The organism is Streptomyces sp. NPDC086077 (genome assembly GCF_040686175.1).
GTDB lineage: Bacteria > Actinomycetota > Actinomycetes > Streptomycetales > Streptomycetaceae > Streptomyces.
In genome coordinates this window covers 1-45,578 of record NZ_JBFBJT010000055.1, presented here as the reverse complement: position 1 = coordinate 45,578, position 45,578 = coordinate 1, and the positions used below count along the sequence as shown (strand labels likewise).

Genomic DNA, 45,578 nt, shown 5'->3' with positions numbered 1-45,578 from the left:
GGCGCCCGGTCACACCGTGCGGGCGAGGCGGTCGGCGAGCAGCTTGGCGAAGCGCGCCGGGTCGGCCAGGTCGCCGCCCTCCGCGAGCAGGGCCGTGCCGTACAGCAGTTCGGCCGTCTCGGCCAGCTCCGCGTCCGCACCCCGCTCCTCGTAGGCCGCTCTGAGCCCGCCGACCAGCGGGTGCTCGGGGTTCAGCTCGAGGATGCGCTGCACCGGCGGGAGTTCCTGGCCCATCGCCCGGTACATCCTCTCCAGGGCCGGGGTGATGCCGTCGGCGTCGGCGACCAGGCACGCCGGCGAACTGGTCAGTCGCGTCGTCAGCCGGACGTCCTTCACCTCGTCGAGCGTCTCGTTCAGCCAGGTCAGCAGCGTCGCGTAGGCGCCCGACCGCTCCTCGGACACCTCCTCCTCGGCGGGCAGGTCGACCGAGCCCCGCGCTACGGACCGGAACTCCTTGCCGTCGTGCTGCCGCACCGCCTCGACCCAGATCTCGTCCACCGGGTCGGTGAGCAGCAGGACCTCGTAGCCCTGGGCCCTGAAGGCCTCCAGGTGCGGGGAGTTCTCGATCTGCGCGCGGCTCTCGCCGGTCATGAAATAGATCTTGTCCTGACCGTCCTTCATCCGGGCGGCGTACTCGGCCAGGCTGGTGGGCTCGTCGCCGGCGGTGGAGGCGAACGACGCGACGTCGAGGATCGTCCTGTGGTCCTCGGCCGGATCGAGCAGGCCCTCCTTGACCACGGCGCCGAACTCGCGCCAGAACGTCCGGTACTTCTCGGCGTCGTTGCGCATGAGGTCCTTGACGGTCGACAGGACCTTCTTGGCGAGGCGGCGCCGGATCAGCTGGATGTGCCGGTCCTGCTGGAGGATCTCGCGGGAGACGTTCAGCGACAGGTCGGCGGCGTCCACCACTCCCTTGACGAAGCGGAGATGGCCCGGCAGCAGCTCACGGCTGTCGTCCATGATGAACACGCGCTTGACGTAGAGCTGGATGCCGTGGCGGGCGTCGCGCTGGAAGAGGTCGTGCGGGGCACGCGCCGGGACGAAGAGGAGGGCCTCGTACTCGAAGGTGCCCTCCGCCCGCATCTGGATGATCTCCAGGGGCTCCGACCAGTCGTGGCTGATGTGCCGGTAGAACTCCTGGTACTCCTCGTCCTCGACCTCGGACCGCGGCCGGGCCCAGAGCGCCTTCATCGAGTTGAGGGTCTCGTCCCCCATGCGGATGGGGAACGAGATGAAGTCCGAGTACCGCTTGACGATCTCCCGGATCTTCCCCTCCTCGGCATAGTCGTAGAGGGCGTCCTCCTCGTCCGCGGGGCGCAGGTGGACGGTCACCGACGTGCCCTCCGGCACGTCCTCGGCGGTCTCGATCGTGTACGTGCCGTCGCCGTCCGACTCCCAGCGCACGCCCGTCTCCTCGCCGGCCCTGCGCGTGAGCAGGCGGACCCGGTCGGCGACCATGAAGACGGAGTAGAAACCGACACCGAACTGGCCGATCAGCTCGGCCGAATCCTTGCTCTCCTTGAGCCTGCGCAGCGTCTCGGCCGTGCCGGACCGGGCGATGGTGCCGATGAGCCCCACCACGTCGTCGCGTGACATGCCGATGCCGTTGTCCCGCACGGTCAGTGTGCGGGAGTCCTTGTCCACCTCGACGGCGATGTGCGGGTCGTCGGTCCGCAGGCTGTCGTCCGTGAGACCGGCGAGGCGCCGTTTGTCCAGGGCGTCGGAGGCGTTGGAGATCAGTTCACGCAGGAAGATGTCCTTGTTCGAGTAGATCGAATGGACCATCAACTGCAGGAGCTGCCGCGCTTCGGCCTGGAACTCCAGCGTCTCGGTGCTCATGGCGTCCCTTCTGTTCAAGCGGTGTGCGGGCGTGCGGGCCATCGAAATCTGACACACCGGCAACAGGGCACACAAGCGCGCTCGGCGCGACGCGCGGCTACCCGAGGCGGCTCAGCGCGGCCGACACCAGCGTCCGCACCCCCGGTACGAGCACCGAGAGGTCGGGCGCGAAGAGCGGGCTGTGGTTGCCGGGCACGTTGCCCAGCCGCTCCAGCAGGGCCTCCCCCGGCGCCGCCTCCCAGACCTCGGCCGGCGTGGTCGTGACGAACCAGTAGTCGTACGGCACTCCCCGCGGCGCCAGCAGGGAGAAGTCCTCGCTGCCCATCGCCGGACCGAAGGCGAACACCGTGTGGCCTCCGAACAGTTCGCGGTGCACGGCGGCGACCTCCTCGTCGAGGGAGGCGTCGTTGACGGTGTTCGGATATCCGGGACTGACGGTGATCACGGGCGGTCGCGGGCAGCCGGCCGCCTGGCACTCGCCGGTGACGATGCGGTGCACGGCGGCCAGCACGCGCTCGCGCACCTCCGGGTCCTGGGTCCGCAGGTTCAGCGCGAGCCGGGCCTCTGCGGGAATGATGTTCGCCTGCGTACCGGCGTGGAACTGCCCGACCGTCAGCACCGCCGAGTGCGCCGCCGCGACCTCGCGGGACACCACCGACTGCAGCCGGGTGACGATGTACGCGCCGGTCACCAGCGGGTCGACGGTCGACTCGGGGCGTGAGCCGTGGCCGCCGACGCCGTGCACGACGACGTCGATGTCGTCGGAGGCCGACATGATCAGGCCGGGCGTGTGCGGATAGGACCCGGCGGGTCCGGGCGCGGCATGCTGGCCGAAGAGCACGTCGGGGCGGGGGAAGCGCGCGTGCACCCCGTCCGCGACCATCGCCGACGCGCCGCCACCGGCCTCCTCCGCGGGCTGCCCGACCACCACGACCGTGCCCGACCAGGCCTCCCGGCCGGCCGCGAGCGCCTCGGCGGCGCCGATCAGCCAGGTCACGTGCAGATCGTGCCCGCAGGCGTGCATCACGCCGTCGACGGTGGAGGCGTGGGGAAGGCCCGTCGCCTCGGGCACGGGCAGCGCGTCCATGTCGCCGCGCAGCCAGACGACCGGCCCGTCCCCGTTGGTGAGCACGCCGACGACGCCGGTGCGGGCGACCCCTTCCGTCACCTCGTAGCCCGCGGTACGCAGCCGGCCGGCCAGCCTGGCGGCGGTGCGGTGCTCCTGGAAGGCGAGTTCGGGGTGGCGGTGCAGATCGCGGTAGAGGTCCTCCAGGCCGTCGGGCTTGAGGCCGGCGGTGAGTTCGAGGGCGAGGCGTGCTGCTGCGGCGGCAGATTCGCTCATGGCTGCTTCGTTCTCCTCCGACAGGGACACGCTCGCCCACGGGCGTCGCGTGCGGGGTGCTGAGGCCTGTGACGGCCATCCTGCCGCCTGCCGGAAGGCCGGGCCATCCGTAAGGGTGATCATGAGCACCACCCCGCGGCCGGTACGCTGTGGCAGCTGCGGCAAACCCTCCACCTCACACGCACCGGCGGTGAGTTGACCTGCGGCGCCGAGACGTCACACAGCATGAGGATGAATCACAGGTGCTCATAGCGGGCCGGTACCAGCTGCAGGATCCGATCGGGCGCGGCGCGATGGGAGAGGTCTGGCGGGCGTACGACGAGACGCTCGGCCGGCGGGTGGCCGTCAAGCTGCTGCTGCCCCAGGACTCCGACCCCACGGCCGCGTCACGCTTCCGCCTGGAGGCACAGACCGCCGGACGGCTTCATCACCCCTACGTGGTGGGCGTACTGGACTTCGGTACGTACGAGGACCGGCTGTTCCTGGTGATGGAGCTGGTCGACGGCGACAGCCTCGCCGGCCTGCTCGCCCAGGCGGGCCCGCAGCCCGCCGCGCGCGTGGCGCTGATCGCCTCGCAGGCGGCGGCCGGACTGGCGGCCGCCCACCAGCAGGGCATCGTGCACCGCGACATCAAGCCGGCCAACCTGCTGCTGGACGCGGACGGCACCCTGAAGATCGGCGACTTCGGCATCGCCCGCTTCCTCGACGACCCGGCCGCCGCGCTCACCGCCACCGGCCAGATCGTCGGCACCAGTCTCTACCTCGCCCCGGAACGCGCGCTCGGCCGCCCGGCGGGGCCGGCCAGTGACGTGTACTCGCTGGGCTGCGTGCTGTACCAGCTGCTCACCGGACGCCCGCCGTTCCAGGCCGACACCCCGATCGCCATCCTCCACCAGCATCTGGACGCCGCGCCGGTACCGCCCCGGCAGCTCGGCGCCGAACTGCCGCCCGCCTTCGAGAGTTACCTGCTGGGTCTGCTGGCCAAGCAGCCCGAGCACCGGCCCGGCGCCGCCCAGGTCGCCGACTGGTTCGCGGCGGGGGCCTGGCAGGGCCGCCCCGAGCCGCTGCCCGCCCCCGCACCGGCGCCCGCGGCCGCGGCCGCACCGACGCCGCCGCCCGGCGGGACGGGGGCCGCGACGACGTACATGCTGCCGTCCTCCCCCAGGACGGCGTCCCGGCGCCGTGGCCGGCCGGCGGCCCGCAGCGGGCTCCTGCGGCCGCGCGTGGTGGGGGCCGCGGCCGCGGTGACGCTGTTCCTGGCGGCGATGGCCGCCGGCATGCTGTGGTTCTCGCCCGACAACACGGCGACGGAGGGCTCCCGCACGGACTCCCCCAGCGGCTCGCCCACGGCCTCCACCACCGCCGGCACCGACCCGGGGAGGACAGCGCCCACCTCGTCGCAGGTCTCCCCGTCGGTGGTGTCCGCGGCGCCGGCCGGCGAGGCCTCCCCGTCCCCCGCCGCGACGAAGAGGCAGGAGGAGCCCAAGGACGAGAAGCGGGAGCGGCGACGTCACACGGACGACGACGATGAGGGGAACGACGGGGGCGACGCGGGCGACGGGGACGACTGAGTCCCGGCCCGGGCCCAGGGGTCGTCCGCATTGCCGTGTTCCGGCAATGTTGGCTACCCTCCCGATGCCGAATGCCGTCAGGACGGCGTCAGGACGGCGTCGAAGGGGCGGGGGCGGAGTGAGCGTGACGGCGACCGAGGACACGTATCTGCGGGGGTACACGGGCATGCTGACGGAGGTCTCCGCCACCGGGCGCCGCCCGACCCGCGACGAGCTGGAGGAGCGCCGCGCCCTCGGTGAACGGGCCGCGGAGGCCGGGCACAGTCTGCGCGCGCTCGTGCGTGAGCACCTCGACGCGACCCGCTTCTGGTGGCCCGGCGCGTCGGCGACGGCGGACAGCGTGCTGGCGGCGGTGGCCCAGGCCGTGGACGCCTTCGCGGAGGGCTACGAGCGGGCGCAGCACCTGGCGGTCCGTCAGGAGGAGGCGGCCCGGCGGGAGTTCATCGACGACCTGCTGTACGGGCGCAGCGACCTGGGGCGGCTCGCGGAGCGGGCCGAGCGGTTCGGACTGGTGCTGTCCAGCGCCCACGCGGTCGCGGTCGCCGAAGGCCCGGAGGCGTACGCGGACACCCACCCGGTGACCCGCCGGGTCGAGTCCGCGCTGATCGCCCGCTTCGGCGACCGGCGCATCCTGCTGGCCACCAAGAACGGGCAGCTGATCTGCATAGCGCCCGGCGACCAGGACGACGTGCTCGCGTCCTTCGCCGCACAGGCCTACGCGGCGACCGGGGCCGGACGGGTGGCCATCGGGCGGCCCCAGCCCGGCGCGGGGGGCGTGGTCCACTCGTACGAGGAGGCCCTCAGCGCGCTGCAGCTGGCGGAGCGCCTCGCGCTCGACGAGCCGGTGGTGCGCGCCGCCGAGCTGCTGGTCTATCCGGTCCTCACCCGCGACCGGCAGGCCATGGCCGACCTGGTGCTGAGCGCCCTGGGTCCGTTGCGCGGGGCCCGGGGCGGCGCCGAGCCGCTGTTGCGGACGCTGGAGGTGTACTTCGAGTCGGGCTGTGTCGCGGCCGAGGCGGCGCGCCGGCTCGCGCTGAGCGTGCGCGCCCTGACCTACCGGCTGGAGCGCATCCACCAGCTGACGGGCGCCGACCCGGCGGAGCCGACACACCGCTACACCCTCCAGACGGCCGTGATCGGCGCCCGGCTGCTGGACTGGCCCGCCCAGGAATTCTGACGTCCGGGGCGGGCCCGCCGACCGTGCGGTTCAGCCGCTGATCTCGACCTTCTCGGCCGCGCCGCCGTCCCGTCGGGTGACGCCCTTCAGCAGCTCGGCGAGGTCGACGCCCGTGGTGGCGCCGAGGAGTTCGATGCCCTGGGTGACGTTGTCGGCGACCGCGCGGGGGATCCGGCCGGCCCCGTCGGTGGAGATCACGGTCATCTTCTGCACCGCCGCGAGCGGTTCGGACGCCTTGGCGACGACCTGCGGCAGCACCTCGACCAGCATCTGCAGCACGGCGGCGTCACCGTACCGGCCGAAGGCGTCGGCCTTCTGCCGCATGGCCTCCGCCTCGGCCGCGCCCTTCGCGCCGATCGCCACCGCCTCGGCCTCGCCCTCCAGGCGGACCGCCTCCGCGATCGCCGCCCGCCGGGCGCGCTCGGCCTCACCCTGCTTGAGGCCCTCGATCGCCTCCGCCTCGGCCAGTGCGCCGCGCCGCTGCTTCTCGCCCTCACCGGTCAGCCGGGACCGCTCGGCCTCGGCCTGCGCCGCCGCGATCTCGGCCAGCCGCTCGGCCTCGGCCTGCTTGACCCGCGCCACCCGCCTGGCCTCGGCCTCCTGCTCGGCGGCGTAGCGCTGGGCGTCGGCGGGCTTGCGCACCTCGGTGTCGAGCTGGCGGTCCTTCAGCGCCGCCTGCCGCTCGGCGACCTTCTCCTGCTGGGTGAGGATGTCCTGCTTGCGGGCCGCCTCCGCGAGCGGACCGGCGGCGGCCGCCTGCGCCGCCGCGGCGTCCGTCTCGGCCTTGATCTCGGCCTGCCGCAGCGCGAACGTCCGCTGGGCGACGGCGATCTCCTCCTCCGCCTTCAGCCGGGCCTGCTCGGCCGCCCGGCGGGCCTCGGCCTCGGCGATGTCGGCCTCCTGCCTGGCGCGCGCCGCCTCGGGGCGGCCGAGGTCCTCCAGGTAGGAGCCCTCGGTGGTGATGTCCTGGATCTGGAAAGCGTCCAGCACCAGGCCCTGCCCGGACAGGCTGGCCTCGGCCTCCTCGGCGACCTGGCCGGCGAAGGCGGCCCGGTCGCGGATGATGTCCTCCACCGACATCCGCCCGACGATGGCCCGCAGCGCGCCGGAGAGCACCTCCTGGGTGAAGCCGACGATCCCGTCCTGCTGCATCAGGAACCGCTGGGCCGCCGCCCGGATCGAGTCCTCGGTGCCGCCGACCTTCACGATCGCGACGCCTTCGAGATGGGCCTTGATCCCGCGCAGGGTGACCGCGCCGCGCACGGCCACCGGAATGTGCCGCGAGGACAGGTCGAGCGTGAACCGCTGCTGCACGAACGGCACGACGAAGACTCCGCCGCCGACGACCACCTTCTGCCCGCTGTTGTCGGTGAAGACCCGGCCGGTCGCCGGATCGGTGGCCTGCTTGCCACGCCGCCCGGTGACGATGAACGCCTCGCTCGGCCCGGCCACCTTGTATCGGCCGGCCACCACCAGGGCCAGCAGCACAAGGAGTACGACGACCCCCACCACGGCAACGACGACAGGACTCATGACAATGCCCCCCGTTCCAAGAGCTGAGCATGACGAAAAGGACAGACGGCCCGGCACTCAGTCGACCGGGCGCACCACGACGGAGGTCGCGGACGGTGCCGCCTCCACCCACACCTCGGCCCCCCTGGCCACCGGCACGGCGCTGCGCGCGGCGAACTTCACGGGCTGACCGGCGAGTTGGAGCAGCACCTCACCGAAGCCGCCGTCCGGAATGGCGGTCACGACGTTGCCGGAGGTACCCACGAGGTCCTCGCCGCGCGGTGCGACAGCCGACCCGTCCCGCATCAGGGCGCGGCTGAGCCGGTACGTCAGCCAGGCCGTGCCCCGCCGCAGACGGCGCCGCATCCGGTGGCGAGTGCCGGGCCGGCCCCGGTCACCCCCATGGCGAGGGCTCCGCCGAAGCCGGTCATCGCCAGGAACCCGGCAACGACCGGCAACGACAGCCACCCGTCGAGGACGCCGTCCAGCGCGCCGTCGAGCACGCTGTCCAGCACCCCGTCGAGTACCAGCGCCAGGGCGAGCAGCACGACCCCCGTGATGCCGAGTCCCAGGAACCAGGCCATCCGTGCCGCCCCCTCCCGCCCGCCGCCGGTCTCCCCGTTGACGGGATCCTGACATGCGGGGCCGTCGGATCGCATTGCCGGGTTCCGGCAATCTTTACGCGTTCTTCATGCCGACGTCCGGAATCTCCGGCAGGCCCAGCAGGCGGGTGATCGTGCGCAGCACGCCGTTGTCGGTGTTGGCCGGAGCCAGGTGCCGGGCGCGCCGGACGACCTGCGGATGGGCGTTCGCCATGGCGTAGGACCACTCGGCCGTGTCGAGCATCTCCAGGTCGTTGAGGTAGTCGCCGAACACCACGGTCTGCGCGGGTGAGATGCCCAGCTCGCGCTGGAGGCGGCGGACGGCGGCACCCTTGTTGGCGGTGCGGTTCATGATGTCGACCCAGTGCTCGCCGGAGACGACGACCTGGTGGGTGGCGCCGAAGCGGGCGAGGGCCGGGGCGGTGACGCGTTCCACGGGGCCGAAGTCGTGGAGGGCGACCTTGAGGATGTCGTCGTCCACCGCGGTGACGTCGTCGACGACCCGGTGCTCGACGTAGTACCTGCGGACCTCGGCCAGGAAGGGCTCGTCGGCGCGTTCGACGTAGGCGGACCGCTTGCCGCAGACGACGGCGCCGAGGTCGACGCCGTCCGCCGCGAGCCGCCGTACCTCCCGGACGACGTCCGTGACGACGGCCGGGGCCAGCGTGTCGGAGCTGATTTCCACGCCGTCCCTGACGACGTAGGTGCCGTTCTCCGCGATGAACACCATGCCCTCGGCGGCCCGGGCGAACTCACGTGCCAGCGTGGCGTACTGGCGGCCGCTGGCCGGGGTGAACAGCACCCCGCGCTCCCGCAGCCGCTCCAGCACCTCCCACAGCCCGGCCGGGACGCGCTTGTCGTCGTCCAGCAGCGTGCCGTCCATGTCGGTGACGACGAGGCGGATGTCGGCGTTGCCGGGCGCCGCGGAGGCGGACGTGGTGGGCAGGGTCGCGCGGGAGTGGGGCATGTCCTGTTTCCTGGGCGCTCGGCCGCTTCCCTGGGGTGCCCGATCGCGCGCCGCTTGTCGTTCCGGGTGCGGCCGTCAACCCTACCCAGGACTCTCCTCCGCACGAGTGAGGCCCCGGTCCTCCGGTTCGCCCGCGGGCCGATCTTGAACGCGGCACAATGGCGGCAACTGCGGTACGGGCGAGGAGAGGAAGAGACGTGAGCGAGGCTCCCACCCCGGCGGAGGGATCGGCACGCCTGAACACCGGTGTGGCGCACAACGCACGGGTCTGGAACTACTGGATCGGCGGCAAGGACAACTACGAGGTCGACCACCAGGTGGGCGACCATGTCGCCTCGATGTTCCCGCTGGTCCGGGACATCGCGCGGGCGGACCGCGAGTTCCTCGGCCGGGCGGTGTCCCTCCTGGCCGGCGAGCGCGGGGTGCGGCAGTTCCTGGACATCGGCACCGGGCTCCCGACGGCGGACAACACCCACGAGATCGCCCAGCGCATCGCGTCCGAGTCCCGGATCGTGTACGTCGACAACGACCCCATCGTGCTGATACACGCCCGGACCCTGCTGACCGGCACCTCCGACGGCGTCACCGACTACGTCGACGCCGACGTGCGCGACCCGGAGCTCATCCTGGACCGGGCCACGCGCACCCTGGACTTCACGCGTCCCGTCGCGGTGATGATGCTGGGCATCCTCAACTTCGTGCTGGACACGGACGAGGCGCGGGAGATCGTGCGCCGGGTCATGGCCGCCGTGCCCTCCGGCAGTTACCTGGCCATGACCCACCCCACGCACGACGCGGAGCTGGGCGGCGAGGGCCAGATCCCGGCCATGAAGTTCTGGAACGAGAACGCCACCCCGCCGGTCACCGCCCGCAGTGGCGCCGAGATCGCGTCGTTCCTCGACGGGCTGGACATGCTCGAACCGGGCCTGGTGTCGTGCTCCGCCTGGCGCGCCGAGCTGCACGCCCCCGTCGTGGTACCGCAGTACGGCGCGGTGGCCGTGAAACCCTGACTCCGGTACCGACCCGGCCGCCGCGCCCGTCGAGGAGGACGTATGACGACCCTTGCCGACCCGGTCCCCGGTGGCCGCCCCGGTGAGACGGAAAGGGCCGGCGCGCTCAGCGGTGAGCTGTCCTCGCGGGGTGTGCACGGGATCGTCCTGTCGTACGTCGACACGGCGGGCATCGGCCGGGTCAAGGGGATCCCGACGGCGCGGCTCCCGGCGGCCGCGGCCTGGGGCGTGGGGATGTCCCCGGTGTTCGACACCTTCCTCGCCGACGACTCCGTCGTCACCACGGACGTGCTCGGCTCGCCGGACGGGGATCTGCGGCTCTACCCCGACCTGGACCAGCTGACCGTGCTCGCCGCACAGCCCGGCTGGGCGTGGGCGCCGGTGGACCGGATCACCCAGGACGGCGAGCCGCACCCGGCCTGCGCCCGCACGTTTCTGCGCCGGGTCGTCGACCGTGCGGCCCGGGAGCACGGCGTCACCTTCCGGGCGGCCGTGGAGATCGAGTGGGCGCTCGGGCTGGGGTCGGCGCCCGGCGGGGAGTTCGTACCGGCGGTGTCAGGACCGGCGTACGGCGCCATCCGGCAGGTGGAGCTGAGCGACTGCACGGCCGATCTGCTGGCGGCGTGCGCCGCGCAGGGCGTGGACGTGGACCAGGTGCACCCCGAGTACGCGGCCGGGCAGTTCGAGGTCTCGGTGGGGGCGCTCGACCCGGTGGCGGCGGCCGACCGGAGCGTGCTGCTGCGGCAGACCATCCGCGCGGTGGCCGGGAGGCACGGTCTGCGTGCCTCCTTCGCCCCGGCCGTCTCCGGCGAGGGCGTCGGCAACGGCGGCCATCTGCACCTCTCCGCCTGGCGCGACGGCGTCAACCTGCACTCCGGCGGCAGCGGCCGGCACGGAATGACCGCGGACGCCGAGTCCTTCGCGGCCGGGATCCTCGGCCGTCTGCCAGGCCTGCTGGCGGTGACCGCCCCGAGCCCGGCGAGCTATCTGCGGCTCCGGCCGGCACAGTGGGCCGGCGTGTTCACGGCATGGGGCCTGGAGACCCGGGAGACCGCGGTGCGGGTCATCACGGGCACCGCCGGCCTGCGCGACCAGGCCGCCAACCTGGAGGTGAAGCCCGTGGACCTGGCCGCCAACCCCTACCTCGCCCTCGGCTCCGTGATCGCCGCCGGACTGGACGGCCTCGCGACGGCCGCACCGCTGCCGGAGCAGACCACGGGCGACCCGGCGCGGCTGGGCGCCGAGGAGGCGGCGCGACGGGGGGTGCGCCGGCTGCCGGAGTCGCTGGAGGAGGCCGTCGCCGCGTTCCGCCGGGACCACGGGGTGCGGGCCGCGCTGGGAGAGGTGCTGGCCGACGCGGTGATCGCCGTACGGCTCGGTGAGATCGCCGCCGTGGCCGGGCTGGACGACGAGCGGGTGGCCGCGGCCTACCGCTGGGTCTACTGACGTGGGCACCGCCGGACCGGTCGCGGAGGCGCTGGACGCGCTGCCCCTGGTGGACCACCACTGCCACGGCGTCGTCACGGCGGGCCTGGACATGCCGGGCTTCGCGTCGCTGCTCACCGAGGGCGAGGCATGGCCGGGCGTCTCGCCCTTCGACAGCCCCGCCGGCGTCGCCGTCCGCCGCCACTGCGCGCCCCTGCTGGACCTGCCGCGCCACGCCCCGGCCGAGGAGTACGTGGCCCGCCGGGCGGGGCTCGGCCCGGCGGAGGTGAACCGGCGGTTCCTGTCCGCCGCCGGGACGAAGGTGTTCTGCGTCGACACCGGCTACGCCCCCGAAGGCCTCACCACGCCGGAGCAGTTGGCCGAGCTCGCCGGTGCCGGTGCCCTCGCGCACGAGGTCGTACGGCTGGAGACCGTCGCCGAGGCCGTGGTGGCGGCCGGGGTCGAACCGGACGCGTACGCGCGGACGTTCGAGGCGGCCGCGTGGGAGGCGGTGGGGCAGCCCGGTGTGGTGGCGGTGAAGTCGGTGGCCGCCTACCGAACGGGCTTCGACCTGGACCCGGCCCGCCCCACGGAGGCCGAGATCACCGAGGCCGCCCGGCGCCTGCCGGCGCACGGCGGCCGGCTGGACGACCCCGTGCTCGTACGGCACCTGCTGTGGACGGCCGTCGGTCTCGGGCTCCCCCTCCAGCTGCACACCGGCTTCGGGGACAACGACGTCCGGTTGCACCGCTGCGACCCCACCCACCTGACCGACTGGCTGCACCTGACGTCCGGCACGATCCCGGTGATGCTGCTGCACTGCTGGCCGTACCAGCGCCAAGCCGCCTACCTCGCGGCCGTGTTCGAGCAGGTGTACCTCGACGTCGGCCTCACCCTGCACCACGTGGGGCCGGGCCGGGCGGGCGCGGTGCTGGCCGAAGCGACGGAGATCACGCCGTTCCGCAAGCTGCTGTACAGCTCCGACGCCTACGGTGTGGCGGAGTTCCACCTGCTGGGTGCCCTGGCCTTCCGGCGGGGGCTGGCCGAGTTGCTCCAGGAGCGGGTGGACTCGGACGAGCTGAGCCTGCCGGACGCGCTGCGCCTCGTGCGGTGGGCGGGGCGGGACAACGCCCACCGGGTCTACCGGTTTTCCGACGACACCTGAAAGTATGATCAAGCAATGTCTGACATGACCGAGACCACGCCCGGTTGGCTGTCCTCCGACGAGCTGGAGATGGCGCGCGCCCGCATGCCGATCCTGTATGTCGAGGCGGTTCCGGTGCGCGTCGACGACAGCGGTGAAGTCACCAGCATCGGCCTGCTGCTGCGCATTGGACCGGACGGGACGGTCAGTCGCACCCTTGTCTCCGGCCGGGTCCTGCACCACGAGCGGGTCCGGGACGCCCTGCTGCGGCACCTGGAGAAGGACCTCGGCCCGGTGGCGCTGCCCCGGATCCCGGCCTCCCTCCAGCCCTTCACGGTCGCCGAGTACTTCCCGACCCAGGGCATCACGCCGTTTCACGACCCCCGCCAGCACGCGGTGTCCCTCGCCTACGTGGTGCCGGTGACCGGCGACTGCCGGCCCCGGCAGGACGCGCTCGACCTGGAGTGGTTCGAGCCGCACGAGGCGGCCTCGCCGACGTTGCAGAGCGAGATGCCGGGCGGGCACGGGGTGCTGCTCAAGCAGGCGCTGGCGCACGTGGGGCTGGCCTTCTGACCGGCCGCACCGGTCGACGCCGTGGCCACGAGGCGGGCGGGCGGGAGGGCGCCGGTCCTGACCGGCGCCCTCCCGTCGGTCAGGCGACCAGCGCGGCCGGCTGGTCCGCCGCCGCCAGCAGGTCGACGAGCGTGGCGCGGGCCCGGTTCACCCGGGAGCGGACCGTGCCGACCGGACAGCCGCTCAGCGCGGCCGCCTCCGCGTACGGCAGCCCCAGCAACTGGGTGAGCACGAACGCCTCCCGCCGCTCCTCGGGCAGCACGGCCAGCAGGTCGAGCAGCGCGATGCCGTCGTCGAAGCCGGGCAGGTCACGCGGCTGGGCCAGTTCCACGGCAAGCCGCCAGTCCGGTACGTCGCACAGGCGTGGCCGGGCGGCGGCGTAGCGGTAGCTGTCTATCACCGCGCGCCGCGCGATCGACAGCAGCCAGGCCCGCGCGGAGGAGCGCCCCTCGAACCGGTGCAGGCTGCCGAGCGCCCGCAGGAACGTGTCCTGCGCGAGGTCGTCGACGGCCTGCGGATCGCCGCACAGATGGGCGACGTAGCGCAGCACGTCGCGGTGCAGGGCGCGGACGAAGCGGTCGACGGCCGCCGGGTCACCGGTGCGGGCGGCCAGCGCCCATGCCGTTATCGAGTCGTCGGCGGATTCGGCCCCGTGGGGCGCGGTCGGTTCGTGGTCGTCGGTCTTCCCGTGGTCCTCGGTTCTCTCGCGTACGTCGGGCAGGGCAGGAGTGTTCACCTGGTGTCCTTGTCGGCCGTCCAGGACCCCGGCCGGCGGCGCGTGGGCGCACGTGCGGTGCGGGATCCGGTGAGTGGGGGAGCGGCCGCACGGCGTCCTGCGCGGCGTCGGATGCCCGCGCGGGCGTACGGCCGTGACCCGAGGCGCGCACAGGCTGCCCCGGGTTACCGGCTGTCGTCAGACAGCGGTCCCCAGGGGCGGCCCCCGAGAGGTGATCGCGTGGACGAGCAGGAGCCGTCGCGGTGACCGCGCCGACCTGCGGCGCCGCAGGCGGGGGCGCGGGTGGTGCGGCGGGACGGGCACGGCGAGCGGCAGCCGCAGGGGTGCCGCGAGCCATCCGGCCACCGCGCGCAGGAGGCGGAACGCGGCGCGCTCGCCGTGCGCGAGCCACAGGCCGCACAGCAGCGCGGCCAGCAGGTGCGCGGCGAGCATGCCGAACGAGGACGAGCCGTCCATGACGTGGCCCATGAGCCTGGCATGGCCCACGTCCATGGCGTCCAGGGAGTGGGTGTGCGGGGACCCCATGGGCATCGCCGACATGTCCGCGGCGTCCATGGGCATCGCCGACATGTCGTGCGCCGTGACGTCCGAGTGCGTACGGGGTCCGGGCCCGGCGGCCATCGACTGGGCGACGGAGAAGGCGGAGTGCAGGGCCGTCTGGGCGACGACGACGACGGTCACGATCAGCGGCAGCCCGCGTTCCCGGTCGGCCAGCCCCCAGCCCGCGGCACCGGTCACGGCCGCGCCCGCGGCCAGCGTCCACCAGGGCACGTCACTGCCGGACATCAGCACGTGGCCCAGGGCGGCGAGCAGCACACAGACGGCCGCGAACACCGCGGCCCGAACCGTGCGAGAACACCACCCGACAGTCATGACGGCCCTCATCCTTGCATCCGGCGCGCGGTCGTCAACGGTGGGTACGGAATCGGGTGGTGTCGGTGACTCAATCCGAGACGCGTGAGACAGACCACACACATATGCCGGAACCAGCTCGGCGTTCGGGCCGACCGCGGTGGAGGACGACGTACTCCCTGGCCGTCCTCCCCTCTGGCATCCTCGAAACGTGCCCCTCCCCCGCCCCGCCGTCGAACCCGAGCCGATATCCGTTGATCCGCCGGGTTCCACGCCCCGCCCGCTGCTGACCCAGTCATGGCTGGATCTGGCCCTTCTGCACTGGGCCGCCGCCCCCGCGGACGTGGCGCCCCTGCTGCCGGCCGGCTGCGTCCCGGACACCTTGGACGGGGTGACGTACGTCGGTCTCGTGGCGTTCCGGATGCACCGGGTCGGCTGGCTGGGGCTGCCCGGCGTGCCGTATCTCGGGAACTTCCCGGAGATCAACGTCCGGCTCTACTCGGTCGACAGCCACGGGCGCCGCGGCGTGGTCTTCCGCTCGCTGGACGCCTCCCGGCTGCTGCCGGTGGCGGTCGGCCGCTCGGTGTTCCGGCTGCCCTACGCGTGGTCGAGGATGACCGTGTCCCGCGGGGACGACGTCCTCACCTACACCAGTACTCGGCGGCTGCCCGGCCCCAGGGGCGCGTACAGCCGGATCACCCTGCGCGTCGGCGAGCCCGTGGCCGAGCCCACCGAGGTCGAACACTTCCTGACCGCCCGCTGGGGCATGCACACCACGCTCCTCGGACGCCCCGTCCACCTCCCGAACACCCATCCGCGCTGGCCCCTGCACCGCGCCGAACTCCTGAAATGCGAGGAGGACCTGGTGGCCGCGGCGGGCCTGGCGGCGCCGGTCGGCGAACCGGCGAGCGTCCTGTACTCACCGGGGGTGCCGGTACGTTTCGGCCGCCCCGCCCGCCGGCACGGCTGACGGTCACCCCTGGCCGGAGCCCTGGCCACCGCCCGGCAGCACCACCACCGCCGACGTCTCGACCCGGCCGCTGCGCTCGAAGTGGAGCGTGAACGGCACGACGTCGCCCACGCGCCAGCCCGCGTCGGCCCGCAGGATCACGTCCAGGCCGAGCGGTGTCATCGACAGGTCGCCGCCCGCGGGGACGGAGGCGGAGCCGACGGCGGCGCGGTAGGCGGCTCCGCTGTCGGTCATACGGTGGCGGCTGAGCGTGGGTTCCCGGCCGGCCGTGCCGGACGTCACCGCGACCAGTCGGTCCTCCGCCCCCCCCGGAGTTGGTGATGTCGAAGAACGCCGCCGTGTCCTCGGTGTCGCCGAACGGCAGGAAGACCCGGCCCGGCGCGACCTCGATCCGGGGCGGTCCGCCCGCCCGGCCGGTGTCCACCCATGCGGTCAGCGCGCCGAGGGCGACCGCGCAGGCCGCCACCGGGGCGAGGGCGGTGAGCAGGGTGTCGGCGGCACGCGGTCGGCTCATCGCGCGGGCCGCCGTCCACGCCCGGGCTGCCAGGTGCGCAGCCGCAGGCTGTTCCCGACGACCAGCAGCGAGCTCACGGACATCGCCGCCGCGGCGAGCATCGGGGTGAGCAGCCCGACCATGGCCAGCGGCAGCGTCACCGCGTTGTAGCCGAAGGCCCAGACGAGGTTGGCGCGGATCGTGCCCAGGGTGCGCCGGGCCAGCCGCACCGCGTCCGCGAGCGCCTCGATGTCCCCGCGCACCAGCGTCACGTCGGCGGCCCCGATGGCCACGTCCGTGCCGCCGCCCATGGCGATGCCGAGGTCGGCGCCGGCCAGCGCGGCGGCGTCGTTCACCCCGTCGCCGACCACCGCGACCCGGCGTCCGTCCGCCCTCAGCCGCCGTACCAGGTCGGTCTTGCCCTCCGGGGTGCGGCGGGCGTGCACCTCGGTGATGCCGAGCGACGCCGCGACGGCTCGTGCGGGCGCGTCGGCGTCGCCGGTGGCGAGGACGGGCTCGATACCGAGGCGGCGCAGCCGTTCCACCGCGCGGTAACTGCCCGGCCGTACGACGTCCCCGACCTCGACGACCGCGGCGGCCGCCCCGTCCACCCGCACCAGGACCGGCGTCCGCGCGGCCGCGTGCGCCGCCTGCCGCGCCTCGGCCAGTTCGCCGGGCAACCCACCCTCGCAGGCGCCGACTTCGACGAGCCGCCCCTCGACCCTGCCCCGCACGCCCCGTCCGGCCTCGGCGGAGAAGTCCCGCACGCCCGGCAGCGGCCGCCCCACGTAGGCGGTGATCGCCCGCCCCAGCGGATGCTCCGATCCCTGCTCCACGGCCCCGGCCAGCCGCAGTACGGCGTCCCGGCCCGGCCCGCCCGGCGGCGTGGTGACCCGGGCGACGGTCATGTGCCCGGAGGTGAGCGTGCCGGTCTTGTCCAGGACGACGGTGTCGATGTGCCGGAGCCCCTCCAGCGCCTGCGGCCCGGTGACCAGCACGCCGAGTTGGGCGCCGCGGCCGGTCGCGGCCATCAGGGCGGTGGGGGTCGCGAGGCCCAGTGCACACGGGCAGGCGACGACCAGGACGGCGACGGACGCGGTGATCGCGGCCTGTGGATCGGCACCGGCACCCAGCCAGAAGCCGAGCACCGTCACGGCGAGCGTCAGCACCACCGGTACGAACACCCCGGCCACGATGTCGGCCAGCCGCTGCGCCTTCGCCTTGCCCGCCTGGGCCTCCGTCACCATCGCGGTGATCCGGGCGAGTTGGGTGTCCGCCCCGACCGCGGTGGCCCGCACGAGGAGCAGCCCGCCGACGTTGACCGCCCCGCCGACCACCGTGGTGCCTGGCCCGACCTCGACGGGTTCGCTCTCCCCCGTGACGAGGGCCAGGTCCACGGCGGAACTGCCCTCCACCACCTCGCCGTCGGTGGCGATCCGCTCTCCGGGGCGCACGACGAAGACCTGCCCGGCCGTCAACCGCTCGACGGGTACCAGCCGTTCGCCGCCGCCGTCCTCCCGCACGGACACCTCCTTGGCGGCGAGCCGCGCCAGCGAGCGCAGCGCCGCACCGGTGCCGCGCCGGGCTCGCGCTTCCAGCACGCGGCCCGCCAGCACGAACAGCGGTACGGCGACGGCGGCTTCGAGATAGACGTGCGCGACGCCGTCGGACGCGGACGGCACCAGACCGAACGGCATCCGCATGCCGGGCGTGCCCGCTCCGCCGAGGAAGAGCGCGTACGCCGACCACGCGAAGGAGGCCAGTACGCCGAGCGAGACCAGGGTGTCCATGGTCGACGCCGCGTGCCGCAGCCCCCGCGCCGCCCGTGCGTGGAACGGCCAGGCTCCCCATACGACGACGGGCGCGGCGAGGACGAAGCAGAGCCACTGCCAGTTGCGGAACTGCAGGGCGGGCACCATCGACAGCACCAGCACGGGCGCCGCGAGCAACCCCGTCACCGTCAGCCGGCCGAGCTCGGAGTCGTTCCCGGTGCCGGGTTCGGGGGCCTGGGACGGTGTGGGCAGGGCGGCCGTGTAGCCGGCCTGCTCGACCGTGGCGACCAGTTCCTCGGGGCGGACGACGGTCGGGTGGGTCACGCGGGCACGGCCGGTGGCCAGGTTGACCGTGGCGGTGACGCCGTCGAGGCGGGCCAGCCGTTTCTCGACCCGTCGCACGCAGGCCGCGCAGGTCATTCCGCCCACGGTGAGGTCGGTCGTCGTCAGGGTGGGCGCCGGCCTGGTCGTCATGGGGTGTGGCCTTCGGTGTGGTCGCCGTGCGTGCCGGTGCCGCTGTGGGGGTCCGCCTCGGTGGCGCCGCTGTCCGGGCGGTGCATGCCGGGCGCGACCGGGCCGACGGCCGATCCGACGGCGTAGGCCACCACGAAGACGACGGCGAGCAGCAGCAGGAATCCGCCAAGGGCCGGCGGGGGCAGCAGGTCCCTCAGCGCCCTGGGGGCGCGGCGGGCGGGTGGTCGGGGGTCGTGCATCACCGGTCTCCAGATCGCGTCGCACGGCGTCACTCGGTTCGCACCGTGCCGGTACAGGAGTCGGGGACGGGACGGCTGGAGTTCCACGCCACCGGTGTGGGGTAGGTCACACTGCGCGATCGCGCGGTTACGGTAGGGCGCGCAGCGAGCACCGTTTCTCCCCCTTTTGAGGTGTTTCACCATGGCCTTGAGTATCCGCAACCAGCTGCCCGGCACCGTCACCGCCATCACCTCCGGCGAGGTGATGGCGGTCGTCGGAGTGCGTCTCGACGGCGGGCAGGACATCACCGCGGCGATCACCGCGGACGCGGTACGGGACCTGGCGCTGACCGAGGGGGCCGCCGTACGCGCCCTCGTCAAGTCCACGGAGGTCTCCCTCGCCACGGGCCCGGTGGAGGGACTGTCCGTCCGCAACCGGCTGCGCGGCACGGTGCTGGGGGTCGGCACGGGCGGCGCGATGGCCTCCGTCAAGGTCGCGCTGGAGGGCGGGGAGCTGACCTCCGCGATCACCAAGGACGCGGTCGACGACCTCGGTCTGGCGCCGGGCTCTCCGGTGGTCGCCCTGATCAAGGCGACGGAGGTGTCCCTGGCGGTGGGGTGACGCCGGGCGCGTCGCCGTACTCGTCGGGGAGGCGCATCGCCGGTCCGCCGACCTGCAGGCCGAGGGGTTCCGCGCGGCCCTTCGGCTCTTCCCAGGCCTCCTGGCGGCCGAGCGCGGTGAGGTCGAGGTAGTTGTCGCCGTTGTGGAACTCCTCGATGCCCCGGCCGAACGCGGAGTAGGTGTGGAAGACCTCGTCGCCGACCCGGAGGAAGGCGCTGACGCCGGGGTAGTCGCCGCGCCAGCTCGCGTCCCAGGGCTCGCCCGCCCCGGCGAGCTCGGCCGGGGTGCGGTAGTTGACCAGCACCGGGGCCACCCGGTCGTCGATCGTGGCGTGGAAGTCGTAGTTGAAGTCGCTGTCCGCGGCGGAGTACCAGGGGAACGTCCAGCCCATACGGTCCCGGAACGCGGCGATCTTGGGGTACGGCGCCCGGGACACCGCGGCCAGGGAGGTGCCACGCACGTGCAGCTGGCGCAGATGGGCCGGGATCTGGTCGGCGGCGGAGGAACAGCTCGAGCAGCCGTGGTCGCGGGGGCGCTCGGTGCCGTCGGCATCGATGTCGTACATCCACATGAAGTGGTGCACGACCAGCTGGGGCCGCCCCTCGAACAGGTCGACCAGCCCGACCGTCCCGTCGGGGCCCTCGAAGGTGTACTGCGCCTCGACGCGGACCATGGGCAGCCGCCGTCGTCGGGCGTTGACCCGGTCGCGAGCCCGGGTGAGCTCCTTCTCCGCGGCCAGCAGCTCCTTGCGCGCGCTCAGCCACTCCTCGCGGGACACCACCTCGGGCAGCTCGGTCATGGCCCTCACCTCCACGTGGTCCGGACTACGGCGTCGGTCACCATGCTTCTCCCCCACGGCCCCGCCCACCACCGCGCGCCACCCGCGCGGCGCCGTCCGACACGGCTCATGATTTAACCCTTCGTTTTCTTGAACCGTTCGTGTTTACCGCGATAGGTTCGCCCGCATGACCGCGTCCCCGAATCCGACCACCGCCGAAGAGCTGCGCGGTGCCGGCCTGCGGGTGACGGCAGCCCGCGTCGCACTGCTGGAGACCGTCCGGGCCGGAGACCACCTGGGCGTCGAGGCGATCGCGTCGGGGGTGCGCGACCGCGTGGGCCACATATCCCTGCAAGCGGTGTACGAAGCCCTGCACGCGCTGACCGCGGCGGGGCTGGTCCGCCGGATCGAACCGGCGGGCAGCCCGGCCCGGTACGAGGGGCGCGTCGGCGACAACCACCACCACCTCGTGTGCCGGTCCTGCGGCACGGTCACCGACGTCGAGTGCGCGGCCGGCCAGGCCCCCTGCCTGACCGCGTCGAACGACCACGGTTTCTCGATCGACGAGGCCGAGGTCATCTACTGGGGCCTGTGCCCCGCCTGTTCCACCCGTAGTTCCTGAGCACCGTGATCCATGTCCCGAAGAAGGATGCCCATGGCTGAGAACCCGGATGCAATCGTCACCGACCCCAAGACGGAGGGCACAGGAGGCTGCCCGGTCGCGCACGGGCGCGCCGCGCACCCCACGCAGGGCGGTGGCAACCGCCAGTGGTGGCCGGAGCGCCTCAACCTGAAGATCCTCGCCAAGAACCCCGCCGTGTCCAACCCGCTCGGTGAGGACTTCGACTACGCCGAGGCGTTCCGGTCCCTCGACCTGGCGGCCGTCAAGCGGGACCTCGCCGAGGTGCTCACGACCTCGCAGGACTGGTGGCCCGCCGACTTCGGCCACTACGGTCCGCTGATCATCCGGATGGCGTGGCACAGCGCGGGCACCTACCGCATCAGCGACGGCCGCGGCGGCGCCGGCGCCGGCCAGCAGCGCTTCGCGCCGCTGAACAGCTGGCCGGACAACGCCAACCTGGACAAGGCCCGCCGTCTGCTGTGGCCGGTGAAGAAGAAGTACGGCCAGAACATCTCCTGGGCCGACCTCATGATCCTCGCCGGCAACGTCGCCCTGGAGACGATGGGCTTCGAGACCTTCGGCTTCGGCGGCGGCCGGGCGGACGTCTGGGAGCCGGAGGAGGACGTCTACTGGGGTCCCGAGACCACCTGGCTCGACGACCAGCGCTACAGCGGCGACCGCGAGCTGGAGAGCCCCCTCGGCGCCGTTCAGATGGGCCTCATCTACGTCAACCCCGAGGGCCCCAACGGCAACCCGGACCCGCTGGCCGCGGCCCGCGACATCCGTGAGACGTTCCGCCGGATGGCGATGAACGACGAGGAGACCGTCGCCCTCATCGCCGGTGGCCACACCTTCGGCAAGACCCACGGCGCCGGCCCGGCGGACCACGTCGGCAACGACCCCGAGGCCGCCTCCATGGAGGAGCAGGGCCTCGGCTGGAAGAACACCTACGGCACGGGCAAGGGCGGTGACGCCATCACCTCCGGCCTGGAGGTCACCTGGACCACCACGCCGATCCAGTGGAGCAACAACTTCTTCGAGAACCTGTTCGGCTACGAGTGGGAGCTGTCCGAGTCCCCCGCCGGCGCCAAGCAGTGGGTCGCGAAGGACTCCGAGGCCGTCATCCCCGACGCCCACGACTCGTCGCGCAAGCATCTCCCGACGATGCTCACCACCGACCTGTCGCTGCGTTTCGACCCGATCTACGAGCCGATCTCGCGCCGCTTCCACGAGAACCCGGCGGAGTTCGCGGACGCCTTCGCGCGTGCCTGGTACAAGCTGACCCACCGCGACATGGGTCCGAAGTCGCACTACCTCGGCCCGGAGGTCCCGGAGGAGACCCTGCTGTGGCAGGACCCGCTGCCCGAGGCCCAGGGCGAGGTCATCGGCGCCGAGGAGATCACGGCCCTCAAGGCCAAGCTCCTCGACTCCGGCCTGACCGTCCCGCAGCTGGTCGGCACGGCGTGGGCCTCGGCCTCGACGTTCCGCGGCAGCGACAAGCGCGGTGGCGCCAACGGCGGCCGGATCCGCCTGGAGCCGCAGCGCGGCTGGGACGCCAACGACCCCGACCAGCTCGCCTCGGTCCTGCGCACCCTGGAGAACGTCCAGCAGGAGTTCAACGCGGGCTCCGCGAAGAAGGTCTCCCTGGCCGACCTGATCGTCCTCGGTGGCTGCGCGGGCGTGGAGAAGGCCGCCAAGGCCGCGGGCCACGACATCGAGGTGCCCTTCACCCCGGGGCGGGTCGACGCGACGGACGAGCACACGGACGCCGAGTCGTTCGCCGCGCTGGAGCCGACCTCGGACGGCTTCCGCAACTACCTCGGCAAGGGCAACCGCCTGCCGGCCGAGTACCTGCTGCTCGACCGGGCGAACCTGCTGACGCTGAGCGCCCCCGAGATGACGGCGCTCGTCGGCGGTCTGCGCGTCCTGGGCGCCAACTCGCAGCAGTCCAAGCACGGTGTCCTCACCGAGACCCCGGGCACCCTGACGAACGACTTCTTCGTCAACCTGCTCGACCTGGGTGTGACGTGGAGGTCGACGTCCGAGGACCAGACCACGTTCGAGGGCATCGACGCCGCCACGGGCGAGGTCAAGTGGACCGGCACCCGCGCCGACCTCGTCTTCGGCTCCAACTCCGAGCTGCGTGCGGTCGCGGAGGTCTACGCGAGCGACGACGCGAAGGAGAAGTTCGTGACGGACTTCGTCGCGGCGTGGGACAAGGTCATGAACCTGGACCGGTTCGACCTGGTCTGACCTGAGTCAGCCATGAGGCCGTCCGGTCCGGCACGCTGTGTGCCGGACCGGACGGCCTCGGCCGTTCCCGCACACACGAGTGAGGCCGCCTTCTCAGCTTTCTGAGAAGACGGCCTCCGACCTGCGATGAAGCTGGTCGGGACGACAGGATTTGAACCTGCGACCCCTTGACCCCCAGTCAAGTGCGCTACCAAGCTGCGCCACGTCCCGGTGCGGTCTGACCTGGGGTTTCCCCCCGGGTGAACGCGCAGGGAAACAATACCGCACTCGGGTCGGTGGTCGCGCACCCGATTACGCCCGCCGCCACGCGCCGGTGCACGGTCGCCGCGCGGGCCGGCCGTGGCGGTCACGAGGGGGACGCTGATGCGGGCGCGCGGGTGCGGTGGGTGTCGACGCGCACCAGATCGCGTATCGCGGGCACCGCGAGCAGCGCGAACGCGACGACGAAGCTCATCGCGCCGGAGACGAGAAGGACCCGGTCCGCGCCGAGGGCGGCCGCGGCGGGCCCCGCGAGCGCCTGGCCGACGGGCAGCATCGCCAGGGAGCCGGCCACGTCGTAGGCGTGGATGCGATTGAGGACGGCGGGCCGGACCTGGGTCTGCACGCTGGTCGCCCACATGACGCCCCAGAACGACATCCCGGCCCCGGCGACGGCGGCGCCGGCCGCCATCGCCGGCATGTCGAGGCCGAGCCCGACGGTCGCCGGGAACCCCGCGAAGCCGAACAGGGCGATCGCCCCGGCCCGCAGCATCCGGCGGGGGCGCAGCCGCAGCGCGACGAGCCCGCCGACGACGGTGCCGGCGCCGAGGGCGGAGTTGATCAGGCCGTAGGCGCGGGGGCCGTGTTCCTGGACCACCTCCGTCGCCACCACCGGCACGGTCGGGCCGAAGACGGCGATCATGTACAGGCACCAGACGGCGATGACGCCCCACAGCCAGGTGCGCGCCCTGAACTCCCGCCACCCCTCGACGAGATCTGCCCGGAAGGCACCCGCCCCGCGCCCCGCGGGGCGGGTGCCCGGCACCGGCGGCGGCAGCCGCAGCAACAGCAGGCACAGGGCGCTGACCGCGTACGTGGCGGCGTGCGCGGCGAAGACACCGCCCGCCGACGCGACGCCGACCAGCACGCCCGCGACGGCGGGGCCGACGAGCTGGGCCGAGGACTCGGCGATGCGTACGGCGCCGTTGGCGCCCTGGATGTCGGAGGCGAGCCGGGGCACCATGCTGGCGACGCCGGGCTGGAAGACGGCGCTCGCGACGCCGCCCACCACACCGATCGCGCAGATCTCCCAGAGCACCACCCGGTCCGCGAAGAAGAGTGCCGCGGTGAGCGCCTGGGTACCCAGCCGCACCACGTCGGCCCAGATCATCAGCTTGCGGGTGCTGAACCGGTCGGCGATGACCCCGCCGAAGACGACCAGCGCGGCGAACGCCCCGGCCGTCGCGGCCATGGCGAGGCCGACCGCGCCGGCGCCGTACCCGTGCTGGAGCAGGCCTGCGGCGAGCGCCACCGGGAGCATGGTGTCGCCGAGCCGGGCCACGGCGCGGGCGACGAAGAACAACGCGAAGTCACGCGACCAGACCGGCCGCACCGCCGGTCCGGCACCGCCCTTGCCCGAACGGCTCCCCGTACGGGCCTCACCGCCGTTGCCCGAGCCGCCCCGCTCCCCCGCGTCGGCAACGTCGTCCGGCATGCCGCCCATCCCCCGCGCTCCCCTCCCCATGTCCCACGAAGCCCCGGCCACCCCAGCGGCCGAGGCCCACCCCTCCGGATCATGCCACCCCGCGCCGACAACGCCGGAGGGAATTTCACCGCCCGGACGGCAGCCCCAGCTCCGGGTGTGCGTCGAGCAGCCGGGTCGGCGCCGCCTGCCGCCATGAGTCGGCCAGGATGTCCCGCAGTTCGTCCTCGTCCTCCAGCGCGGACAGCCGTGCCCGCACCCAGGCGAACTGCGCCTCGTGGTCGGCCACCCAGAATTTCTCCGGCTCGGCCATGACCAGTTCGTCGCGCTCCTCCTTGGGACAGCGCACGGCGATGGAGGTCTCCTCCTCCGGCAGCGTGGCGAACATCTTCCCCGCGACCCGGAACGTGGGCATGCTCCAGGCGATCTTCTCCGTCGTCTCCGGCAGGGACAGGGCGATACGACGTACGTCTTCGGCATCCGGCATGGGACGCAAGGTAGCGCCCGCCACCGACAGTCATCCGGCGAGGGCGGGTGTTCCGACCTGCTTGTAGTAGACGGTCGTCGGCCGCAGCACCCCCGCCGGACTCGCCGCGTAGTCGGGGATCGCGCCGAGCGGGGTCCAGCCCGCCGCCCGGTAGAGGCGCTCGGCGGGGCTGTCGGTCTCGGTGTCCAGGTGGAGGAGCGTGACACCGGCCGCGACGGCCGCCCGCTCGGCGGTGTCGAGGAGCCCCCCGCCCGCGCGCCTCGCGACGCACCATGAGCTTGACCAGTTCCGCCCGGTGCCGGCTGTGGGCTTGTCGGCGAAGGCCAGGCTCACGGTCCCGGCCACCCGCGCCCCCTCACGGGCCGCCCAGACGGCGAGTTCACCGGCGGCCACGCCGGCCGCCCGCCCCCGCCACCAGGCCAGGGCCTCACCCCGGTCGAGCGGCGCCAGGAAGCCCACGGAGGCGCCGCTGTGCACGGTGTCGACCAGCAGGTCCGCCAAATCCTCGGCATGTTCGAGCACCTGTGACTCGTTCAGCGTCTCCACGTTCACGGCAGCACCACCGCCGGCACGTACCGCACATCCTCTTGCCCGGCGCACCGGAACCGCGTCGGCCCCCACACCCGCAACCGCAGGGTGTCCCCCGCCGCGAGCCGGTGCTCGACGTCCTGCACGGTCACCGCCAGGGCTCCCGCCAGCACCCAGATGTGCTGTTCCAGGCCGGGCACGGGCGGCCGGTCGTAGGCGATGTCCGCGCCCACCGCGAGCCGCCCCTCGACCAGTTCGCCGCGCAGCCCGGCGTGCGGCGGCGACACGGATCGGCGTACGAATCCGGAGGCCCGGATATGAGACAGCCGTGTTACGCGGTCCTCACGCCCGCGCGGCCTCCCCCAGTGCCTCCAGCACCGGCCTGATCAGCGGATGCTCCTCCGCGCCCCGGCGGATGGCGGCGAAGACCCGGCGCGTGGGCGCCTCCCCGTCCACCGGACGGACGACGACGCCGGCGAGGTCCATCCAACGCAGCGCGGAGCGCGGTACGAGGGCCACCCCCGCGTCCGCGGAGGCGAGGGCCACCACCGCGCGGAAGTCGTCCGAGGAGTGCTCGAAGCGGGGCTGGAACCCGGCGGCCTCGCAGGCCAGCACCACCACGTCGTGGCACGGGTTGCCGGGATACGGGCCGATCCACGCGTCCTTGGCCAGCTCCGCCAGCGGCACCTCGCCCGTCTCCGCCAGCCGGTGGCCGACGGGCACCACCGCGTCGAAGGGCTCGGCGTACAGCGGGACGTGCGCCAGCCGCGGATCGTCGGCCGGCGGAGCCCCGCGGTACTCCACGGCGACCGCGACATCGACCTGCCGGTCCAGCACCATGGGCAGGCTGGCATCCCCCTCGGCGTCCCGGACGCGGATGCGGATGCCGGGCGCGGTCCGCGCGAGGCGGGCCACGGCCGGCGCGACGACCTGGGCGATGCCGGTCGCGAAGGAGGCGACGCTGACCGTGCCGGCGGCGCCCGAGCTGTACGCCGCGAGCTCCGCCTCCGCCCGCTCCAGCTGGGCGAGGACGGCGTTGGTGTGGCTGAGCAGGATCTCGCCGGCCGCGGTGAGCCGTACCCCCTTGGCGCCCCGCTCCACCAGCCGGTGCCCCGTCTCCTGCTCCAGGGCCGTGAGCTGCTGGGACACCGCGGAGGGGGTGAGATACAGCGCGGCGGCAGCCGCCGTCACGGTGCGGTGGTCGGCCACCGCACGGAGGATGTGGAGCCGCCGCGCCTCGATCATGGCACCGATTCTCTCAAACCGGCCGTGTCCGCAGGTCACCCCTTCCGGGGCTCAGGCGTCGAGCTCCGCCCGCGCCGCCACGAACGCGTCCACCGCGCGGTCGACGTCCTCGGTCGAGTGGGCGGCCGACAACTGGACGCGGATCCGCGCCTGCCCCTGCGGCACCACCGGGTACGAGAAGCCGATCACGTACACGCCCCGCTCCAGCAGCAGCTCCGCCATCCGGCCGGCCCGCGAGGCGTCGCCGATCATCACCGGCGCGATCGCGTGGTCGCCGGGCAGGATGTCGAAGCCCTCCTCGGTCATCCGGCGCCGGAACAGCGCGGTGTTCTCGGCGAGCCGCTCCCGCAGGTCGCCCGCCGACTCCAGCAGGTCGAGCACCTTCAGCGAGGCGGCGGCGATCACCGGGGCGAGGGTGTTCGAGAAGAGGTACGGCCGGGAGCGCTGGCGCAGCAGCGCGACGATCTCGGCGCGGGCGGCGACGTAGCCGCCCGAGGCGCCGCCGAGTGCCTTTCCCAGGGTGCCGGTGATGATGTCGACCCGGTCCATCACGCCGTGCAGTTCGGGGGTGCCGCGCCCGCCGGGGCCGACGAAGCCGACGGCGTGCGAGTCGTCGACCATGACCATCGCGTCGTAGCGGTCGGCGAGGTCGCAGATCTCCCGCAGGGGCGCGAGATAGCCGTCCATGGAGAAGACGCCGTCGGTGACGATCAGCCGTCGCCGCGCCGGCTGCGCCTCCTTCAACTGGCGCTCCAGGTCGTCCAGATCACGGTTGGCGTACCGGAAGCGGCGGGCCTTGGACAGCCGGATGCCGTCGATGATCGAGGCGTGGTTGAGGGCGTCGGAGATCACGGCGTCCTCGGGGCCGAGCAGGGTCTCGAAGACACCGCCGTTGGCGTCGAAGCACGAGGAGTACAGGATCGTGTCCTCCTGACCGAGGAAGGCGGACAGTCGCGCCTCCAGCTCCTTGTGCACCTCCTGCGTGCCGCAGATGAAGCGGACGGACGCCATGCCGTAGCCCCAGCGGTCGAGGGCCTCGTGGGCGGCGGCGATCACCTCGGGGTGGTCGGCGAGGCCTAGGTAGTTGTTGGCGCAGAAGTTGAGCACCTCACCGGGCCGGCCGCCCGCGGAGACGTTGACGGTCGCGGACTGCGGGGTGTCGATGACGCGTTCGGGCTTGTGCAGGCCGGCGGCGCGGATCTCGTCGAGGGTGGCGCGCAGGTCGTCGCGCACGGAGTCGAACATGACGGGGTCTCCTAAAGGTGCTGTGGGGGTTACGCGGTCCAGTCGAGGATGACCTTGCCGCCGCGGCCGCTCGCCGCGTCGGCGAACGCCGCCTCGAAGTCGCGGTAGCCGTACCGGCCGGTGATCACGGGGGCGAGGTCGAGGCCGCCTTCCAGCAGCACCGACATGGCGTACCAGGTCTCGAACATCTCCCGGCCGTAGATGCCCTTGAGAGTGATCATCGACGTGACGATCCGGGCCCAGTCGACCGGGAACTCCTGCGCCGGCAGGCCGAGCATCGCGATCCGCCCGCCGTGCGTCATGTTCGCGATCATGTCCTGGAGCGCCTCCGCGCGGCCGGACATCTCCAGGCCGATGTCGAAGCCCTCCCGCAGGCCCAGGATGCGCTGCCCGTCCGCGATCGAGGACTCGCGCACGTTGAGGGCGAGGCTGACGCCGATCTTGCGGGCCAGGTCGAGCCGCTCCTCACTGACGTCCGTGACGACGACGTTGCGGGCGCCCGCGTGCCGGGCCACGGCGGCGGCCATCAGCCCGATCGGGCCGGCCCCGGTGATCAGCACGTCCTCGCCGACCAGCGGGAACGACAGCGCGGTGTGCACGGCGTTGCCGAACGGGTCGAAGATGGCCGCGACGTCGAGGTCCACCGGCACGCGGTGCACCCACACGTTGGTCGCGGGCAGCACGACGTACTCGGCGAAGGCGCCGTCCCGTCCGACCCCGAGCCCGATGGTCGCCCGGCACAGGTGGCGGCGCCCGGCCAGGCAGTTGCGGCACTTGCCGCACACGAGATGGCCCTCGCCGCTGACCCGGTCGCCGGACTTGATCTCGCTGACGTCCCGGCCGGTCCCGACGACCTCGCCCACGAACTCGTGGCCGAGCACGAGCGGGGTGCGGATCGTCTGCTGCGCCCATCCGTCCCAGGAGTGGATGTGCAGGTCGGTGCCGCAGATGCCGGTGCGCAGCACCTTGATCAGTACGTCGCCTGGGCCGACCTGCGTCTCCGGTACGTCCATGAGCCGCAGCCCTGGTTCCGCCTTGTCCTTGACCAGTGCCTTCACCGCTACGGCTCCTGAGGGTCAGATCCCCGCCGCGGGCATGCCGAAGAAGCCCCCGGACGGGGAGAGAAGTGGAATCGCACAGCAATCTGCCGTACGCCGCCGTCCTGGTCCATCGAGGATTTCTTAACCGCCGCCGCAGCTTTCCTTCACGCCCCGGGCGACGTTCACCTGGTCAGAGCAGAGCTCCGCCGTTCCCGGGCCCTTCGAGCCGTACGACGAGATCCGCGGCAGTCGCCTTGATCGTCTCCAGACCGGTCCGGCCCCAGGGGCGGGGGGAGACATCGGCGACGCAGACGGTGCCGAGCACCGTCCCCGTGGTGTCGATGAGCGGCGCGCCCAGGTAGGAGTGGATGCCGAACTCGTCGACGACCGGATTGCCCGCGAACCGCGGGTAGTCGCGGACGTCCTCCAGCACCAGCGCCTTGTGCCGGACCACCACGTGGGGGCAGAACCCGTGGTCGCGGGGCAGGAAGCGGCCCATCACCGGGCGGGTCCCGTCCTCCTTCATGACGAGCCCGGTGTCGGGCGCGTACAGGCCGGCGAAGAACTGGCCCTTCTCGCCGAGGAAGTTGACCATGGCGTACGGGGCGCCGGTCAGCGACGCCAGATGGCCCGCGAAGGCGTCCAGGGCGGGTTCCGGACGCTCCCCCAGGCCCAGTTGGAGCAGTCGGTGCGTTCTCGCGGGTGCCTCCTTGTCCTCGGGGGTGAGCAGCAGCCGACCGGCCGGGCGCGGCGGGTCGTACCTCATGTCTGGGTCCCGTCGCTGTGGGCGTATGTCATATGCGGCTCCGGTGCGGTGTGTGCGGGTATCACATGTGGGCGCCGTGGCTGGGCGCGGGAGTGACGGGTGCGTGGGCGATGAGATGGCGGACGAGGGTGAGCAGGGTCTGGACGCCGGATGCGGAGATCCGGGCGTCGCAGCACACCACGGGGACCTCGGGGTGCAGGTCGATGGCGGCACGCACCTCCTCGGGGTCGTAGCGGTGGCCGCCGTCGAACTCGTTGACGGCGACGATGAATCCGAGGCCGCGCTCCTCGAAGAAGTCGACGGCCGCGAAGCACTGCTCCAGCCTCCGGGTGTCGGCGAGGATCACCGCGCCGAGGGCGCCCTCGCACAGCTCGTCCCACATGAACCAGAAGCGCTCCTGGCCCGGTGTGCCGAAGAGGTACAGGACGTGCTCGGGGTCGAGGGTGATGCGGCCGAAGTCCATGGCCACCGTCGTCTCGACCTTGTTCTCGATGCCGTCGAGGTTGTCGGTGGCGGCGCTGACGGTCGTGAGCAGTTCCTCCGTGCTCAGCGGCGCGATCTCGCTGACGGCGCCGACGAAGGTGGTCTTGCCGACGCCGAAGCCGCCCGCGACCAGGATCTTGAGCGCGGTGGGGAACGGGTCGGTGCCGTAGCCGGAGCCGCCGTCGTCACCGGATCCGTCTCCATGGCCGGATCCGTCGTCGTAGTCGTAGTCGGAGTCGTGGTCAGAGCTGTCGTCGTAGTCCATCGAGCACTGCCTCCAGAAGGGCCCGGTCCGTGGGGTTGTGGTGGAACTCGGGGGGCTTGGTGGTGAGCGCCCCGCAGTCGACGAGGTCCGACAGCAGCACCTTGGTGACCACCGCCGGCAACATCAGGTGCGCGGCGATCTCGGCGACCGACACCGGCGCCCGGCACAGGTCGAGCGCCTGTGCGTGTTCGGGGCCGAGATAGCCGAGGGGGGTGGCCCCGGTGGCCATCACCTGCGAGATGAGGTCGAGCGCGACGGAGGGGCGGGTACGGCCGTTGCTGACCGTGAAGGGGCGCACCAGCCGTCCGGCCGCCTCGTCGAGCCATGGCCCGTCGCCGGCCGCCGTCACGCTCAAGGCCTCATCGCCGGGGGTTCGACGGACTGCTGCCGGGGAGCGGTCACCAGGTAGGGGCGGACGCTCTTGACCAGCATGGCCATCTCGTAGCCGAGCACGGCGGCGTCGGCCTCGCGTCCGGCCAGCACGGCCAGGCAGGTGCCGGAGCCGGCGGTGGTGACGAACAGCAGGGTCGAGTCGAGCTCGACGACGACCTGCCGCACCTCACCGCCGTCGCCGAACCGGACACCGGCACTGCGGCCGAGGGAATACAGGCCGGAGGCCAGGGCCGCCATGTGGTCGGCGCTGTCGGGGTCGAGGCCGTGGACCGACTTCACGAGCCCGTCGCAGGAGAGCAGCACCGCGCTGCTGGTGTGCGGCACGCGCTGTACGAGGCCGCTCATCAGCCAGTCGAGATCGGATACATGGCCGGTGGGGGCATCGGTCGCCATGGTGGATCGACTCCTTGGGATACGAAGGTCTGCGGGCGCGCCCGTGGGTGCGCCGGCGGTCATTGCGGTGGGGGTGGCGACGGCGGCGGCAGCTGCGGCGGTCATCCGGCTGATCCGCTCCCGTCGTGCCGGGCGGGGTGGTCCGGGGTCGTACGGGCGGCCTCCCAGTGCGGGGGCGCGTCCCTGTGCACGGCATCCGTGTGCCGCACGTCCCTGTGCCGCACGTCCCTGGGCGGTACGGCCATGGGGAGTTGCGTCGCCACGGGGGGAACGGCCGTGTGACGACCGTCCGGTGGGGAGGCCGACGGCGCGTGGGCGCCTCGGGGGCCTTCCGGGGGGGAGGAGGAGTCCAGGTGGGACGAGTCCCGGTGCGAGGAGTCCACAGAGGAGTCCCGGTGCGAGGGCTCTGGGTGCGAGGGGCCGGCGTGCGGGGATCCGGAGTGCGCTGACTCGGAGTACGAGGACCCAGCGTTTGACGGCTCCAAATGCGAAGGCCCGGGGTGCGAGGACCCGGAGTGCGAGGACCCGGAGTGCGCTGACTCCGCGTTCGCGGACCCGGGGTACGAGGACCCGTAAGGGGCCTCCGGGTGGCCCGGCGCGGAGTGACCGGACCCTGCCTTCTGCTGGGCCTCGGCGAGGCCGATGCCGCGCTGGAACGCCGCCATGAGACCGGGGTCGTGGCCGACGGGGTCCTCGGCGTCCTGGCGGGGCGCCGGGCCCCCGCGCAGTTGGGGCACGATGTGCTCCTGGGCGCGGCGCCGGGGCAGGGTGGGCTTGCCCATGGTGCCGCGGACGGTGCCGGTGCGCGGGGCGAGCGGCGCGGCGGCGTGTTCCTCGACGGTCGGCCGGTCGCCGGGCCGGATGCCGGGCACCGCCTCGGCCGGGTTGGGCCGCTCCTCGTGCGTGCCGCGGACCGGCAGGGGCGAGGGGGTGGTGCCGGGCGCGGGAGCCGGGACCGGGGCGGGGGGAGCAGGCGCGGTCGAGGCGTCGGGCGCGGGCCGGTGGCGCTGCGGGGGCGACACGGGCGGTGCGGGCCGGGCCACCTCGGGTGCGGGCCGGTGGTGTGGCTGCGGTTGCTGTTGCGGCTGCGGCTGCGGCTGCGGCTGCGGCGCGGATCGCCCGGTGTCGGGCTGGTTGCCGAGCAGCGCCTGCGGCACGACGAGGACGGCCTGGACACCGCCGTAGATGTTGGTCTGCAGCCGGACGGTGATGCCGTGCCGCCGGGCCAGCTGCGAGACCACGAACAGCCCGATCCGGCCGTCCGCGAGCAGGCGGGCCACATTGACCTGGTCGGGGTCGGTGAGCAGGGCGTTCATCTTGTCCTGCTCACCCACGGGCATGCCGAGTCCGCGGTCCTCGACCTCGACGGCGAGACCGGAGGTGACGAGGTTGGCGCGCAGCAGCACCTGGGTGTGCGGGGCGGAGAACACCGTGGCGTTCTCCACCAGTTCGGCCAGCAGATGGATCACGTCGGCGACGGCGTGACCCCGCAGGGTGCCGTCGATCGGCGGCACGAGACGCACGCGCGAGTACTGTTCGACCTCGGCGATGGCCGAGCGCAGTACCTCGGTCATGGAGACGGGGTTGCTCCACTGGCGCCGGGAGACGGCGCCGCCGAGCACGGCGAGGTTCTCGGCGTGGCGGCGGATGCGGGTCGCGAGGTGGTCGACGTGGAAGAGGCCCTTGAGCAGGTCGGGGTCCTCGATCTCGTTCTCCAGGTCGTCCAGGATCGCGATCTCGCGGTGCACCAGCGACTGGAGGCGCCGGGCGAGGTTGACGAAGACCTCCAGCTTCTGTTCGCTGCCGGCCTGGCTGGAGAGTTGAGCGGCCTGCACGACGGCGGTGACGGCGCAGTCGTGCGCGCGGGACAGGTCGGCGGCGAGCAGTTCGAAGTCGTCGGCGTCCGCGGGCGGACCGCCGCGCGGCTTGCGCTGCGGCGGCAGCTCGCCCCGGCGCAACGCCTCGACGAGGGTGCGCAGATCGGCCTCGCGGCGGGCGCTGCTGCGGCGCAGCGCGCCGACGCGGTCGTGCACCGCCCGGGCGGCGCGGCCGGCGGCGATCACGGCGATCCCGATGCCCGCGAGCGTCACACAGACCGCGCAGGCGAGCACGGCCCACAGGGTGAGGCTGGTGCGGGCGCCGGAGGAGCGGACGGTGAACAGCACGGCCGCGCAGGCGCTGAGGGCGACCGCGAGCGGGGGCAGTACGGCGAGTCGCAGCAGCTGGGGCCGTATGTGGGCCTCGGGCAGCGAGGGTGCGGTGTGGGCGACCGGCCGTCCGTGCCGCCCGCCCTCGCGGCGGTCTGCGCGTGCGGCCGGTGCGCGGAGGTGTGACATCGGGCGTCCTCGTACTGGTCCAGCGGTCGGAAGCCGGGGCGGGCGGCCCGGTCGGCGTGACACGGGCATGCGGCGGCTCGGTGCCGGTCGACGACGCCGAGAGGAATTCGGCCCTGCGTCGCCCGACGGACACTGACAGTAGTCGGCAACGCATCATGTGCGGTGGGCAGTTGACAAAGTCCTACGGCATGCGTCCCGCTCTGGTATGAGGTCTCGTACGACAGACCGATAAGCGCGCGGCGACGACGACACCGATGCCGCAATCGATCGATCCGACCTGATCAGAAGCGCTCACGAGGCGCCGGCCGCGACAGGCTCCTGGACGTCGCCACGACGGGGACGCACAACGCGGTCGCCCGGCCGCTCGCCGACCCGGACCGCCCCACGACCGACGAGGGGCCGGGGCTGATGAGCCCCGGCCCCACCGGTGCGCCGGTCCCGGACCGCAGAAGGCGATCACCTGACCGCCGGAAGAACGAGCCCGCTACCGGCCGCCCGCGAGGTCGAGGTCGCCCTGGGCGGCGGACGGCGCGGTGTCGGTGCCGCTGCCGGTGCCCCGGGTGCGCAGCCAATGGCGGGCGACGGGCGCCGTGACCGTGCGCCACCAGGGGTCCACGGGGAGCTCCCCGGCCGGCTCGAAGGGCTCACCGGGCCGGGGCAGCGCCACCGCCGCTCCGGCCGCCTCGGCCGCGTCCTTCGTCCACTCGCCGGGCTCGGCGTAGGGATGCGGGGCCAGGTTGAAGGTCCCCCAGTGGATCGGGAGCAGCACACCCGACGAGGCGTCCCCGCCCTGCAGGTCCAGATGCGACCGGACGCCCTCCTCGGGGGTCATGTGGATGTCCGGCCAGTACTGGCTGTACGCGCCGATCTGGATCATCGTGGCGTCGAACGGGCCGTGGTCGGCGCCGATGTCCCGGAAGCCCTCGAAGTAGCCGGTGTCACCGCTGTGGAATATCCGGTGCTTCTCCCCCGCGACGACCCAGGACGCCCAGAGGGTGTGCTGGGTGTTGCGCAGGCCGCGGCCGCAGAAGTGGCGGGCCGGGGTGGCGGTGAGGGTGAGCCCGCCGACCTTGGTCGACTCCTGCCAGTCCAGCTCGCGCAGCCGGTCGGCGGACACACCCCAGTGCTCGAGGTGGGCGCCGACGCCGAGCGGCACGGCGAACAGCGTGTCCGTCCCGGCCAGCGCCTTGATCGTGGGCAGGTCCAGGTGGTCGTAGTGGTCGTGCGAGATGACCACGACGTCGACCGGGCCGAGCGCGGTCAGGGGCAGTGGCACCGCGTGCAGCCGCTTGGGCCCGGCGAAGGCGAACGGGGAGCAGCGCTCGCCCCAGACGGGGTCGAAGAGCACCCGCTGCCCGTCGATCTCGGCGAGGACGCTGGAGTGGCCCAGCCAGGTCAGCCGCAGGCCGGTCGCGGGCGGTCGCGCGAGGTCGGCGGCCGTCGTGGGATACACCGGCATCGCACCGTGCGGGCTGCGACGGTTGCGGGCGTCCTTGTCGAAGTAGGTCTTCGCGAGGTCGAGCGTCGAACCCGACGGCCGGATCCGCGAAGGCCCTCCCGGGTTCTGGAAGACGCCGTCCTTGAAGTGGGGCGATCTGCGGATGCGCGCCATGCGCTCGCCGCTCGGCTCCACGCCGAAGGCCGCGGGCTGCAGCGCGCGGAGCCCGGAGCTCAGGGAACGGGAACCGGCCACGGTACCTCCAGGTGGAATCGGTGAGAGCTCCATTATGGTCCGCCCCACCGACACCATCCGCCGCCCGACCCGGATACTGACTCGTGATTCAGTACCCGCGTTCGCGCGCGAGCCGTGAACAGCCGCTGCCACAAGGAGCTTCCGTGACCGCCCCCCTCCTGTCGCTCACCTGGACCGACCACGTCACCGGCCGCCGGGGCTTCCTGGTCGTCGACCGTCTGGTGCGCGGTGTCGCCAGCGGCGGGCTGCGGATGCGCCCGGGCTGCACGCTGGAGGAGGTCACCGGACTCGCCCGCGGAATGACCGTGAAGGAGGCCCTGCACTACGACCCCGAGGCCCGTTACGTCCCCCTCGGCGGGGCCAAGGGCGGCATCGACTGCGACCCCCGGGACCCGGCGGCGTACGGACTGCTGGTGCGCTACCTGCGGGCCGTGCGGCCGTACATAGAGGCCTTCTGGACCACCGGCGAGGACCTCGGACTGACCCAGGACCTGGTGGACCGGGCCGCCGCCGAGGTGGGGCTGGTCTCGACGATCCAGGCCGTGTATCCGCTGCTCGACGACGAGGCGGCGGCCCGGCGGCGGCTCGCCGACGCGTTCGCGGTGGAGGTGGACGGGATCGGGATGGGCGAGCTGGTCGGCGGCTGCGGGGTGGCGGAGTCGGTGCTCGCGGCCCTGGACCGGGCCGGCATGCCCTACCCGGGCACCCGGGTCGCAGTACAGGGTTTGGGCACCATGGGCGGCGCCACGGCACGCTTCCTCGCGCGCGCGGGCCTCACGGTGGTGGCCGTCGCCGACGTCAGAGGCACGATCGCCGACCCGGCGGGACTCGACGTCGACGAACTGCTCGCCGCTCGGGACGCGTACGGCACGGTGGACCGCTCTGCGCTGCGGCCCGGCCTCCTCGAACTGCCCGGCGACGCCTGGCAGGCCACCGACGCCGAGGTGCTGGTGCCCGCCGCCGTCTCGTACGCGATCGGCGCCGCGGACCAGGAGCGGATCAGCGCCCGCTGGATCGTCGAGGCCGCCAACATGCCGGTCGTGCCCGAGGCGGAGGCCCTGCTCACCGCGCGCGGGGTCACGGTGCTGCCCGACGTCGTGGTCAACTCGGCGACGCACGCCTGGTGGTGGTGGACGCTGTTCGGCGACATCGGTCCGGACGCGCAGGAGGCGTTCGCGTACACGCGGCGCTCGATGCGCGCCCTGACCGACCTGGTGCTGGCCCGTGCGGAGGCCGACGGAAGCACGCCGCGTGCGGCCGCGCACGCCGTCGCCGGTGACCGGCTGCCGCTGCTCACGGAGCGCTTCGGGTCGTACCGCTGACGGGGAGGTCACCGCCCGGCCGCCGTCCGGACGTGGCCCGTTAGGGTGACGGGGTGGCGAGAGTGCGGTTGAGCGTGGCGGAACGGCGCGAGGAGTTGTTGCGTGCCGCCGTGGCACAGATCGAGGTGCGGGGCGTGGCGGCGGTCCGGATCGCCGATGTCGCGTCCGCGCTCGGCGTGAGCAACGCGCTGGTGCTGTACCACTTCTCCACGAAGGAGAAGCTGGTCGCCGCCGCGTTCGCGTACGCGGCCGAGGACGACCTCGCCCACCTCTCCAAGCTGCTCGGCCGGCGCACGACGGCCCAGCGCCGGCTGCGGTCGGCGGTGCGCTGGTACGCGCCGACGGGCCAGGCCAAGGGCTGGCGGCTGTGGATCGAGGGCTGGGCGGCGGCGCCGCGCGAGCCCGCGCTGCGGGAGGTCACGCAGGACCTCGACAAGCGCTGGAAGGCGGCCATCGCCGAGGTCATCGCCGAGGGTGTGGCGGCGGGCGAGTTCCGCTGCCCGGACCCCATGGGCGCGGCCCTGCGCCTGACGGCCCTGCTCGACGGGCTCGCCGTGCAGATCACGTCCTACGCGGGAGCCGTGTCACGCGCGCGTGCGCAGGAGTGGGTGGACGAGGCGCTGGCCCGGGAACTGGGGCTGACAGTGGTGCCGGAGACCCAACAGCAGTGAGCCTCCGCCCGGTTTCACCTGCTTTGCGGCATACGATCCCGTGGTCCGCGCCCGCCACGGCCCGAACCGGCCGGGAGCCGGACCGGCCCGCTCCGGGCACGGCGGCATCACGAGGTCGCCGCGGGGCGGCCCTCAAGCCACCGACGCGATCCGCATCTTGATGTCGTCCGGCGACAGCACGCCCTTGGCGGTGACATGGTCGCCCGACGACTCGCCCCGCAACCGACGGCCGATCCACGGCACCAGATACTCACGCGCCCAGTGGACGTCGTCCCGGCGCACGTCGAGGGCGCCGCGCGGCGGGAGCGGCGGCCAGGGCTGCTCCGGGTCGGCGGGGACGGCGAGGCGCAGGGACTGAGCGGCACGCAGCGCCACACGTGTGTGCCCCTCGGGCGACAGGTGCAGCCGGTCGTGGTCCCAGGCGCGGCGGTCCTGGACGGACTTGAGCGACCACAGGTCGAGCACCGGGCAGCCGTACCGGTCGGCGATGGCCCGCACATGCCCGTTGTAGGTGGCGATCTTGCCGCGCAGATGCCTCAGAAGGGGGACGCCCCGGGTGTCGAAGCCGGTGGTCACCAGGACGGTGCCCACGGTGGCGGTCAGCGCCGCGACCCCGCGCTCGAAGCGCTCCGCCACGTCGTCCGGGTCGGTGCCCGGCCGGATGATGTCGTTGCCCCCGGCGCAGAACGAGACGAGGTCCGGCGCGAGTTCGGCGGCCCTCTGGACCTGCTCCGCAACGATCTGGTCGAGCAGCCTGCCGCGCACGGCGAGGTTGGTGTACTGGAAGTCGCCCTCGGGTCGGCGGTCCGCGAGCAGTACGGCGAACCGGTCGGCCCAGCCGACGAACGCCCCGTCGGGGCCGGGGTCGCCGACGCCCTCGGTGAAGCTGTCCCCCACCGCCACGTACGACCCGATCACTGATCTGCTGTCACTCTTCGAATCGTCTGCCACGTCGGGACATGATTCCCCTTCGAATGTGACCTACGCGACCGTAGGAAGGGGTTGACGGACGGTGAGAAAGGCCACGGCCAAAGGATTGGTCAATTGCGGAATAAGGCCTGATGGCCGAGGACGGCACCCCCGACGCCGAAGGCCGGACCCGCGGATGGGGTCCGGCCTTCGGTGGTGTGCGGGCGACGCGCGCGTCAGCGGATCGAGACACCCTTGGAGGAGAGGTAGGCGACCGGGTCGACGTCCGAGCCGTAGTCCGGCGTGGTGCGGATCTCGAAGTGCAGGTGCGGGCCGGTGGAGTTGCCGGTGGAGCCCGACAGGCCGATCTGCTGACCCGCGGTCACGGTCTGACCGCCGGCGACGGAGAGCGAGGACAGATGGGCGTACTGGGCGTAGTAGCCGTCGGCGAGCTTGATGACGACCTGGTTGCCGTACGAGCCGGCCCAGCCCGCCGAGACGACCGTGCCCTCGCCGACCGCCTTGAGCGGGGTGCCGCTGGCGGCGGCGAAGTCGACGCCGGTGTGGTAGCCGCTGGACCACATGCTGCCCGCCACGCGGTAGGCGGTGCCGATGCCGGCGCCGTCCACGGGGGCGGTGAAGCCGGTGGAGGCGGCGGAGTCCGCGGCCTGGGCGGCGGCCGGGGCCTCGGCCGCGGCGGACTCGGGAACCTCCGCCGCCGGCTCGGACTCGTCCGAGGACTGCGACGTCTTCGCCGCCGACGACTCGGCCGAGCCGGAGTCGGAGGAAGAGGAAGCCGGCTTGTCGGCGCTCGCCGCGGCCTTCTCGCCTATCGCGAGCTTCAGACCGGGGTGGATGAGCGAGGGATTCTCGCCGACCGCCTCCCGGTTGTCCTCGTAGAGCCGCTGCCAGCCACCGCTGACATTCTGCTCTTCGGCGATCTTCGAGAGGTAGTCGCCGACCCTCACGGAATACGTCCGTGCACCCGACTCCTGGGCGGCGGACCGCTTTTCGGCGGACTGCTGCCGAACGGCCGTCTTCTGGGTCGGGATCGACGAAACGGCCTTTTCCGCGGCGGACTGGGGAGTGGCGGCGTGGGCGCCGGCGGCCCCCATCAGCGGGAGGGCGAGCGCGGCGCCACCGGTTCCGGCGACGGCGATGGAGCGGGTGAAGCGCTGGGTCTTCGGACGGCGGTGCTTACCCTTGGCGGGCATGGCGAATTCCTCTCCGGCGCCTGCGAGGTGAGCTGTCGGGTGCGGACTGGAGATGTCCGGCCGCGTGGGGACGCGGCTTTACCCCAAGCCGTTCCGGAGACCGGAACAGGCAGTTCTACCTGTGGGTCCCCCGCTCCTGCCGAACACGGGTGAGTTAGCGCGGGCACCGGGCGGCGGCAGGATTCGGCGTCCGTCCGGATCGGGTGGAACGTAAGCGACCAAGACGCAATGGGACAAGCAAGAGGTTCCACCGGAACGCCGCTTTCGTGATCCGTTCGCCCGAATTCCGGTCACACTCCGTGCAGTGAGGCGTGTGTGAATTCCATAAACGCCCTTGAAGGCATGTGAATTACGTGAACATGACAGGCGACGCTCGGTCACGGATATGACGCTGCTCACGTGACCCTGCTCCAGCTTTCCGCATTCCACGCCGAGTTGGAAGGAAAAGGCTAATTGGGACAGAAGGGACGAACATATCGAGAAGCTGCCGTTCCCCTTCATTCACCCTCCTGGCGTCCACTCCACCCGGCCCGTTACCCGATCGGGGGAGTCACCCGCCCGGCCCGTGGACAACCGCTCCGACTCCCGGTGACCACCGGTGGACAACTCATTCGCACGGGAACGCGTGTCGTATCGTCGGGGACGCGCCCGTCGACGAGCCGCGCCGGCGGGGCCGATGGGAGGGAGCCCCCGTGACGCAGCAGGTGCCGTCGACCGAGCCCGAACTGGCCGGAGTGCGCAACTTCCGTGACGTGGGCGGACTGCCGACGGTGGACGGGCGCCGGGTACGGCAGGGAGTGCTGTTCCGCAGCGGCCATCTCGCGCACGCCACCGCGGAGGACGCCACGTTCCTGGCGTCCCTGGGGCTGCACACGATCTTCGACTTCCGCAACGCCGCGGACCAGAAGCTGGAGGGCCCGGACGTCGAGCTGCCGGGCGTGCGCAACGTGAACCTGCCGCTGACGGACCCGGCGGACGGCGCGGAGTTCTGGAAGATGGTCCGGGACGGCGACGTGGAGCAGCTGCGCGAGATCCTGGCCGACGGCAAGGCGGCGGACCGGATGATCACCTCGTACCGTGTGATCGTCAAGGAGCGCACCGCCGAGCACTCCCAGGTGCTGCACGCGCTCGCCGAGGACAGCGTCCCCGCGCTGATGCACTGCGCGGCGGGCAAGGACCGCGCCGGCCTGTCGATCGCCGTCACGCTGCTCGCGGTGGGCGTGGAGCGCGAGGCGATCCTCGCCGACTACCTGGAGTCCAACGCCAAGCACCGTCGCTACAAGGTGCACCGCAACAGCACCTCGACCTCGGCCTACTCCCCGGAGGTCATGGAGCTGCTCAGCCCGCTGTTCGACGCGCGCGCCGAGTACCTGGCAGCGGCGTTCGAGACCATCGGGGAGACCTGGGGCGACGTGGACACGTATCTGACGCAGGGGCTCAGCGTCACCCCCGCGACCCGGGAGCGACTGCGCGAGCGCCTGCTCGACTGACCCCCGGGCCCTTGCCCGGCCCCGACGCCTACTTGGCCCCGACCTCGAACAGCAGGTAGAGGAAGGCGGCGAAGAGGTGCCCCGCCACGATGTAGATCAGCAGACGGACCCAGATGGCCCGGGGAATCTTCTGCTCGAGGTCCTTCATGGCGTGTCTCCCGTGACGGGGCCGAGGCACAGCGCGGCCGTGGGGCTCTGCAGCAAGGTGTGGACGAAGAGGAGGTCGACCCCGCCCGGATCCTGGGCGGCGATGCGGTGCGGGGTCAGTGAGTCGAAGTGGGCGCTGTCGCCCGGGCCGAGCCGGTGTGCGGCGTCCCCGAGGCGCAGCCGCAGCCGTCCCGTGAGGACGTACAGCCACTCCTCACCGGGGTGCACCCGCACGATGTCGCCCTGCGAGCCGTGCGGCACGTGCACCCGCAGTGCCTGCATGCCCCGCCCGGAAGCACCGGCCTGCCAGTACGTCCAGCCACCCGCGCCGGTGGGCTCCATGTCGGCGGCGCGCACGATGGCGTCCCGGTCGGGAACCGTCTCGCCGAGCAGCTCCGAGACGGTCGTACTGTAGACGCGGGCGAGCGCCAGCAGCGTCGGCAGCGAGGGCTGGCGCTGCCCGGTCTCCAGCCGGGACAGATGGGCGGGCGACAGTCCGGCCGCCCGTGCGGCGGCCTCCAGGGTGAGGGCGGCACGGCGGCGGAGGTCGCGGAGCTGCGGGGCGACGACCGGCAGGACACCGGCCGCTTCGGCCCCGAGCTCTGAGGAGGAGCTCATGCCTCCATTCAGCCGGAAGCTTGCCTCTGAGGCAAATTTATTGCCTCAGAGGCAAACCCGCCGTGGACCTCACGGCGTACCCGGCGCGGTCAGCGGTTGGCCACCGCCTGCTTCACCAGCGTCTTGCCGAAGTCCCACACCAGCCCGCCCCCGCTGTGGGCGTCGTCCATGACGTCCGTGAAGGCCGCCACGAACCGGTCCACCTCCCGCTCCCCGATGATCAGCGGCGGGATCAACTTGATCACCTCCAGATGGTCGCCGGAGACCTGGGTGAGGATCCGGTGCCGCTGGAGCAGCGGAACGACGACCATCTGCGCGAAGAGACCCTTGCGAGCGGCCTGGAGCACGGCCCAGCGGCTGCGCAGCTTCAGCGACAGCGGCCGCCCGAACTCGATGCCGATCATGAGCCCCCGGCCGCGCACGTCCGCGAGCAGCTCGTACTTGTCGACCAGCGCGGCGAGCCGGGACCTGAGCAGTTCGCCCGTGGCCCGGACGCCCGCGACGACCTGCTCGCTCTCCATGACGGAGAGCACCGCGAGCCCGGCCGCCATGGCCTGCGCGTTGGAGCCGAAGCTGGCCGAGTGGACCAGCACCCGGTCCATCGACGAGTAGACCTTCTTGAAGATCCAGTCCTTGCCGAGCGTGGCGCCCACCGGCACATAGCCGCCGGAGAGCGCCTTCGCCACGCAGACCAGATCCGGTTCCACGCCCTCCTCGTGCTGGTAGGCGTAGAAGTCGCCGGTGCGGCCGAGGCCCGTCTGCACCTCGTCGGCGATGAGGAGCGCCTTGTGCCGGTGCAGCAGTTCCTGTGCGGCCCGCAGATAGCCGGGCGGGGCCTCGTGCACGCCCTTGCCCTGGATCGGCTCCACGATCAGCGCGGCGACGTCGCCCTTCCTCACCTCCCGTGCGAGGGCGTCGAGGTCACCCAGAGGTACGGCGGTGTCGGGCAGCAGCGGGGCGAAGCCGTCCCGGAAGCCCGCCTCACCGTTCACGGACAGCGCGCCCGTGGTCAGGCCGTGGAAGGCGTGCGCGCAGTACAGGACCCTGGGCCTGCCGGTCACGAACCGGGCGAACTTCAGCGCGGTCTCCACCGCCTCCGTCCCACTGTTGCCGAAGAACACCCGGTCCAGGTGCGGGCTGTGCGCCAGCAGTCGCTCGGCGAGCAGGCCGGGCAGCGGCTGGCAGTCGAACCGGGTGAGGTCGGCGAGTTGTGCGTCCAGGACGTCGTGCAGCGCCTTGCGGACGACGGGGTGGTGGCGGCCCAGGCCCATCACCCCGAAGCCGGCGAGCATGTCCAGGTAGTCGTTGCCGTCCGCGTCCCAGAAGTGGGCGCCCTCGGCGCGCTCGTAGACCTTGTCGAAGCCGATGGTGTGCAGCATGCGCGGCAACTGGTGGTTGAGGTACCGGGCGTGCAGGTCGTAGCGCTCGGCTCCGCGCTCGGCGAGCAGCGCGCCAAGGTCGAACGCGCCGCCGGGCGCGGGCTCCGGCAGTGGGGACGCGGATTCCGCGGTGGTCATGGGTGGGTCTCCTTGGACAGCGATTCCCCGGCGACGGTCGCCTTGGAGGACTGCTCCGGCACCGGTACGACGGCCCCCGTGGACGGCTTCTTCGGTACGGCCCGCTCCCGGTCCGCCTCGGCGGTCTCCCGGGACCGCACCTCCCGGACGGCCAGGCTCGCTCCGATCCGGCCGGCGATCTCGACCGGCGTGAGGCCGATGTCGGCCAGCACCTCGCCCCGCTTGGCATGCGCCAGGAACTGCTCCGGGATGCCGAAGCGCCGTACCGGCACATCCACGTCGGCGTCGCCGAGCGCCAGCGCCACGGCGGCACCGACCCCCGCGGCCCGGCTGTTGTCCTCGACCACGGCCACCAGCCGGTGCCCCGCGGCGAGGCCGGGCAGCGCGGGGTCGACGGGCTTGACCCACCGCGGGTCGACCACCGTGCAGCCGATCCCCCGTGCCTGAAGCAGTTCGGCCGCCTGCAGGCAGACCGGCGCCATCACCCCGACGGCGACGAGCAGCACCTCGGGCGCCCCGGCCCGGTGCAGCACGTCGATGCCGCCCACCCGGTCGACCGCGGGGACGGACGGCCCCACGGACTCCTTCGGGAACCGGACCAGCGTGGGCGCGTCGTCGACGGCGACCGCCTCGCGCAGCTGCGCCCGCAGCTGGTCGGCGTCACGCGGCGCCGCGATCCGCAGCCCGGGCACGACCTGGAGGACCGACATGTCCCACATGCCGTTGTGCGAGGCTCCGTCGACGCCGGTCACTCCGGCCCGGTCGAGGACGAAGGTCACTCCGCAGCGGTGCAGCGCCACGTCCATCAGGAGCTGGTCGAAGGCGCGGTTGAGGAAGGTGGCGTAGACGGCGACGACCGGGTGCAGGCCGCCGGTGGCGAGGCCGGCCGCGGAGACGGCCGCGTGCTGCTCGGCGATCCCGACGTCCCACACCCGGTCCGGGAACCGCTGGGCGAACTTGCCCAGGCCCACCGGGTGCAGCATGGCCGCGGTGATCGCGACGACGTCCTCGCGCTCCTCGGCGATCCTCACGATCTCGTCCCCGAACACCGAGGTCCAGGACGGCCCCCCCGCGGGCGCCAGCGGCTCACAGGTCAGCGGGTCCATCACACCGACGGTGTGGAAGTGGTCCTCCTCGTGCGCGAGGGCCGGTTCGTAGCCGCGCCCCTTCTCGGTGCGGCAGTGCACCAGCACCGGCCCGTGGAAGCGTTTCGCGCGCCTGAGCGCCGACTCGACGGCCCGCACGTCGTGCCCGTCGATCGGCCCGACGTACTTCAGACCGAGGTCCTCGAACATCCCCTGGGGCGCGAACGCGTCCTTGAAGCCCTTCTTGGCGCCGTGCAGCGCCTCGTAGAGGGTGTGCCCGACGAGCGGCGTGCCCTGGAGCACGTCCTTGCCCCAGGCCAGCACCCTCTCGTACGAGTCCGTGGTGCGCAGCGCCGCCAGGTGGTTGGCGAGGCCGCCGATGGTGGGGGCGTACGAGCGCTCGTTGTCGTTGACGACGATGATCAGGGGCCGGTTCTTGGCGGCCGCGATGTTGTTCAGCGCTTCCCAGGCCATCCCGCCGGTCAGCGCGCCGTCGCCGATCACCGCGACGACATGGCCCTTCTCCCCCCGCACCTGGCGCGCCTTGGCGAGCCCGTCGGCCCAGCCGAGCGCGGTGGAGGCGTGGGAGTTCTCGATGACGTCGTGCTCGGACTCCTCGCGCGAGGGATAGCCGGACAGGCCGCCCTTGCCGCGCAGCTTGGAGAAGTCCTGACGTCCGGTCAGCAGTTTGTGCACGTAGCTCTGGTGGCCGGTGTCCCACAGGATGCGGTCGGCCGGTGACTCGAAGACCCGGTGGAGCGCGATGGACAGTTCCACCACGCCCAGATTGGGCCCGAGATGGCCGCCGGTTCTGGCGACCGCGTGCACCAGGAACTCCCTGATCTCTTCGCACAGTTCACCAAGTTGCGCCTCGGACAGCGCCTTCAGGTCACGTGGTCCCCGGATGCTCTCCAGAATCGTCACGCTCGGGCCCCCTCTCGGTCCGTGCCTTGTGTCAGCTCACAGTCACTGCCGGTTTCCCCGTGCCGGCGGGGACGCCCGTCGCCGCCCCGTCCGCCTCCATCTGCTCGGCCAGCTTCATGGCCTCTTCGATCAGCGTCTCGACGATCTTCGACTCCGGGACGGTCTTGATGACCT

Annotated in this window: 40 protein-coding genes, 1 tRNA gene, 4 pseudogenes and 1 riboswitch; of the genes and pseudogenes, 13 read left to right on the top strand and 32 right to left on the bottom strand. The window is 72.8% G+C overall.

Translation table 11 applies throughout. The features are described from left to right. Positions 1 to 9: 9 nt before the first annotated feature. Together htpG and AB0O67_RS18035 are read right to left on the bottom strand one after the other, a co-directional pair. Positions 10 to 1,839: a molecular chaperone HtpG gene (gene htpG / locus AB0O67_RS18040; RefSeq protein ID WP_365451101.1), complete on the bottom strand. Its 1,830-nt coding sequence runs from the start codon at positions 1,837 to 1,839 to the stop codon at positions 10 to 12. 97 nt (positions 1,840 to 1,936) lie between these two features. Next, positions 1,937 to 3,181: an amidohydrolase gene (locus tag AB0O67_RS18035; protein WP_365451099.1), complete on the bottom strand. Its 1,245-nt coding sequence runs from the start codon at positions 3,179 to 3,181 to the stop codon at positions 1,937 to 1,939. Positions 3,182 to 3,423: 242 nt separating this feature from the next. Here AB0O67_RS18035 and AB0O67_RS18030 point away from each other — a divergent pair, with 242 nt between their 5' ends. Together AB0O67_RS18030 and AB0O67_RS18025 are read left to right on the top strand one after the other, a co-directional pair. After that, the gene (locus tag AB0O67_RS18030) at positions 3,424 to 4,752 is read left to right on the top strand and encodes a serine/threonine-protein kinase (protein ID WP_365451097.1); all 1,329 of its coding nucleotides are present in this window, start codon (positions 3,424 to 3,426) and stop codon (positions 4,750 to 4,752) included. Positions 4,753 to 4,870: 118 nt separating this feature from the next. Continuing rightward, complete coding sequence (locus AB0O67_RS18025; RefSeq protein ID WP_365451095.1) at positions 4,871 to 5,929, top strand: helix-turn-helix domain-containing protein; 1,059 nt, start codon at positions 4,871 to 4,873, stop codon at positions 5,927 to 5,929. 30 nt (positions 5,930 to 5,959) lie between these two features. Here the strand turns inward: AB0O67_RS18025 and AB0O67_RS18020 are convergent, their stop codons facing one another. The 3 genes and pseudogenes from AB0O67_RS18020 to AB0O67_RS18010 form a co-directional block, all read right to left on the bottom strand. Then, the gene (locus AB0O67_RS18020; protein WP_365451093.1) at positions 5,960 to 7,462 is read right to left on the bottom strand and encodes an SPFH domain-containing protein; all 1,503 of its coding nucleotides are present in this window, start codon (positions 7,460 to 7,462) and stop codon (positions 5,960 to 5,962) included. Between the two features lie 57 nt (positions 7,463 to 7,519). After that, a pseudogene (locus AB0O67_RS18015) lies at positions 7,520 to 8,025 on the bottom strand (hypothetical protein). A 94-nt stretch (positions 8,026 to 8,119) separates the two neighbouring features. After that, complete coding sequence (locus tag AB0O67_RS18010; protein WP_365451091.1) at positions 8,120 to 9,010, bottom strand: Cof-type HAD-IIB family hydrolase; 891 nt, start codon at positions 9,008 to 9,010, stop codon at positions 8,120 to 8,122. A 197-nt stretch (positions 9,011 to 9,207) separates the two neighbouring features. Between AB0O67_RS18010 and AB0O67_RS18005 the strand changes: the two genes are divergently transcribed. From AB0O67_RS18005 to AB0O67_RS17990, 4 genes are read left to right on the top strand one after another with little or no spacing between them, the layout of a single operon-like run. After that, complete coding sequence (locus AB0O67_RS18005; protein ID WP_365451089.1) at positions 9,208 to 10,020, top strand: SAM-dependent methyltransferase; 813 nt, start codon at positions 9,208 to 9,210, stop codon at positions 10,018 to 10,020. Between the two features lie 42 nt (positions 10,021 to 10,062). After that, the gene (locus AB0O67_RS18000) at positions 10,063 to 11,466 is read left to right on the top strand and encodes a glutamine synthetase family protein (RefSeq protein ID WP_365451087.1); all 1,404 of its coding nucleotides are present in this window, start codon (positions 10,063 to 10,065) and stop codon (positions 11,464 to 11,466) included. A 1-nt stretch (position 11,467) separates the two neighbouring features. Then, positions 11,468 to 12,610: an amidohydrolase family protein gene (locus AB0O67_RS17995; RefSeq protein WP_365451085.1), complete on the top strand. Its 1,143-nt coding sequence runs from the start codon at positions 11,468 to 11,470 to the stop codon at positions 12,608 to 12,610. 15 nt (positions 12,611 to 12,625) lie between these two features. Next, a complete protein-coding gene (locus AB0O67_RS17990) occupies positions 12,626 to 13,162 on the top strand; it encodes an NUDIX hydrolase family protein (RefSeq protein WP_365451083.1) in 537 nt (178 codons plus the stop codon). 79 nt (positions 13,163 to 13,241) lie between these two features. On the opposite strand, the gene AB0O67_RS17985 is transcribed toward AB0O67_RS17990, so the two are convergent. Together AB0O67_RS17985 and AB0O67_RS17980 are read right to left on the bottom strand one after the other, a co-directional pair. Next, the gene (locus AB0O67_RS17985; protein ID WP_365451081.1) at positions 13,242 to 13,898 is read right to left on the bottom strand and encodes a sigma-70 family RNA polymerase sigma factor; all 657 of its coding nucleotides are present in this window, start codon (positions 13,896 to 13,898) and stop codon (positions 13,242 to 13,244) included. Between the two features lie 177 nt (positions 13,899 to 14,075). Then, entirely contained in the window at positions 14,076 to 14,771 is a 696-nt protein-coding gene (locus AB0O67_RS17980) for a hypothetical protein (protein WP_365451079.1), read from the bottom strand. A 190-nt stretch (positions 14,772 to 14,961) separates the two neighbouring features. Between AB0O67_RS17980 and AB0O67_RS17975 the strand changes: the two genes are divergently transcribed. After that, entirely contained in the window at positions 14,962 to 15,720 is a 759-nt protein-coding gene (locus AB0O67_RS17975; protein WP_365451077.1) for a DUF2071 domain-containing protein, read from the top strand. A gap of 3 nt (positions 15,721 to 15,723) precedes the next feature. Here the strand turns inward: AB0O67_RS17975 and AB0O67_RS17970 are convergent, their stop codons facing one another. The 3 genes from AB0O67_RS17970 to AB0O67_RS17960 form a co-directional block, all read right to left on the bottom strand. Continuing rightward, on the bottom strand, positions 15,724 to 16,002 hold the full coding sequence (locus tag AB0O67_RS17970) for a copper chaperone PCu(A)C (protein WP_365451075.1): 279 nt from the start codon (positions 16,000 to 16,002) through the stop codon (positions 15,724 to 15,726). Between the two features lie 228 nt (positions 16,003 to 16,230). Next, positions 16,231 to 18,459 carry a heavy metal translocating P-type ATPase gene (locus AB0O67_RS17965; RefSeq protein ID WP_365451073.1) on the bottom strand — a complete coding sequence of 743 codons (2,229 nt, stop codon included), beginning with the start codon at positions 18,457 to 18,459 and terminating at the stop codon, positions 16,231 to 16,233. Then, entirely contained in the window at positions 18,456 to 18,698 is a 243-nt protein-coding gene (locus AB0O67_RS17960; RefSeq protein ID WP_365451071.1) for a hypothetical protein, read from the bottom strand. Before AB0O67_RS17960 ends, AB0O67_RS17965 begins: the two co-directional genes overlap by 4 nt. 181 nt (positions 18,699 to 18,879) lie before the next feature. Here AB0O67_RS17960 and AB0O67_RS17955 point away from each other — a divergent pair, with 181 nt between their 5' ends. Continuing rightward, complete coding sequence (locus AB0O67_RS17955) at positions 18,880 to 19,299, top strand: TOBE domain-containing protein (protein WP_365451069.1); 420 nt, start codon at positions 18,880 to 18,882, stop codon at positions 19,297 to 19,299. Here AB0O67_RS17955 and AB0O67_RS17950 read toward each other — a convergent pair. After that, on the bottom strand, positions 19,265 to 20,098 hold the full coding sequence (locus AB0O67_RS17950; RefSeq protein WP_365451067.1) for a DUF899 domain-containing protein: 834 nt from the start codon (positions 20,096 to 20,098) through the stop codon (positions 19,265 to 19,267). The genes AB0O67_RS17955 and AB0O67_RS17950 overlap by 35 nt on opposite strands. Before the next feature lie 166 nt (positions 20,099 to 20,264). Between AB0O67_RS17950 and AB0O67_RS17945 the strand changes: the two genes are divergently transcribed. Then, on the top strand, positions 20,265 to 20,699 hold the full coding sequence (locus tag AB0O67_RS17945; RefSeq protein WP_365451065.1) for a Fur family transcriptional regulator: 435 nt from the start codon (positions 20,265 to 20,267) through the stop codon (positions 20,697 to 20,699). Between the two features lie 33 nt (positions 20,700 to 20,732). Continuing rightward, on the top strand, positions 20,733 to 22,952 hold the full coding sequence (gene katG / locus AB0O67_RS17940) for a catalase/peroxidase HPI (RefSeq protein ID WP_365451063.1): 2,220 nt from the start codon (positions 20,733 to 20,735) through the stop codon (positions 22,950 to 22,952). Between the two features lie 133 nt (positions 22,953 to 23,085). Here the strand turns inward: katG and AB0O67_RS17935 are convergent. From AB0O67_RS17935 to AB0O67_RS17870, 14 genes and pseudogenes are all read right to left on the bottom strand, one after another. Next, a tRNA-Pro gene (locus AB0O67_RS17935) sits at positions 23,086 to 23,162 on the bottom strand. Positions 23,163 to 23,298: 136 nt separating this feature from the next. After that, the gene (locus AB0O67_RS17930; RefSeq protein ID WP_365451061.1) at positions 23,299 to 24,645 is read right to left on the bottom strand and encodes an MFS transporter; all 1,347 of its coding nucleotides are present in this window, start codon (positions 24,643 to 24,645) and stop codon (positions 23,299 to 23,301) included. Positions 24,646 to 24,760: 115 nt separating this feature from the next. Beyond that, on the bottom strand, positions 24,761 to 25,120 hold the full coding sequence (locus AB0O67_RS17925) for an MmcQ/YjbR family DNA-binding protein (protein WP_365451059.1): 360 nt from the start codon (positions 25,118 to 25,120) through the stop codon (positions 24,761 to 24,763). Positions 25,121 to 25,150: 30 nt separating this feature from the next. Then, positions 25,151 to 25,672: pseudogene (locus AB0O67_RS17920) on the bottom strand (GNAT family N-acetyltransferase). Beyond that, a pseudogene (locus AB0O67_RS17915) lies at positions 25,669 to 25,962 on the bottom strand (cupin domain-containing protein); the annotation flags it as partial. The pseudogenes AB0O67_RS17920 and AB0O67_RS17915, both read right to left, overlap by 4 nt. A gap of 28 nt (positions 25,963 to 25,990) precedes the next feature. Next, positions 25,991 to 26,893 (bottom strand): LysR substrate-binding domain-containing protein, encoded by a 903-nt coding sequence (locus tag AB0O67_RS17910; protein ID WP_365451057.1) that lies wholly within the window; start codon positions 26,891 to 26,893, stop codon positions 25,991 to 25,993. Between the two features lie 51 nt (positions 26,894 to 26,944). Further along, on the bottom strand, positions 26,945 to 28,138 hold the full coding sequence (locus AB0O67_RS17905; protein ID WP_365451055.1) for a glycine C-acetyltransferase: 1,194 nt from the start codon (positions 28,136 to 28,138) through the stop codon (positions 26,945 to 26,947). 29 nt (positions 28,139 to 28,167) lie between these two features. Continuing rightward, the gene (gene tdh, locus AB0O67_RS17900; protein ID WP_365451053.1) at positions 28,168 to 29,196 is read right to left on the bottom strand and encodes an L-threonine 3-dehydrogenase; all 1,029 of its coding nucleotides are present in this window, start codon (positions 29,194 to 29,196) and stop codon (positions 28,168 to 28,170) included. 172 nt (positions 29,197 to 29,368) lie between these two features. Continuing rightward, a complete protein-coding gene (locus tag AB0O67_RS17895) occupies positions 29,369 to 29,944 on the bottom strand; it encodes a GAF domain-containing protein (protein ID WP_365451051.1) in 576 nt (191 codons plus the stop codon). 61 nt (positions 29,945 to 30,005) lie between these two features. After that, the gene (locus AB0O67_RS17890; protein ID WP_365451049.1) at positions 30,006 to 30,692 is read right to left on the bottom strand and encodes an ATP/GTP-binding protein; all 687 of its coding nucleotides are present in this window, start codon (positions 30,690 to 30,692) and stop codon (positions 30,006 to 30,008) included. Then, positions 30,670 to 31,041 carry a DUF742 domain-containing protein gene (locus AB0O67_RS17885; protein WP_365451105.1) on the bottom strand — a complete coding sequence of 124 codons (372 nt, stop codon included), beginning with the start codon at positions 31,039 to 31,041 and terminating at the stop codon, positions 30,670 to 30,672. The genes AB0O67_RS17890 and AB0O67_RS17885 overlap by 23 nt, the downstream gene beginning before the upstream one ends. Positions 31,042 to 31,043: 2 nt before the next feature. Beyond that, on the bottom strand, positions 31,044 to 31,478 hold the full coding sequence (locus AB0O67_RS17880) for a roadblock/LC7 domain-containing protein (RefSeq protein ID WP_365451047.1): 435 nt from the start codon (positions 31,476 to 31,478) through the stop codon (positions 31,044 to 31,046). A 101-nt stretch (positions 31,479 to 31,579) separates the two neighbouring features. Continuing rightward, the gene (locus AB0O67_RS17875; protein WP_365451045.1) at positions 31,580 to 33,814 is read right to left on the bottom strand and encodes an ATP-binding protein; all 2,235 of its coding nucleotides are present in this window, start codon (positions 33,812 to 33,814) and stop codon (positions 31,580 to 31,582) included. Between the two features lie 484 nt (positions 33,815 to 34,298). Continuing rightward, the gene (locus AB0O67_RS17870) at positions 34,299 to 35,507 is read right to left on the bottom strand and encodes an MBL fold metallo-hydrolase (RefSeq protein ID WP_365451043.1); all 1,209 of its coding nucleotides are present in this window, start codon (positions 35,505 to 35,507) and stop codon (positions 34,299 to 34,301) included. 143 nt (positions 35,508 to 35,650) lie between these two features. On the opposite strand from AB0O67_RS17870, the gene AB0O67_RS17865 reads away from it, so the two are divergent. Further along, positions 35,651 to 36,829 (top strand): Glu/Leu/Phe/Val dehydrogenase dimerization domain-containing protein, encoded by a 1,179-nt coding sequence (locus tag AB0O67_RS17865; RefSeq protein ID WP_365451041.1) that lies wholly within the window; start codon positions 35,651 to 35,653, stop codon positions 36,827 to 36,829. A gap of 53 nt (positions 36,830 to 36,882) precedes the next feature. Continuing rightward, entirely contained in the window at positions 36,883 to 37,500 is a 618-nt protein-coding gene (locus AB0O67_RS17860; protein WP_365451039.1) for a TetR/AcrR family transcriptional regulator, read from the top strand. Between the two features lie 132 nt (positions 37,501 to 37,632). Here the strand turns inward: AB0O67_RS17860 and AB0O67_RS17855 are convergent, their stop codons facing one another. Beyond that, positions 37,633 to 38,418, bottom strand: a complete 786-nt coding sequence (locus AB0O67_RS17855) for an SGNH/GDSL hydrolase family protein (protein WP_365451103.1) — start codon at positions 38,416 to 38,418, stop codon at positions 37,633 to 37,635. Positions 38,419 to 38,645: 227 nt separating this feature from the next. Beyond that, on the bottom strand, positions 38,646 to 39,623 hold the full coding sequence (locus tag AB0O67_RS17850; protein WP_365451037.1) for a M23 family metallopeptidase: 978 nt from the start codon (positions 39,621 to 39,623) through the stop codon (positions 38,646 to 38,648). Positions 39,624 to 39,627: 4 nt separating this feature from the next. Beyond that, positions 39,628 to 39,793: riboswitch (cyclic di-AMP (ydaO/yuaA leader) on the bottom strand. 522 nt (positions 39,794 to 40,315) lie between these two features. Here AB0O67_RS17850 and AB0O67_RS17845 point away from each other — a divergent pair. Continuing rightward, positions 40,316 to 41,113: a tyrosine-protein phosphatase gene (locus tag AB0O67_RS17845; protein WP_365451035.1), complete on the top strand. Its 798-nt coding sequence runs from the start codon at positions 40,316 to 40,318 to the stop codon at positions 41,111 to 41,113. A 28-nt stretch (positions 41,114 to 41,141) separates the two neighbouring features. Here AB0O67_RS17845 and AB0O67_RS17840 read toward each other — a convergent pair whose 3' ends face one another. From AB0O67_RS17840 to AB0O67_RS17820, 5 genes and pseudogenes are all read right to left on the bottom strand, one after another. After that, positions 41,142 to 41,261 (bottom strand): DUF6126 family protein, encoded by a 120-nt coding sequence (locus AB0O67_RS17840; RefSeq protein ID WP_365451033.1) that lies wholly within the window; start codon positions 41,259 to 41,261, stop codon positions 41,142 to 41,144. Continuing rightward, positions 41,258 to 41,878 (bottom strand): XRE family transcriptional regulator, encoded by a 621-nt coding sequence (locus tag AB0O67_RS17835; protein ID WP_365451031.1) that lies wholly within the window; start codon positions 41,876 to 41,878, stop codon positions 41,258 to 41,260. Before AB0O67_RS17835 ends, AB0O67_RS17840 begins: the two co-directional genes overlap by 4 nt. 89 nt (positions 41,879 to 41,967) lie before the next feature. Next, complete coding sequence (locus AB0O67_RS17830) at positions 41,968 to 43,395, bottom strand: aspartate aminotransferase family protein (RefSeq protein ID WP_365451029.1); 1,428 nt, start codon at positions 43,393 to 43,395, stop codon at positions 41,968 to 41,970. Further along, positions 43,392 to 45,404: a 1-deoxy-D-xylulose-5-phosphate synthase gene (dxs, locus tag AB0O67_RS17825; RefSeq protein WP_365451027.1), complete on the bottom strand. Its 2,013-nt coding sequence runs from the start codon at positions 45,402 to 45,404 to the stop codon at positions 43,392 to 43,394. Before dxs ends, AB0O67_RS17830 begins: the two co-directional genes overlap by 4 nt. Before the next feature lie 31 nt (positions 45,405 to 45,435). Next, positions 45,436 to 45,578 (bottom strand): annotated as a pseudogene (locus AB0O67_RS17820) (4-hydroxy-3-methylbut-2-en-1-yl diphosphate synthase); the annotation flags it as partial.

Coding starts and splice junctions, on each gene's coding strand:
- htpG (WP_365451101.1), bottom strand. CDS start 1,839: ATGAGCACCGAGACGCTGGAGTTCCAGGCCGAAGCGCGGCAGCTCCTG.
- AB0O67_RS18035 (WP_365451099.1), bottom strand. CDS start 3,181: ATGAGCGAATCTGCCGCCGCAGCAGCACGCCTCGCCCTCGAACTCACC.
- AB0O67_RS18020 (WP_365451093.1), bottom strand. CDS start 7,462: ATGAGTCCTGTCGTCGTTGCCGTGGTGGGGGTCGTCGTACTCCTTGTG.
- AB0O67_RS18010 (WP_365451091.1), bottom strand. CDS start 9,010: ATGCCCCACTCCCGCGCGACCCTGCCCACCACGTCCGCCTCCGCGGCG.
- AB0O67_RS18000 (WP_365451087.1), top strand. CDS start 10,063: ATGACGACCCTTGCCGACCCGGTCCCCGGTGGCCGCCCCGGTGAGACG.
- AB0O67_RS17990 (WP_365451083.1), top strand. CDS start 12,626: ATGTCTGACATGACCGAGACCACGCCCGGTTGGCTGTCCTCCGACGAG.
- AB0O67_RS17980 (WP_365451079.1), bottom strand. CDS start 14,771: ATGACTGTCGGGTGGTGTTCTCGCACGGTTCGGGCCGCGGTGTTCGCG.
- AB0O67_RS17965 (WP_365451073.1), bottom strand. CDS start 18,459: ATGACGACCAGGCCGGCGCCCACCCTGACGACGACCGACCTCACCGTG.
- AB0O67_RS17960 (WP_365451071.1), bottom strand. CDS start 18,698: ATGCACGACCCCCGACCACCCGCCCGCCGCGCCCCCAGGGCGCTGAGG.
- AB0O67_RS17955 (WP_365451069.1), top strand. CDS start 18,880: ATGGCCTTGAGTATCCGCAACCAGCTGCCCGGCACCGTCACCGCCATC.
- AB0O67_RS17950 (WP_365451067.1), bottom strand. CDS start 20,098: ATGACCGAGCTGCCCGAGGTGGTGTCCCGCGAGGAGTGGCTGAGCGCG.
- AB0O67_RS17945 (WP_365451065.1), top strand. CDS start 20,265: ATGACCGCGTCCCCGAATCCGACCACCGCCGAAGAGCTGCGCGGTGCC.
- katG (WP_365451063.1), top strand. CDS start 20,733: ATGGCTGAGAACCCGGATGCAATCGTCACCGACCCCAAGACGGAGGGC.
- AB0O67_RS17930 (WP_365451061.1), bottom strand. CDS start 24,645: ATGCCGGACGACGTTGCCGACGCGGGGGAGCGGGGCGGCTCGGGCAAC.
- AB0O67_RS17925 (WP_365451059.1), bottom strand. CDS start 25,120: ATGCCGGATGCCGAAGACGTACGTCGTATCGCCCTGTCCCTGCCGGAG.
- AB0O67_RS17910 (WP_365451057.1), bottom strand. CDS start 26,893: ATGATCGAGGCGCGGCGGCTCCACATCCTCCGTGCGGTGGCCGACCAC.
- AB0O67_RS17905 (WP_365451055.1), bottom strand. CDS start 28,138: ATGTTCGACTCCGTGCGCGACGACCTGCGCGCCACCCTCGACGAGATC.
- AB0O67_RS17895 (WP_365451051.1), bottom strand. CDS start 29,944: ATGAGGTACGACCCGCCGCGCCCGGCCGGTCGGCTGCTGCTCACCCCC.
- AB0O67_RS17890 (WP_365451049.1), bottom strand. CDS start 30,692: ATGGACTACGACGACAGCTCTGACCACGACTCCGACTACGACTACGAC.
- AB0O67_RS17880 (WP_365451047.1), bottom strand. CDS start 31,478: ATGGCGACCGATGCCCCCACCGGCCATGTATCCGATCTCGACTGGCTG.
- AB0O67_RS17875 (WP_365451045.1), bottom strand. CDS start 33,814: ATGTCACACCTCCGCGCACCGGCCGCACGCGCAGACCGCCGCGAGGGC.
- AB0O67_RS17850 (WP_365451037.1), bottom strand. CDS start 39,623: ATGCCCGCCAAGGGTAAGCACCGCCGTCCGAAGACCCAGCGCTTCACC.
- AB0O67_RS17840 (WP_365451033.1), bottom strand. CDS start 41,261: ATGAAGGACCTCGAGCAGAAGATTCCCCGGGCCATCTGGGTCCGTCTG.
- AB0O67_RS17835 (WP_365451031.1), bottom strand. CDS start 41,878: ATGAGCTCCTCCTCAGAGCTCGGGGCCGAAGCGGCCGGTGTCCTGCCG.
- AB0O67_RS17830 (WP_365451029.1), bottom strand. CDS start 43,395: ATGACCACCGCGGAATCCGCGTCCCCACTGCCGGAGCCCGCGCCCGGC.